This window comes from Eubacterium xylanophilum ATCC 35991 (genome assembly GCF_000518685.1).
In the GTDB taxonomy this organism is placed as follows: domain Bacteria; phylum Bacillota; class Clostridia; order Lachnospirales; family Lachnospiraceae; genus Eubacterium_F; species Eubacterium_F xylanophilum.
Map to the genome: position 1 here is coordinate 57,672 of NZ_JAEB01000011.1, position 57,671 is coordinate 115,342.

Sequence of the window (57,671 nt, forward strand, 5' to 3'; positions counted from 1 at the left end):
CTGAGTCTGTGCGGCCGGTGCTGCTGTAGGCGCTGCAGGCTGAACATTTTTCTTTGCCGATGCCGCCTTAACTGTCACTTTGCAGACAAGCTTCTTGGTAGACTTCTTGCCTTTCTTGTTTTTAAATGTAACTTTAGCTGTTACCTTGGCCTTTCCTGCCGCTTTACCGATTATCTTCGCAGCAGTTTTTCCTGATTTTTTAATAGATACAATAGACTTTTTATTAGCGGACCATTTTACCTTGGAAATAGCCTTGATTCCTGACACTTTTTTGACGGTCAATTTGAAGCTCTTGCCCTTGTTAATTGTCTTTTTGGTCGCGCTCAACTTTGGCTTTGCAGCCGCTTCTGCACTGGTATCTGTCATTACCACACCCAGGGATGACGCCGCCAGTGCAATTGCCAGTACACCTGACAAAAACTTAGTTTTCTTCATCATATAGTCCTCCTGCTAATTGAAGTTCATGCGCTACTTGTTCACCCGCGCACAAGTTTTTATTTTATGTGGTTATTCGTACTTATAACCCACAATACCTTCAATAAATATTTTATCACGAGGACTGATATTTTTCAATAACTCGAATTGACAAATCGGCTATATCTATTGACTTTACGTGCATCTAAACAAGTCTTTTCAATTTGCAATTCTCTATGCCGCAGCTCCAGAAATCCTCGACGGGAATGTCCTTGACCTGACATATTATGCTACAATTGAGAGCGCCGTGAGCGACTATCAGAACATTTTCATTCTTCGCAATTCGTGGCTCCACCTCTTCTCGCAAAAATTCTCCGGTTCTGGCAAATAGCTCATCTAAGCTCTCCCCACCCTCTACGGGTGTTTTATACTTTTCCGGACTTCTAAATAGGACATTTACCGGGCATTCCGGATCATCATATCCCCCATTTACTCCCTCGTAAATTCCAAATTTCATCTCCAAAAGTCGCTTATCAAATACAATTGGGACGCCGGTTCCCTCCAGGAGAATCTCCGCCGTTTCCCTAGCTCTCACAAGTGGCGAGCAAAAGCAAATATCAAACTTTACATCTTTATAGCGTTCCCTGGCCTCTCTCGCCATTTCCCGTCCCTTTTCGTTGAGTGCCACATCTGTCCTGCCCTGCAACTTTCTCTCCTTGTTCCAATCTGTCTCACCATGTCGCATGATATATAACATCGTTCGTTTTCTCCTTAATTCAACATTTGTTTAATAGTCTTCCCAGTAATCATAGGCGTCATCCCAATCCTCAAAATCGCTTCCCCATGCATCATCAGCATAGTCTTCCGGATTGTCATAATCCGCCGGATCACTGTCCAAATCATTATATACTTTCTTGCCTGACTTGTTCTTTTTCCCGGACTTACCCGAGCCACTATACTTATCCGATCTGCCGTGTCTATATGGCTTGGCATATCTGTCTGCATTGCCATTGGCAGCACCTGCCTTCGGCCTATCCGTTGGCTTGGGCGATTCCTTGCCACTTGGCGTCGGAGTCGGGTCCTCAAACATAGGTGGCAACTTACTCGGATCTTCCTCAAATTCTAGATCATAATACCCCTGATGTTCCGGGCAATAAATCGTAAATGGCACGCGAAATCTGTCACATCCATCTACAGCACACCTCTTAAGTACGCATTCCTGCACATAAGAAACAGCAATCCATATAAGCGAAATTGCAATTGCTGCTATGATAATTATTCTTTTCATTTTTTCTCCTATAGCTTATGCATAGAAATCTCGTGCCACATATCTCTGATTTTTACTTTTAGGTTTTTCAGGAATAGTCTCCATAAGTTTCCCTTGATTAATCAGAGGCTGCACTATAGTTGACATTGTAGTATATCTTGACCTTTGACAGAATGCAGCAAGTTCGTCTCTACTTCTAGGCACAGAACAAAATCGCATAACTGCACTGAGAATATCACTCTTATCTACATCATTTCCAAGGTTTTCATTTCCGTTCCAAAAAATAACCCGAAATTCCCCTCGACCTTCCTTGAACTGCGGAGACGGAAGATTTGCTCTTTCCATTTCTCGGCGCATAGTCGGTATTCCCGAATATCTATTTTCTGTTACATCAATCAGCTCTAAAAGATTAATCAGTGTCGTATTTCTTGTTTCTGGTCTCCCCTCTCCAAGCAAATTTACCGATCCGCCACCATATAAACCACCTTTGCTTACAATTTCCATACGATTTCTATACATTTCAATTGTTATAGGCGAGCTTTCCGTAAGCAAGCTGTAGTCTCTATGTATCAGAGCATTTAATATAGCTTCTCTTACAGCAATTATCGGATATTCGTCTTTATCTCTTCGCTTGCCGTTATTATCTATTATAGTCTTGGTTCTCATATTTTTCTTAACAAAACTCGTTGCCTCGTCAAGCATATCAGATATCGTTCCCGTTATTCGCAAATTGTCGATAAATCTAGCCCCATCCTCATCAGTTTCTCCCATCTTAGTCCCTGGTAAAGAAACTGCTATTATACTCAATTGCGGGAACCACGCTTGAGGATATACAGCAAACGTAAGCACACTAGCCAAAGTAGGCACCTTATTTACAGTCATTCCAAGCAGTTCCATAATCTGTTCATCAGGCAAACTTTTTAATCTCACACGATTTCGCTTTGCAGCATCAAGACACTGCTTTATCCTGTTTTGGTCAAGCATATCCATCCCACACTCTGGAACTACTCGCAAATCTTCCCTTGTCCTTCTTCGAAAAGCTTCATAACTATAAATCTCATATTCACTCATCGGCTCGTCCGCGTCACCAACACGCACATAAGACCCCTTCAATCTTCCAACTCCCTTATAAAAAACAGGTCTCAACCAATATTCTACTGAAGGTATCTCTGCTGCAAGCACTATCTTACCATCTACTTCGGCACTGGTAAAAATAGCGCGAACACTCGGTTCCATCTGTTCGCATGCTTCCATTGCCTTTTTTTGAGCATTTTCAACATCATAAACTCCCGTAACTTCATAGCCATCCCGCTCAGAAATGCCAAAAATAATAACGCCCCCATCATCCTGATTAGAAAAAGAAGACAGCGTATCATAGATTCTCTTTGGAAAATCAACACTCGCTGCCTTAAGCTCAGTATTCTGAAATTCTGACTGTCGCCTTTGCACTTTTCTAATAAGATCAACAAGTTCTTCTTCTCTCATTTGACAACCTCCACCTTAAATTTGCCAATATTTTAGCATAAAATAGTTTTTCTGTCAAGTTGATGCGATTTTCTGCCAAGGAAAATCGGATTTTGCCAAGACAAAATGCAAATTTGGCAAGTTTATGAAAAACTTGCCAAATTTACGCTTAAACAAATTAAATATTTTATAGTTCACATTTCATATGCGGTAATTTTAGACTATCTCTGTCTATATTAATCGAGATCGCCATATCGATTCCAGACGGTTTTCTATCATTTACCACAATCCTTTCACCCATTGGCACATTAAATATTATATTGTTATAACGAATATTGTTATCCTCAAGAAACTTGATTGTAGTTTCTCTATATTCATTGGTTCTCGATGTCATGATCAATATATAATCCTCTTCTGAAATAGCATCAATAGCTTCCCTGGCACCCTCAAGAATCGTATCCTTTCCATCAATTTTGTATCCATTGTGTTTGAGCAATGTACCATCCAAGTCAAAAATCCATGTTTTGGGAAGAGTCGATAGAACCAATAAACTCTCACTGGAACCGCTCTGTATCACTTTATCATTTCCCATTCCACATCATCCTTTACTTCTATATTTTCAAATTCATCAAGCCAATATATGTCGATTGCCTTCCACTTTGTATCACAGTAATTGTAATCAGGATACAATGCAATCTTCCTACAATTTGCGGTTCGTAAGACATCACAAAGGCCGCTTCTGATTCCGATAAATGTTCCGGCGCGTTCGACTATTGACTTCATCTCATCAAGTTGCGCAACAAGGGCTTCGGTTCCACGCAATGGCTCCTCACCGGGCGCAGTATTGGTAAATACTTGAAAACCTCTTTTCTTATATATCCTAACTATTCTAGTCCAGATTTCATCTTTTATTGGAATTACTGATTTAGCGTATGGAGCTATTATCACAGCTCGTCCCACCTGAATCTCATTCAAATTCTTCCACGTTCTCCAATTCGTCGGTTCAACTGGTTTGGTGTCTTTTGGAAGTCCAAAAACACCGCAACAATAGATTTGCTCAAGGGAAATCTTCTTTATGTACAATGCTCTATGAAGATTAATGACATATGGACGATCGTGGTGGGCAATGAATGTGTCTTTATCCTTAGTATATATAGCTGCCTGAACTGCATCATCGAGTTTATCCTGGCTCATCACTTCATATCGGTTTCCAAACAATTCTACAATTTTAGCACATCCTTCGCTCGGAACTACAATTATGCAATTATCTTTTTCAGTTTTCTTCTGAAATGAAGGTAAATAAGAATTACATAAATAAATATCACCAAGAGCATCAAACGGACAAAATACAAAAAACGAGCCTAGATACTTATCTTTCAACATTCTCAAAGTTTCTTTTCCATCTTCAATTTGTTTTTTCATCCTTTCGATTACCTTCTCATCTAGTGAGTACTCAGAAAACTTGTTATAATTCAATAGTTTAATTATATCTCCATTGAAACCAAGATCTCTCAATTGCTTTTTCATTGCTTCATAGAATCTCGATACTACTAAAACAACAACTCCTCTATCTTTTTTCAAAACCACTTCAGGCTTTATCACCTTAACGCCGTTATACATAATACCAGCTTTTTGGGAATTATTATCAAGTATACCGTGCGGTTTTATCCCATTTTCGTACAGCAAATCTATCAAACTCAGGGATGCTTCGCAATGTCCAAAAACATATACTTCTTTGCCTGAAATACTTGAAATGTTCTTTATGAAATTTTCCCTCATGAGCTCGCTTTGCTGCTTATTCATCTGCTACCTCTCTTTTATTACTATAAAATCCATCGAATCCACTCTTAAAGCTAATAGGTAGTGCTTTCTTTAACACATCTACAGACCCTCAATTAGTTTTGACACCACCTTGATTATATAACTAATATGTTGTTATGTAAAGCATAGTTTTATACTTTTAACGCCTTGATTATTTCATTTCTTAGCCAACTTTTGGAGCTTTCCACCAGTTTTTTTATTATCTTATCTACTCTTTTATAGTCTATAGGTTTCTCTATATTATTTTTGATATCATCAAAACTTTCGACGACTCTGTCAGAAAGGTCAAGTTCCTTCAAAAGGCCAAGTATTCGGGTTTGTGCCCATTCTTTGCTGCCAATATAAACACTGAACTGCTTATGATATCTAATACATAAACACATGCCATGAAAAGAATCCGTAACAATGTATTCTGAATTTATAAAATGGCTAAACCACTCTTCTAACTTTACGTCAGGCAAAACATTTTTCCAATCAGAATATTCATTATGTCTTCCATATCTTGTAACAATCTTGTTCGGAAGTGATGTGTAGTTTGTCAGCTCCTCCAAGATTAATCTAACTTCTGGATTCATATTGTCCAATATGTAAGCATAATTATATTTTGACGCCGGCTTCTCCTTAGTTATAATTCTATCAAACGCATCTTGAGGCGCTAAAAACACTGGGTCAACCACCAATTTAACATCATCAATATTCATTATGTCTGTTGCTATTCTATGACCACTTTTCTCTCTTACTCCAAGTGCTTGGAATGTCGACAACGCCGCTCTCTGTCTGTGTGTCTCGCACTTCCAATCATCAAGATTTTCAATTCCCCATGCAATAGAATATCCGATTTTGGGTTTGTCTTTATCCACCCATTCAAGCAATGTTAAATGATTGGTCTTGTCTATTATTTGAGGGTGAAAATATATCCCGCTTCCAACAACGAAACAATCGACCTGATCGTTCAACCTTTGTAATTCACAATCATTGTGAGTTGTAGGATTTAAGGAATATAAAGGATATGGACATTTATTAAACAAGAGAGGTTTTCTGCGCGTCCACCATTGCGATTCCGTGCTCCAGTTTACCATCAATACATCATATCCCCAAGATTTCAGCAAGGCATAAAGTGCATAATATGTTATTTCATCTCCGTAATTACTCCAATGATATCCGCCTACTATAGCAACATCATAGTGGTTTGCAATCACTTTATTTACAATTTCTTTAAAGCTCTTATTCCCCACTTTATATAAATCTCTAAAATATTCCCTATCTCCGTCTGAAACTGGAAACATCCTAGTTGAATTCATGCCTATTGCATATCCCTCTGCAGATTTAATTTCCAATTCATTTGAATTTTCTTCAATCAGAGCTTTTCCTTTTTTTGTATTTATGGAGATAATGCTTTTAGCTCGATTGGGCTCATTCAGCGACGACCATCCATCCCCAAGAGATAAATCTCCCACTCTCGAATGTGAGCGGTATCCACACTGATAGCAGCTTGGTCTAAGAGCCCAATTTTTCAAAAATGCATGCATATACTCTTTTCCAATTTTTTTATATTCTCCATTATTATTTTTCACTAATATATAATCCACGCTTGCTCTCCAACCATCAGATTTATCACGAAATCTAACAGTTTCAACCTCGCTTAAATTCTCGTAATCACTAATGCAGTCTCGCAACATTCTGTTAGATAACACGCCGTGACAAAACAAATCTATTGTTATTAATTTCTCCCTCTGTTCTCCCTTTATTGAACGATCTAAGGCGGCAACTTGGCACGGAGTTCCACAAAAAAGAACCTCTCGTCCTGAAGCAAGATAATCCTTTATCTTCTTGTACACACCACTTGCATCGCTTTGCGTATACTTCGAGCGACACAAAGGCTCAAGCTGCTCAGTTTTCTCAATACCTATGTGTAACAAGTTAAAATCTTGATCAAATTCAGCGCCATAAACAATACCACCTCTATCAAGAACCTGTGTTGCAATGAGCGGGAAAATGCCACCCGAACTTCCAATTCTCTCGTATTTTTCCGGCGCAATTGCATAAATCAATTCATTATCTGATTTTTTTATAGCTTGCAACCCCCTATTATTCTTGGGATTTTGGAGGCATACTTTTTCACACCGACCACAATGTAGGCATTTGTCTTTTATTATTCTAGGATACTTAAATCCATATTCATCTTCATAAATCTCTATTGCATCATGCTGACACTCGTCAACACATGCCATACACCCCGTACACACGTCACGATTACAGATTTCTCCACTTTCATCAATAAGTTTTGTCTTCTGTTTTTCTTCGATACTCCACACGTTATAATAATTTTCTTGCATTTCTGGATACGCTGGAATTGATGCTTGATAAACAATCTTTTTTTCATCAATGCCCAAGCTAATTAAATACGGAATTATTGTTTCCCATGCTAGGGCCGGCGATTCTACCGCAACTAAAATACAGTCATAATCTAGTTTTTCAAGCTGTTCTTTCCCACAAAAGGGATATTGCTTTTTATCACCCGATTCAATCAAATTAGTATCAGTCCAACCAATTATATTACAATAATTTGTAGCAATATTCTGATAATAGAAGTCTCGTCCCATTACTCCGATTCCATAAAGAACAATGCTACTCCCCTTTTTTATTGCTTGAAACGGAAATAAAAATGTCATAATCATCCCTCCTGAACATCAAAACCTTATCTCCAACGATCTTATCATTTCTTCCTTAGAAATAACTCCTGTTTTTACATAATTATCAATGCCAGGATAATTAATATGTTCCATCAGAATTACTTTGTCCGAAAACTCATACAGTCTAAATAAATCTGCAAGCTCTTCAGATATTATTCCCTGGCTATCTATAACAACTTTGTTATTTTCATCTATTATACTACTAAACTTTTCTTCCATCGTCATTGATTTACTCCTCGTTATTATCCTGTGACTCGATTAAACAATGATTCAAATAATCAGGATCCAATGATTGAATCAAAATCCACCCTCTCAAAGGCTTCAATCATCCCACCTCTTGTTGCATTATAAATTCTGAAACCATTTTCTCTAGAGTATTTGTCAACTTCATTAAAAAACTCAACAATACTTTGGACGTCATGGTTCTGCTTGTTCAATTTCTCTAATTCAGCATCACTATAATAGTCTTTTACCATATGATTTTGGTCTTTCTCATAATTGTAATCACACCCTATCATAATAATCTCCGAAGCTCCCAAATATCGTGCAAATTGCATACAAAAATCGTAAGTAACAGTCTTATATCCGCCGTAAGTCATTTGTTCTAAATCCGTAGAAAAATCAAGCTTATACCCTCGTGGCTGTTTTCTTCCTCCTCTATACAAATGAAAATATTCAAATCTGTCATCATAATCAATGTCAAAACTATGATACAAATCGGCAACCAGCAATCTACCAATATTATTTTTATAGATTTCCTCCAAACTGTTTTTTATCAGCAAATAATCAGTCAACCCAACATAATCAGGTCTCCAATCTGTCATGGAGTACAATTTATGCACCTTATTAGATGAAATACATATTTCATGATTATCATGCAATTTGTTAAGATCACTAATGTCTAAGGATGAACCAAGACCAACAATCCAGATTCGCTTACCCTTATGGATATCTTTATATTTTCTCATATTAGGGCAAGAAAGCTTTGGCTCAAGCCTATCAACATCATATATATCTATTATTTTCTCCCAGGAATTACAGTTTACTAGTCTAACGCACTCATCTGTTATTTTTGTATCGTTAATAATTATACAGTCAAAATCTTCTTTTTCAATCTTTGTGGAATTCACAACTGGAACGCCAATGCACGAAAACTCTTCTAACTCACAATGTGTACATATCACTTTATTTACATTAAATTTTCCCGAGTTCAAAAAAATATCGGATAGCAAATACGGTATGTACTCATTGTACCCAATGATACCTATATTGGAATATTTTGACAAATCATATGCCTCTAATGATCTTCCATAGGAAACATGTTCTGCTTTTTTGTTGTAATAAAACCAAGGATATACCCTATATAACTCCCGAATATCTCCCGTGTATGAAAAGTATCTAGTAATACCTGCATCATCCAATTGGCGCTCTATCTCAGATGCTCTGTTATAGGCAGCAACTACAACAATAAATTCTTCCAAATTGTATTTAAGCAATTCATCAAAACTTATTATTTTCTTCCCCCGGTGTGTTCCGCCATACTTGAAATTATCACAAAAACACTCAACATTCGCCCAGCCAATCCACTCAAGTATATAATCACTCGCTAGACCTACGCCAAAAACTATAAACTTTATAAGAATCACCTCCAAAAAATCCTTTTTTTATCTATTCTCCCTTCAAGGCTTTCTAAAACTTCCTTTGTATTATATGAGTTTAAGCCTAGAATTATGCCGATATCTTTATTATTTATTATTCGTTCATTAATTTGTATTACATCATGACACATAAAACTTTCCTTTTCTTTACTGGAATCAGATACAATAAAACCCTCGTATTTAATTCCCATTTGACCTAAGTACTCGGAGTATTTGCTCGCAACTGCACCGCATCCATATATGTATAAAATGTCATAATTTCCCGAAAACTTTTTAAGCTTTTTTTTGACCTGTTTTACATCCTTCGGCTCCCGGAGTTTTTTCTCAACCTTTTCAGGAGGTAAATTGCTTAGTTTTTTCAAATAACCCACCCTTAGATCCGTTAGATTTGGCCACTCCTCATAATACTTTTCAAATATTTGTCTATTATAAATATTTTCAATCCTCATACTCATGAAATTATCTTTTGAAAATATTCCGGACTTCACTCCCAAGTCCCGTATTACCGATTCCTTTTCTGTATATACTGGAGGTAATTTTCTAACTGTCGCTGGCCAACATTCAGCCCATATATAAAATGTATCATTTCTCCAGATGTTAGTTTTTCGAATACTTGATGCAGACATATCATAAGACTCAAAGGGTATATGAACTGCCCTAAAATTATCCAACTTCACTATTTGTTCAAACACAAGACCAAAATGAGAGTGATACTTACACTTGTTTTTAAGATATTTTTCCCTCAACATCTCCAAGTCTTCATCATTTACAAAAGACTCCACTCTAATAACAGATGCCATATATGCCGTTATATGCCATCCCAAGTCATGAAACAACTCGTTACAGTCATTGTAAACCTTATCGCAAATTTCGTAGTTATGTCTGTAATTTAGAACAATATAATCGAATCCTTCTGTCATTCTTTTCTCTAATTTTTGTGCCCCACCCTCCTTCAAATGAATGTAATCCGGACAGATCCACATGTATTCATATGCTTTTTTATTCTTTATATCTAGAAAAGCGCGAAAAACTTTTTCATTGGACTGTACCTCAGAATTAATTCTTATATATTCCATATTATTATACTTTTCTTTAAATTGATTAAAAAGCTCCAGTGTTTTGTCATCTTCACTTGAATCATAGACAAACACATCCCAACTAAACTTTTCAAATACGCCCAATGAGCGCAGAAACAATTCTTTTATCATTTCACTACTATTATATGTCGGTATAATTACTGCAAGTCTTTTCAAATTTTCACAACTCCTTTATTATTTCAATTACTTGATTAACTAACACTTCATTATCATCACAATACTGGAGTTCCCTGCAGTTATGTCTCTGATTAATTGAAGAAACACTCCACTCGTCTTTTAATTCATATTTATTGTTAATTATAATTATATTAGAATCAACCAAAGCAAGCAAATCGCAAATCCCACTTCTGAGGGAAATCACGCATTTACACGACCTCCCCACTTGGGCCAGTTCGGATAAGCTCCCCGAAAATCTCGCTGTTCCCCCTACTTCCTTTTCCGAAGAATCTTTGACATTAGTTAATACCTCTAAACCAATGTCTTTCAACTCCCAAACTAATCTATCCCAAAACTCCCCAGGCAACATCTCTTCAGTTTGAGCATAAGGTGCAATAATAGCTACATTTTCATATCCTTGTATAGTAGGTATTCCCGGTCTTGACATTTCCGACTCTCCGGGAATTCCAAGCACAATATGTTTGTATTTTTCTACCATATTACCTTCTATTGAATTATAATGTGATTTATCTAGTTGGTCAAAAACATCCTTGTGAAAATACCCGTAAAGATAATTCTCTCGCTCCCATACTTTACGGGTCACGGAATATTTTTCTAAACAACTAACTGCCTGGTTAGATATTATCACATCGTCAATTCCGTCAAACATTTTCACTAATTCCTCGTGAAATTTCTTAGCTATGACGCATATTTTCTTATTATTGCTCTTTTTATAAGCATTGAGAAGTGAGCATACATAGAGGGTGTCGCCTATGGAACACGGGCAACACACATACTTAAAATCCTTTTTTAATTCTATATCACAAACCCGTAATATATACTTTCCATCATCCTCCACTTCACCAGCCAAATATGTGGTATTATCCCAATCCGCATACTGAATAATAGCCTCATCGTACACGACATTTGCTCTATATTCCTCATCAATCACATTATTCAATATACTCGCAGCATTTTCCTTATTTACAGCGAGAATCACAAAATCTTCTTTCTCTACATCCTTCCACTCTATAATTGGATACCCCATAAATTCATTTTGATCGGGATTTTTTTCCGTCACACAACAGGCATCAACTCTAATATCATATCTTTCAAAAAACATAATTAAACAGGATGCAACTCCACCCGCACCATATATAATGGTTTTTCTTGCTGTATTTTCTTTTGTTTTTATGTCTTCAATTAGACTAAAAATGTTATCCTTTTCCATAAAACCTCACTTATAAACATTATATATAATCATATTTCTTCCGCCCGAACACTTATTGATATGTTGTAAAACAGCATCATAACTAGAACTTTGAACTGCAACTAATATCAGCAGGCCCTCCTCATCCAAGCACTTCCGAGCCTCCATCACTTTTTTCCCTGCCAGATTTTCTGGATTTCCTTCTTTATCCGACACGATAAATCCATCAAAATCCAGTGAAAAATCTCCGATTAACTCCGCAGTTTCCGCGGCATGTCGCCCAGCTCCATAAATATATATCCTTTTATTTTCTGATTTGCATTTATTTGCCTTGTCTATCAAATCACCAAAACAGGTTGTCTTCAATTCTTCAAAGCCAAGCGTAGCTAAATCGTAAAGCTCTTCCAAGGAAACAGGCGACATTAATTCAAGTCCTTTTTTGTATTTATTATATATGTCAGTATTGTAAAATCCATCTCTTCTGAGACGTGCCAAGTTGCACTTTGACAAAAAGAACTGATCCTGCTTCTTATACAAATCAAACTTTTCTCCATAGCAACTTGGAATCTTATCTATGACACTAACCCAGCTTTCCGCGCATATTCGCACAGTTTCAGGGTACCAACTGTACTTTTCATTCCTTAAAATATCTATAAATCTATCCCGGGATATTTCAATTAGCCCCATCCTCGGATTATGCAGCTGCGAGAGTCTCTCAAAATATAGCCCAACGTGGGAATAGCTTATGGAATCTGGAGTCAGATACTTTTCCTCCATCATTTTCCAATCAATACCCCAGAGAAATGTTCCGCGCTTCACAATGCAATTTCCAATTGAATTTAACCGCCAAATGTGTCCTTCACACAGTTCCTCCGCAGTAGCTATTTCGCTAATTCTATCTATGGATGCCTGACTATTAACAACTATAAAATCGTAATTATTCTCTAATGCCTCAGAAATTTTCAAGTATGATTCTTCGTCAAAATAAGTATGATCGTGTATAATCCACACATAGTCAAAATCGCTATTTTCCATCTGCTTATATATCTCAAAAAACTTGATATTCGATTCCATACCAAGTTCCATGCATTCTAAATTGACACTATATGTATCTTTTAAATTCTCTATTTCTTCTGTGACTTCTCCTGAATAATACAAGAAAAATTCCGTGTCTGCCATATTAATTATGTTTTTTTCTCTTTCAAGAATTTTCTCAACTACAGATATTCTTTTTTCGTATGTCGGTATGCAAACAGCAATCTTCACGGGCTTTCCTCCGTTCCACCTACAGCGTAATATTTCTTAGATTCTTTTAGAATCTTGCCTATATTTCCTCCTGGATGATTTCTCTTAAAATCTTCAAGTTTTATATTCATTTTTGCCGCTATCTGCATGGCAAATCCCTGTAATACAATTAGATTTATAGTTGTGGAATTGTTAGGCATGATATTCCACATATCTCCCTCGTGAACCAGATTGAGAATTATGGATTTTTCTATCTCTCGATTGAGGGTGCTATCTTCTTCAAATGACAACAGCCATTTGTTAATCTTCCTGTCATCTAGCAAGTGAGATAAGTAGATAGACTCTTCTGTTTCTCCGGATTTACTGAGGATTACCACCATATCTCCATCTTTCACAACTCCCATGTCGCCGTGAACAGCAGAGTTGGTATTCAAGTAGTATGCATCAAGCCCTATTGACTGCATGGACCCGACAAATTTCTCGCACACCGGAACATTTTTCCCGAGTCCTGAAACTATTATCTTATTTCCTTTTTTTATTGTTTCAACACCTTCATCAAGCCATTTCTCAAAAACTTCCATATCCATCGAGTGGATGGAATGCTCGAATTCCTTTAATTGTTTTTCAAAATATGTTATCATAGCACTTCCTCCAGATAATACAGTCCATTGTAAAATGCGCCGCATATCGAATCATAATCTTGCCAAGCATAAGTCGTCAGAGAAAGCCATATAATTGCATGCAACAACTTAATCTCGCTCTCGTCGGCACCTGTCAGTTCAAAGAAATCTTTCTCCAAATTCTCCCAACCATTTGACTCAATTTTCAGTCGAATTTCACCGCTTTCCAAATCTTTGGTTAGCTCTCCCCCCTCGCAGGAGTGTCCGCCTATAACGAGGTCGAACTGCTTTAAATTGAATTTATCATAATTCCCAACAACCGAATAATAAAGTTTCGCCCAATCATATCTCTCATCTCCATACAACTCTGTAAAACCAAAATATCCCCTGGGATCTATTAATACAGGTTCTCCACTATCTCTAATCATCAGATTTGAAAAAGTGCAGTCGCCATGTATCAGTGTAAACACCTTCGTTTTAATTTGGTTAAGCTTTCTCTCCAGTTCATCAGTGTGATAGAATATATTTCGACATAATCTGTCATTAATCTTAATACTCTTTTCCATTGCATATGGCACGAGATTCTGAATCTTGGACAATCGCTGCATAGTCTTGTTATAGTACGCCTCATGCATGCTAAAGGGATCAGCTAATATCGTATCTCTGCCATGAAGATCTTTCAGTGTCCCCACCAACGACTCAAGAATTTTTCTCTTGTCATCTGTTCCTAGGTTGCAATCATAAATATTCTTTCCCTTTATATTTTCCATCTTAAGGGGATTAGTCTCGTATATTTTAGGAATCCCCTCAATGCCGAGATTTTTCACCTTATCATACCAAGCGCACTCCCTCACAGCGAGCTTGCGTCCCTGCTCATCTAGTGCCTCCTTGGTCAAAACATCACCATCAACTGTTATCCTGTTAAATGGTCTAGTCTTGATTTGCTCAAGCTTATCATATTCCTCTAGAACTCCAAACTCCCTAGTTCCAGACATATCTACCGTCTTAAAATGCTGATTATTCTCGGCAAACCATCTTACAAGCTCCCCACTTTGCGGAACATTTTTTAGAAAATCCTTGTTTTTAAATAAAAAGAAACCAGCAACGCCATTTTCCACTGACCTCTCCTCAGAAAATTTTCCATTCTCAAACTTCCATCTACAAGGAAATGTTCCGGAAAGGCCAACGTAATCATATTCGATTGGTTTTTTGCTGTCGCTAGAGTACTCCTCTGGAAGCCAGAAGCCTTCCGGAAGAACTAAATCGGACCAAATTAGCATGAATGGTTCCCCCTCAGGCACCATTTCAAGAGCATTGGAAACTCCAGAACAAGTTCCAGTTCCTTCCGCGTCTACCACTTTATACTTTACCGTCGCAAATTCGGCGAGATATTTTCTTAAAACATCCTTTTTGTAATCTCCAATAATTATAAATCTTTTATCTGGATACTTTCTAAAAAGGTGGAATATCATAGGAAGATTATCCACTGGTACAAGGGCTTTGGGCTTATTTCTTGTTAAATGTCGGAGGCGCGTACCCTTTCCTCCCGCTTGAATAATTATGTACTTCATGTCATCACTCCTATATTATTTTGTTTTTTTACTTTTATAAAATCAATGTAATCGCTTAGTTTATATGCATCATTTTCCACCATTATATCGCCGTTAGACAAAAGGCAATCACTTTTTTTCATATGTATTCTAATACATTCTTTGTCATATTTTATCTCATTATAATCACAATTTTTCGAATCAAAATCATAGGTTAGCACCCCTCGCGAACCTCTTGGAAATAAGTGAATTTTGTTCTCTTGTAGCTTAAACCCACGAAAGAGAAGCGTTCCCTCAGCATCCCTGGCAAGCTCCTTAGGAAGGACAACTTCGCAATCATCCAAATCCGGGCGAATAAGTTTGTCCTCTCTTCCCGAAATCACAAGCTCTTTTTCTTCATAGGAAGCAACCGTCAAATATGGATATACTTTATTTTTGCATGGAGTATTAAATTTCTCAATATTCCATATTTTTTTTCTCAAATCATACCTTATAAGGGCATTTTCCTTTAGCGTGCAAACCAAACGATCCTGAATAATATTAATTCCCTTTAAACTCACATCATATGGAGCCTTGATTTCTTGGTATTCTTTTTTCTTTTTATCGATTTTCATAATAATATTAGTATCTTTGACAGCGCAGTATATCATTCCTTTATGTTCAACAGCGCAAAAAGGCGCCAATATGTAGTCATCGTTGGCAACTTGCATTATCCTTTTCTTTACTACATCGTTGAGCCAATCGCATCTTTTCAGCGAATTATCGTCAAAGTCAACCTTTAAGAAATCAGCATGTTTTCGCTCCGGAAAAAGTATGAACTCATTATTTACTTTTATTAGTTCTGAATAGTGTGGAATCTGATTTGTATTAGATTGTATCCTGATATATTGAAATGAACCTGTTTCAGTATCGTATACAGAAATCCCCCATGCCACCATAGGAATGAAATACAATTTTGCCCCTATCTTCACAATCTTCCGATGAAGGTCGGGCTGCTTTGAATCTTCTTCTGGGAAAAAGCCCAAGAATTCTGCATTGCGTTCCCCTATTTTCACTCTAAATAGTCCGTTGAAAAAAGTTTCAGAATAATAATAATATCCATTCACCTCTGCAATGTCGTTAAAATGCGCGTAACCTGTAATCTCCATACTTTTTCTCCCTTTTCATGTGATTTTCCTGATGTTATTCACTAACATCCTTTATCTTTTTTCTTATAATAACATTTTACAATGAATTTCCCCTGATGTAAAGATGTTAGCCGCGTCTAATTGTTTCTTCTAAACAAGTCTTGAAATAACGCGTGTTATCGTGTATAATGTAAGAGTTTTAAACACAATGCCCACGGGCAGAATATTTTAATGTTAATATGGAGAATTAATAGCTGATATTTTAAGCATATTCACAACCTCACTTCATCTCACTACTCCTATAAGTTACATACCCCTCATAATAGTAACTATAGTCAATTCCCTTCATATAGACTTCCCTATCCCCCACCTTGTCAGTCAAAGCTTCCTTCAGAAGGTGCTTTATCTCTATATCTCGAACAGGGCTCCGCTCCATAGCAAGAAGGTAGTCTTCTTTCTCTATCTTACTCCAGTCCACAACCATGCCGAGCTCATTTTTAAAAATATTATCTAACCAAATCCTAGTGCTACGACCATTTCCTTCTCGGAAGGGGTGAGCAACGTTCATCTCCACGTATTTTTCGACTATTTCATCGAAAGAAGACTGCGGCATCTTTTCTACATTTTCTAGTGCGGGTTTTAAGTACATTACGGGAGTAAATCTGAAGTTACCCTTTGCAATATTAACCTTTCTTATCTCACCTGCAAAATCATAGATTTCATCAAATAAAAACTTGTGGATTTGCGCCAAAGAGTCAAATGTTCCGGGAGTCAAGCTGTCCATGAAACCGGATTCAAATAATTCGATTGCTTTTTTCTTGCTTATGCGTTCCTCTTCACGAGCAAGCTCTGCCGAATTTGCTATATTAAGCTTATTATCCAGTGCCATACTGTAAACTCCTTTCTCACATCCTTCAATGTTGGGATTAAATTCTTAGGAATATTTGCCAATACCAACACATTTATTTTACCACAAATTGGGCTATAATACAACCAAAGACTCAGCTGTGACGAGGAAGTCCATATGAGTCAAATCGTCATTGGGGAGAAAATATTTGTTCTTGTCTATTGAATCAAATGCTGTTTTCGTTTATAATAAAATGGTTTAGAAAAACACGCCCTCAGGGCATAAAAACAATGGAGTGATATGATGAATAATAATCAAAAAAGCACAGGATGGCGCGCCAACAAGTGGATTCGCGCAGCTATCCCAGCATTACTATTGCACTTTAGTATTGGAACAGTTTACTGTTGGTCCCTCTTTAGCGAAGCGATTTCAGCGGATATTGGTTGGGGCAAACCCGCTGTTGAGTGGGCATTTAGCTTTGCAATCTTTTTCCTCGGAATGTCAGCTGCATTTCTTGGAAAAATCGTGGAGAAAAACATACACCTTTCCTCATTGATTGCAACAATCTGCTTTGCTGTAGGGATGGCCGGAACCGGATTCTTTATCTACTATGGTTCAAACCACACCCACTCAGTGCTTGCTCTGGTCGGCATATATGTTTGCTATGGATTGATCATGGGAATCGGACTCGGAACGGGATATTTATCTCCTGTCAAAACACTTATGTTGTGGTTTAAGGAACGCAAAGGACTTGCTACAGGTCTGGCGGTTGCTGGATTTGGTGGTGCAAAGGCTATTGCCAGCCCGGTTATGGAGTGGCTTCAGCCAAAAGTTGGAACAAGTACTATGTTCTACATCCTCGCGGGTGTATATTTCATTATGATGTTTGTGGGGCATCTTCTTCTCAAGAAGCCTGACGGATGGGTTGAGCCTACCAATACAGACAAAAGCCAGAGCATACTTGCAACAATCAAGACCAAGGGATGGGCAAACTACATCGGCATATGGGTAATGTTCTATATCAACATCACATGCGGACTCGCCCTCATTTCCCAGGAGAAAATGATCGTCAAATGCGTTGGTCTCGCGGCTTTCGCGGGAATCATCTCGACATTCTCTGCAATATTCAATGCAGCAGGACGACTGGGATTCTCGGCTTGGGCAGATAGTTTGAAAGACAGAAATACTATTTACAAGCTCATCTTCACGATTTCAATCGCCCTTACAGGCCTTGTCATCGTAACCAGCGGAATTAAGAATGCCGCACTATCAACTGCGGGCTTCACAGATATAAGCATACAAAATATGCTACTTGTTGTCCTTGTGTTGGCTTTGATTTTCATGGTAAATGCCGGATACGGCGGAGGATTTTCCAATGTACCTACTCTTCTCTCAGACCACTATGGAATGGGAAATATCAGTGCAATTCACGGAATCACCCTCTCAGCTTGGGCGTTTGCAGGACTCAGCGGAAACCAGCTGGCAACATGGATTGTAAGTAAGTTTGGCACACCAATCAAGGGAACTCTTCACGGCGATGAGGTTGTAATAAATCCTACCGGATACCAGTATGTACTTTACGCGACAATCGCACTATACTTGATTGCACTCTGTATGTCAGTTTTCTTTGTAAAAAAAAGTGATAAAGCATTAGCAGCATCGAATAACAAAGATGATGATTCATTGGTAAAGGCTGCGGAATAATTGTCTTACGAACGACGTGAGTAAGACCAGCGATATGCGTTTCCTATTAATGTCTTACGACCACAGTGAGTAAGACCAGCGATATGCGTTTCCAATAAATATAGAACCTAACAGCAATGAGATAGGGAGTAGAGGCAACTCTACTCCCTTAAACATCCTATTGGCACAATATATATACCGTCTTCCCTTCGATATGCATAATCACCCACTCCCACAACAATCATCATAAATGATGGTTCACGCATCTTGTCTGTATCTATCTTAGCTTTTAAAGCTTTAAGGTTTTTTACACCCTCTTCTATAAGCTTACTACCACCCAACTTTATCTCGGCAAAACCATATTTCCCATTTCTTAGATGTATTACTGTATCGCACTCAAGACCATTTTTATCTCTGTAGTGAAAAACCTCGCCACCATGATACTCTGAATAAACACGCAAATCTCTAACGCAAAGAGACTCAAACATCAATCCCATTGTAGTTAAATCTTCACATAAATCATTAGGTCCAATTCCCAGTGCTGCTACTGCAATGGACGGATCAACAAAATAACGTGTATCGGACGTACGTATTGCCGTTTTAGACCTCAGATTAGGATTCCACGCTTGCATATCTTCCACAACGAATATTTTTTTTAGAGCATTAATATATGATCCAACAGTATCTACACTTAAAGAATCCACATCATTAATTCTGATATCATCTCTAAAAGTGGTATTCGGTACTTGTGCTCCCTGATTCCTCGCAAATGATTTCATCAATCTCTTTACTCTCTCTGGATTCTTATTAACTCCATCTGCTCGATTTATATCAGATTTTACAACCGCATCATAGTAATCATATGATTGCATAAGAGCAGGTTTTTCACGCATTCCGATAGCCCTTGGCCATCCACCTCTAGCGATCAAAAATGCCAAATTATTAATATCCAAACTATTAGAACCACTTATCTTTTTAGGAGCATTAAATATCTCTCCTAGGCTTACTTCACCGGTTGATTCTCCAGATTCATAAAGTGACATTGGTCGCATCATCATCCATGAGAATCTTCCAGTCCCTGAATGTTTGATTTCCTTAGATTCTATAGGCACTGCTGAACCAGTAAGAATGAATTGTCCCTCATCCCCTCTTGTATCTATTTCGTATCTTATCGCGTCCCATAGTTTTGGTGCAATCTGCCACTCATCAATAAGACGCGGTGTATTCCCTAGTAGCAACTGGTGCGGAGCAACATCAGCCATTTCTATGTTGGAATCTCTCTTCGATGGCTCATCCATTCTAAGTGTGCTGTTTGAGACCTGGAGTGCTGTTGTAGTTTTTCCACACCATTTGGGTCCTTCTATGACAACAGCTCCTTTCGCTTCAAGCTTGTCCTTTAGAATATCATCTACTATTCGTGCTCTATATTCTTTCAATTCAGCCACCACCTTTCACCAATAAGATTACCCCATTTCCCGCCAATTGTCAATATTTTTCCTTGAGTTGGCCGAATATTATTCCGTGAGTTGGCTGATTTTTATTCCTTGAGTTGGCCGATTATCATTCCTTGAGTTGGCTATTTTTTCTCCTACATCAATTCTCCCCCAACTCCTTCATAGCGTCCGCAAAGCCACCAACAACAGTCGCACCTGCCAGCGCCGGATCCGCCTTTAGAGCTGCATCCCTCTGAATATTTCTGACAATTCCCGAATCCTTCTCCGTAATCCGGAACACCTCAAACGCAAGCGAAACAAGCTCAATCCCGCGGTTCTCACGGAGCTTTTCACTGGCTTTCTCAACGACTTTTCTCTCTATCTCCGGAAGACGTCCGCCTATAGAAGATGGCCTCATTCCTTCACCGGAAAATGTTCCGACAGCCGCAACTATCTCACTTGTAACCTCTGCTTTTACATGATTTATCAGATAGGCGACGGAATATTTTCTTTCAACATTTCCAATCATAAGCTTATAGATTCGCTCCGGATTGCACACTCTAAATGAAAACACGCCAGATATAATCAAGGAGCAGTCGATATCCAGATTGTTCTTTTCATCCTTAATCCTAAATGGAATGCCTACATCGGTTCCAAAGGCATTCCCCGGAATTTCCTTGGTGTTAAAATAATATACTCTCTGTACAACTGCAGGCGCATCTCCTCCATACGAGATTCTACGTCCGACTTCTTTGAGAAGGGATTTTAGCGATGATCCACCCACAATACTTGGCGACACACCACTTGAAAAAACATGCTCTCCGGGCTCTGCAAATATTGATATAACCTTGCCACTGCTGACGACTATGGCCGCCTGTCCATCAGCCACCGCAATAGTTGAGCCATCTGTAATCACATCAGATTGCGCTGTGTTTGACGAGTCCGACGAAACCCTCTTCTCTCCTCGCACCATGATTGTGTCGGCCGGAATGGATTCACAATAGAAGAATTCTTTCCATTGATCCGCCGCCAAACCACTGACAGACGCGGTTGTCGCTTTTATAATCCCCATAAAATCACCTCATGCGTTTCCTCTTAATGTCTTACGACTGGAAGGAGTAAGACCAGCAGAATGCGATTCCCCTTAATGAATCACATCTACAACCTCGCCAATATACATATCATGATGGTCATGGTCTGCATACATTGCATCAACTATTTCCTTTGGCATATTGGCTTCATCCAGGCGTTGCATAAAAAGCTTCTTACACACCAGAGTAACCTCAGCTTCCTTAAATCCCATGGACTCACCAACCTTTTGGGCTGTGAATCCTGATTCATTCATCTTGTCCATGTCTCTTCCCGACTTTGAACCAAGTACCCCCAACTCCTTCTTATATTGTTCTGGGAAGAAGCTGATAGTAAAATAGTCATTATTATCCATGAATTCATGCGTATAACGAGACTCTCTGACATACACTGTAGCCACCGGCTTGTTCCAAATTGTGCCTAGGCCACCCCAACTGATTGTCATTGTATTAAAACTCTTCTCATTTCCTGCTGTGAGAAGCGCCCATTTCTTGTCATATTGTCCAAAAATCTCTGTATTAAATTCCATTATTCTTACCTCCGTTTACAGTCAATTCTTTTTTAATAAATTATAAATATATCACCGCCAACGCCCACAGATTTATTCTAACACAAAAGCAACTACATCTCAACCTAGGCTGCAGACCTTTCTATTCTTGCTTGAATGCAGGTATATACTATTGCTATCAAACTACTGATCATTACTTCTGCAGCAATGTCTTACGACCATAGGGAGTAAGACCAGCAACATGCGTTTATTGTCTTACGACCATAGGGAGTAAGATCAGCGATATGCGATTCCCCTATATGCGGATGTTTCTTGTATCCCTCACTCTTTCTCGAACAAGTCTTTTCCCCTCTCGGGGCATGCCAAACCCTCTTTTTTCAAATAGGCATGCCCCTCAATCCTTATCAATCAAGTCTCTCCCCTTCTCGGGGCATGCCAAATTCTTCTTTTTCAAATAGGCATGCCCCTCAACCCTTATCAATCAAGTCTATCCCCTTCTCGGGGCATGCCAAATCCTTCTTTTTCAAATAGGCATGCCCCTCAATCCTTATCAATCAAGTCTCTCCCCTTCTCGGGGCATGCCAAATCCTTCTTTTTCAAATAGGCATGCCCCTCAACCCTTATCAATCAAGTCTTTTCCCCTCTCGGGGCATGCCAAATCTTCTTTTTTCAAATAGGCATGCCCCTCAATCCTTATCAATCAAGTCTATCCCCTTCTCGGGGCATGCCAAATCTTCTTTTTTCAAATAGGCATGCCTCTCAATCCTTATCAATCAAGTCTATCCCCTTCTCGGGGCATGCCAAATCCTTCTTTTTCTCTCTTCCCCTCCCTTGTAATATTCCCCAGTTTACAATATAATAGTCTTACGACCACAGGGAGCAAGACCAGCAACACATCCCTAAAAACAAAGATTTGAGGTAAATTATGAACATCTTAAATATTGAAAATATATCAAAAACATATATGTCCAAGACCGTTTTGAGCGGAGTCAGTATTGGAATTGATGATTCTGACAAGATAGGTGTAGTGGGTACCAACGGTACGGGAAAGTCCACGCTACTGGGAATTGTAGCAGGAACTATTACCGCAGATGAGGGAGAAATTGTCAAAGGAAATAGTGTGAGAATTTCTTATCTTCCGCAGAATCCCGTGTTTGATGATGACAAAACTGTGCTTGAGAATATCACGCAGAGTATTTTTTCCGGGGGCGATAACTGGGATAAAATGGGAGAGATTAAGGCGAATCTAGCGAAGATGGGGATTGAGGATCCAGAGTGTAATCCAGCCATACTTTCAGGTGGGCAGAAAAAGAGAGCTGCGCTGGTAGGGGCTATCATGATGCCAGCGGATCTTCTCATATTGGATGAGCCGACCAACCATCTTGATTCGGAGATGATTGAGTGGTTGGAGGACTATCTTCAGCGTTTTAAAGGGGCAATTCTCATGGTTACCCATGACAGGTATTTTCTTGATGAAGTTACGAATCAGATTGTGGAGCTGGACAAGGGCAGTGCATACCGTTATGAGGCCAATTATTCGGGATTTCTGGAGTTAAAGCAACAGAGACTTGATTATGAGCTTGCTGCCGAAAGGAAAGCAGCCACTCTTTACAAGAAGGATTTGGCTTGGATGTTACGAGGAGCAAGAGCCCGTTCTACAAAGCAAAAGGCTCATATACAGAGGTTTGAGGCGCTTAATAACAGGGAGCGTCCCGAGGAGGAGAGACAGGTTACACTCAGTTCTCTTCCCTCCAGAATGGGCAACAAGACAATTATTCTCGATGGAATTTCTAAGAGTTATGATGGGAGAAGTATATTTAAGAACTTTACGTATACTTTCAACAAATTAGACCGAGTGGGGATTATCGGCCCAAACGGCTGTGGCAAATCAACGCTTATGAAGTGCATCATGGGGCAAGTTTCACTGGATTCCGGCAATATAGAGATCGGTCAAACTATCAAAATAGGGTACTTTAGTCAGGAAAATGAAGCGCTTGATGAGAGCAGTCGTGTCATCGACTATATCAAGGATACCGCCGAATTCATTCACACATCTGAAGGACTTGTCTCTGCTTCCAACATGTGTGAGCGCTTCTTATTCGAGGGGGATCTCAAGTATGCGCCGATTGCCAAGCTTTCCGGTGGCGAGAAGAGAAGACTCTACCTTCTGAAAGTACTTATGTCCGCTCCAAACGTGATAATTCTAGACGAGCCAACCAACGACCTCGACATACAAACCCTAAGAATTCTCGAGGACTACCTAGACGATTTCGCCGGGATTATCATCACCGTTTCCCACGACAGATATTTTCTTGACCGCGTCGTCACGAGAATATTTTCCTTCGAAAGTGTGGGCGGAGAGCCAGTTTTGGTGCAGTCTGAGGGAGGTTACTCTGATTATCTTGCGCGTCGCAAAAAACAGGAAAATATTCCGACGAGCAAGGTGGCCAAGTCAGCACCGAGCGACAATGGAAAGGCCTATAATCAAGCACCTAAGAAAAAAACAAAGCTGTCCTTCAACGAACAGCGAGAATATGATTCCATAGAAGATGAGATTGAAAAGCTTGAGGCGAGAAGTGCTGAGCTCGACATACTTATTGCCGAATCCGCCACTGACTATTCAAAACTCGTGGAATATACCAAGGAAAAAGAAGCCGTCGACAGAGAAGCAGAAGAAAAGCTTGAGCGATTTCTGGAGCTTCAGGAACTTGTCGACAGCTTTAACAGTTGATTTAATTTCTCATACGAAACACTCTATACTTGTACCAGAGGTATAGCTTGCCCTTGTCCTTTTTCAGATACTCCATCAGAGCCAGCTGATTATCTACGGCCTCCATTAGCATAGACGTATCTACGGACTTGGAGGCATAGGCCACAAGCTCACATTGCTTGATATAATCGATTCCGCCTATGCCATTTCGGCTTGCTCTATTGTAGAATTCTTCCAGAGTCTCCCCTTGTTCTAGCCTGAAACCTAGTAGGCGGAGCACGTAAAAGTTTCTATAACATATTAGCCTAAATCTTGACTCTTCATTCATGCGTCTGAAACTGATTTCTGTAATTAATCTGTCTACTCCCAGGAAGATGAGGGCAAACAAGACTACGGCCCCCAAGATTAGGAGCGCAAATATTACCTTGCCCATCACATCTATATTCTGCACATCGCTATCCGGCTCTTCCCTGTTTTCTTCCGCCTCATGCTCGAGTTCTTGCTCAAGAGCATAATTTTTCTTGATACCGGTATGTGCATCTCTAGTCTCCTTGATTGTGCTCCAGGAATCCTTAAAATCACGACCGGGCGTCGGCTCAAAGGGAATCCATCCTATGCCGTCGATATAGGCCTCCGGCCATGCATGAGCCATATCTGAACTAACTTCCACCTTATCATTCCAGTCCTCTGCCACCAAAAATCCCTGAACAAATCTCGCAGGAATCCCCTCAGCTCGTGCCATCAGCACAAATGCAGTGGCAAAGTAATTACAATATCCCTTCTTTTGTTCTAAGATAAAATAGTCCAAAAATGCTTCCGGTGAATTTACATATTCCGGCATTTTCCCCGGTGTCTCTGTATATTCAAAGCCACTCAAGAATGACTCTATTGCCGCCAACTTATCATATGATGTCTTAGCTTCACTCGTCTTCTCCGCAAGGATATTTTCCACTCTGTCTGAGAGCTTAGTCTCCGGCAGAAAGCGCCGATTAATGGTCTCTTTGTAGCGTTGATATGCATCAAAGGATGTACCCAGATTTCTCTTTCCCGTTCCATCCGACCAGTCCAGAACTATATTTTGAATGTCTATTCTTGACATCATTTCTTCCCAGTTTTTCGCATTTGCCCCCTTGGCTTGGCGGAGGAATTTCTTGAAAACTTCATTGCTCAGATTCATTCGGTAGTACGGCACACTGTACTCCAGTTCGTCATCTAGAATCTTATTTGCCACCAAGTTTCCTCCCCGCTGTTCATAGTTCTCATCTCCGATGCTATTAGGGGAAAATGCAGACTTTGCGGGTGCAAAAAAGTACTTAGTCCTAAAGTCTTCGTATCTTATCTGAAATTTCACGCGACGCAGATAATCAACTTCATTTTCCGGATCATAGCTGTCCACAGCGCAGATTGTTTCTAGAGTATCTAGGAGATTATCCCTATTTTTTTCACTATAGCTACCGGTCCAATTTTTACCGTCAAAACTATCCATCGTTCTACCGCGAAGATATAATGCCGGTCCCAAGCGCTCGTCGCCAGACAGCGTCATGACTACATTGTCACTGTGAGTCAGATTCCCCCACAGTGTTCCCTCTTCAGAAAATCCAACTTTTCCCTCGTATTCATCTCCCGATGTATCAAGCATGCGATCCACCATTCTTATGGTTTCTCCAATTCTATCGTATATTTGGATGACAAATTTCCAGTCGTAGGCTTCCTTCGGTGCAGGTAGCAAAAACACGATTAATACAAGGCCAACTATAAAGGGAGAAATAGTTACCATATGTCCTCGAATGTCCGTATATCCACTCTTTTTCCAGTAATGCTGCACTTCATCTGCCACGATAATAAGCATCAAGAATAGTGCTATATCCACCCCAATCTTAGGCAAATCATAGTCCCCCTCACTTGCCATAACCAAGATGAGACCTGCAAGAATTAGCACAAATGAGGTTCTTCTCACGGGCCGACTATTTATCATAATCCAACCTATGACAAATCCCAGGACAGCCATACCAACCGCTGCCAAAATCCACTGGCTGCTACCGAGTAAACTCTGCCATTTTTCGGGGGGTGTGACAACGAGAGCCACACTTCCCGCAACTATCAAAGCTAGCGGCGCCAGAAACCTCAATCTGTTTTTGCCGTGTTTGACGAGGACGCAGATTCCCAGGACCACAAGTGCGCAGATGTAAGACGCAACTCCCTTTCCGGCGCTTGGCAGCTCCATCTGCACAATCCCCACAAATAGCATCGACAGCGGAAGCATATAGAGTAATTCATAGAGAAATCCCGTCATCACATCACCTCCGTCAAGTCCGCTTCTGTCCCGATGCGGCGGATTTCCACGCCGGGGATTCGCTCGTCTGGCAAGTTGTCAGGGACATCGTCTCTCACCAAATAAACCACGGAAAAAACGTTGTTTTCGTGGAGAATTCTCACGAAATTATGCACCTGTTCAGTCCATTCTCTTATTATAAGAAAAATGCTCCGACACTTGAACAAATCCGGTCGCTTGCAGGTTTCTTCAAACAAGTATCCCTCTGAAAAATCTTCGCGAAATGACACAAGAGACATATTTTCATAAAACCTGTCAAACTGCCCCAAACCGTATATGCGAGTCTCCTCTAACTTGGTTGCTGATACATGATATGATTGAATCGGAATATTTTTCTTCGAAAATAACATGCCAAGCGCCACTGCTGCCTCTAACATCTTGTTCTCCACCGGGAGGTAAATCATGGGGTCATCTGAACAGCGCTCGGTTCCAATGAGAATTCCCACGCCCTCCTTCTCATCGCTAATTCTATTGTGAATTAGCATCTCACCTGTTCTGGCTGTGGCCTTCCAATTGACCATTCTAAGGTCGTCTCCGGGTTCATACTTTCGAAGTAATACATCCTTATCTACGGGATTTAGGCCGGTATTGGCAGAGACCAGTTGCGGTACATCAATTGCCGCAAGGTTTTCCAATTCGATTTTAGCCGGTCTAACCACCACCGTTTTGGGCTCTCTATTGCGATATGATATGGAGAATAGGTGAAGGAAATCCTGGAGCTCTACAGTCTTGATTCCCACCTCGTACTCGCCTCTGTACTTGCAGGTGAGTTTGGTCTCCTCCTCGATTCCCGTTTTAGGTAAAAACTCATACTCTACATCATCATCCAATCCTGTAATGGTTGAAAAAGAAGAGTAGAATTTGACGCGAATGCTGACAAATGCAAAGTAAAATTCATTGATTAGTATAAAGCGAAAAGGTGTGACCTGCCCGGCCACAAGATACTTTTTGTCAATTTCCTGATAAATGTGAAAAAAAGAATATACGTACAGAAGGTAGGCAAAACAAACAACCGGCACAAATGTAAACAACGCAAAAAATCCATAGCTTATGGGACCGCCAAAAAAGCTAATCCCCACTAAGGATAAAATCCACAATATGGCTAGTATTATTCGATTACGTCTCATATACCCCTCGATTCTAATTACTCAAATGGAATCGTAGCCTGAACCATAAGTTCTTTTAGCAATCGATCCACATCATCCCCGTGAATCTTTGCCTCAGGAAGAAGTGTCAGACGATGGTGAAGAACATTTATCGCAACTGCCTTCACATCATCCGGCTTCACAAAATCTCTTCCCGACAGATATGCCTTGGCCTGAGAAGTTCTAATAAGCGCAAGCATTGCCCTTGGACTTGCTCCGAGAACAAAGCGTTTTTCCTCTCTTGTTAGTCTTACAATATCCTGAATGTATTTGATCATGTTGTCGCTGAGGGAAACCTTCTCCACTTCCCCCTTAATCTTGATAACATCTTCTGAAGTGCAGACACTCTTTACCGTATCTACAGTCTTTCCCGATATGAAATTCTTAGCTAAGCGCCACTCTTCAGATGCCTCGGGATAGCCCAATGACAGTCGCATCATAAAGCGGTCCATCTGGGCTTCCGGCAACGGATAAGTCCCCAGAAACTCCACCGGATTCTGCGTTGCAATAACCATAAAAGGTTGTGGAAGTCCATAGGTTCGGCCATCCACTGTCACTTTCCCCTCAGACATGGTTTCTAACAAGCTCGCTTGAGTTTTGGGCGAGGTTCTGTTGATCTCATCTGCCAGCAGAATCTGATGCATAACAGCGCCTTCTCTATAAGAAAATTCTCCTGTCTTGGCATTGTAAACAGAAGTGCCGATAACATCCCCCGGCAAAGTGTCCGGTGTAAACTGTATACGCCCAAAATCACAATCCATAGAATTGGCGATAATCCTTGCCAGGGTGGTTTTACCCACCCCCGGCACATCTTCCAGTAGGACATGACCACCTGCAAGCAAACATATCAGAACATTTTCCGCTATGTCCTTTTGTCCCACAAAGTATTCATTAATCTGCATTAATAGTTTTTCCATTATATACCCCTTCCGTTAAAATCCCGAAGTCCTCTTTTATATATAAATTATCTTAAGTTCCCCAAAACTTACATTTCCCTCGATTATAACCGTTGCAACTTTCTCGTCTGCACTATATGTATTGGCATCAATGCTTCCAAAGCTGCCGACAACGCGATTTTCTATCTCCCATTTTCTTGGGATGTAAAGTATGGTCTCGCCGAAGCTGTTATTCACGGATATAGTGGCAAACTCCGATGTAATATTAGCTCCATCAAAGTAAACTTTCATCTCTCCAAAACTGTTGGAGATGTCAGCATGTATCAGGTTCTGAGACTTGATATATCTAGTGGATCCGCCGAATGTGTTCTTCTCATATACGTAATCCCCGTCGGATGATGCTATGTTCTCGACGAATACATTGCCGTGTGATTCTCTGAACTCCTTGGCTCTTGCCTTATACTTACTCCTGTTTATGCTTTTGCGAAAAATCAAGTTCAGGCCTATTGTTCCGAATGCAGCGACAAGTATGATAGGCCATGGAACCAGCTTTTCCGGTATCCCAAGTGGCTGAGAGTAGATTATGAGCAAGAATGCTGATGAGAAAAGAACTCCACCGAAACTGAGCTTAACTAAGCTCTTGATAAGGCATGCGGCCAACACAACCGATAGAACTATCGCAGTCGGGCCAATGCCCATTGTGTAACCCATTGCATTTAGAACTATAAGCACTGCTGCCACAAGGAACAGCGCACCGATAAATATAGAATTACTATCTTTCATATGAATACCTCTCTTCTAATTTGATTTTCAATGCTTTGTAGTAGGATCTGGACACATATACTTCCTTGACAGAGTTGTCAAACTGGACAACACTGGTGGATGTAATATTCTTGGTCAGAGAATAAATCTTGCTCGTATTGAGTATCGTAGATTTTGATACGCGGATAAAGTTTCCCGGCAACATTTCTTCTAGCTCATACAAGCGATATTTGGTTTGAAACATATTGTCCCCGGTATGTGCACTAATACCGTCGGAACTTGTCTCAAAAAACAGTATTTGGTCCAATGGGACGTAGAACTCTTTGTCATCTTTGTACAAAACAAAGTTCTGTCCTCGACCGATGATATCTGAAACCTTTTTCTGAATAGCTAGAATCTGTGGATCTATATTCCTGCAATTAATCACCACTTCATCTTCTTCCAGGGTTTCATCCAGATTAATTCTGATTTTCATCCGTTTCCCCTTCCTTGCATTTTTTCTCATAATACTAGAAGTTCACATAAATGTAAATAGCAAAAACCTAAGTGGTAAGATTTTGGCACTAAGTGGTATGAATTCTCTTCCGTGCAGGCATGATGGCCTTCTCCGGGCACACTAACACGCATAGATGACATCCCACACATTTTTTCCCATTTAACACTGGTTTTCTGTCCTCTCCAAAACTGATGGCAGAGTGTCCACCGTCGCTACATGAAATGGCACATCGACCGCAACCTATGCATTTATCGTACTGAAATTTGGGGAATAATATCGTGTCTCTCTCCAAGCCATCTGTGGTATTGCTGACATCGTCAAGCCCTAGTCCAATGGCTTCTTTTACATTATCAAATCCCATAGATGCGAGATAATAATTCATTCCGCTGATAAGATCATCTATAATTCTATATCCATACTGCATAACCGCCGTTGTCACCTGAACGGAACCAGATCCAAGAAGGATAAATTCCATGGCATCTTTCCATGTCTCTATTCCCCCCATACCGCTTATGTAGAGATCTGAGAGTTCCGGCTTTTGGGCAATTTCTGCAATAAATTTGAGGGCAATCGGCTTTACCGCATTTCCACTATAACCTCCGACTGCCGACTTTCCTCTGACAGAAGGAGCCGATACAAATGTATGCAGATTCACTCCGGTTATACTCTTTATCGTATTAATTGCAGCTATTCCATCTGCTCCACCTCTCTTGGCAGCCTCTGCCGCCGGAATCATGGATGCCACGTTAGGGGTAAGCTTAGCTAACACCGGTATACTGCACCCCTTCTTAGCTACCCTCGTATATTTCTCAACAAGTTCAGGAATCTGTCCTATATCCGACCCAAATCCCTCTTCCATCATGTTGGGGCAGGAAAAATTGAGCTCGATTGCATCCGCACCATTTTCCTGGCACAAACCAGCTAATTCTCCCCATTCCTCTTCTGTGCTTCCCATAATGGATGCCAATATAAACTTGTTTGGATATGCCTTCTTCAGACGTCTGAATATTTCCATATTTTCTTCGACACTATGATCTGAAAGCTGTTCTATATTCTTAAATCCAACCATCTCTCCGCTACTTCCGTAGACAGCCGAAAATCTAGGTGAGGCCTCATGAATGTCAAAAGAGCAAATAGTCTTAAAAGACGCACCGGCCCACCCAGCCTCAAATGCCCTGGCACACATATCATAGTTGCTTGCAACAACAGATGAAGATAATAAAAAAGGATTCTCAAGAGGAATTCCGCAAAAATCCGCCTGTAATCGGGCACTGTCCGCCGGCATTGGTAACGCCAGTCCCGGACGCACTTCATCATAAAGTTTTAAAATAGTCCTTTGAATCTTAACCTCTCCGGCTCTGATACATGTCTCCTCGCACGGAGCCGAGCAATTGACGCAAGGATTCTGATCAGGCAATTCCGCCGACACACCCCTGCTATTATCGAACCAAACTCCCCGCAAAATCCTGTCAATTGGCAACTTTGAACAGGCTTTTCCACACGGTGCATCCTTGCACAGTGAGCAATTCAATATGCTTCTTCTGTCAATATTTGTTCCATATCCCATAAGCATTTCTCCCGTATAATATTGTTTTATTTGCAAATAATTTTATAGTCCTTCTCATATTCTATTATACAGTAAAATTCCCTTTCTCTCAATATTATAATTGTCTTACAAGCAAAGCTTGTAAGACCAGCAATATGCGTTTCCATATAATTGTCTTACAAGCAAAGCTTGTAAGACCAGCAATATGCGTTTCCAATAAAAAGCCAAGCAATCGAAATTGATCACTTGGCTCAAAACAAAACAAACAATAAGAGTGATTAACTTATATCATATACATATCACTCTGCTCCATTGGGAGTACTCTTCTCAAGAACTCTTTGGTTCTCTGCTCCCTCGGATGAGTGAATATCTCTTTGGCAGATCCCTCTTCTACCACATAACCATCGTCCATGAATACAACTTTATTAGCTATTTCCTTGGCAAATTGCATCTCATGCGTGACGATTATCATGGTAATTCCCTTCTTGGCAACTTTTCTTATGACATCGAGCACCTCTCCTACAAGTTCAGGATCAAGGGCCGATGTTGGCTCGTCAAAAAGGATTATTTCAGGATTTATAGCTATCGCTCTGGCGATACCTACCCTCTGTTGCTGTCCTCCTGAAAGAGAGTGAGGATAGCTGTCTTTTTTGTCTAACATGCCCACCAGATCAAGGACCTTAAGGGCTTTTTCCTCAGCTTCCTTCTTCGGGATCTTCCTTGCAGTATGGAGTCCTTCCAGAACATTTTCCAATACTGTTTTATTTACAAACAAATTGTAATTTTGAAACACGAAGCCCATTCTCTTGCGGAGTTCGTGGATTTCTCTCTTACTTGATTTCTTTAAGTCATAGGTCTTATCCCCCATGTCTAATACGCCTTTGTCAGCTTTCTCCAAAAAACTCATGCAGCGAAGAAGCGTGGTTTTGCCCGATCCACTTGGACCCAGGATTACCACAACATCCCCCTTGTTGACCTCTATGGAGACATCGCGCAAGACTTCAAGTTTTCCAAATGACTTTTTTACATTATTTACCTTTATCATTTTTCCTCCCTCGTGCGATATCTGACAAGCCTTTTTTCTAATAGTTTCATCATATATTCAACCAATCCTATAAACACAAGATAGATTATGAATACATCAAAAAACATATCTAGGTATCTGGTGTTCATACCACCGAGAATCTTGGCCTCTCCCATCACCTCTGTAACAGAAATAGTGAATGCAAGAGACGTTGTCTTAATCACATCAACTACTATATTTCCGCACACCGGAACCGCTATTACCATAGCTTGAGGCAAAACTATTCGCCTAAATACCTGGCGATTCGAAAGTCCCACCATATAACCAGCTTCACTTTGTCCTCTGTCCACCGATGCAATTGCCGATCGAAAAGCTTCCGTCAAAAAAGCTACTGCAGACAGGGATAGCGCAAAGTAGGCATACCATTTGTTATCAATGGAATAAACATCCACATTGAGTTTTAATCTACTCGATATGTTCTCTATCAAAAACGGAAGCGCCGCATAGATAACAAAAAGCTGCAACAATACGGGCGTTCCCCTAATTATTGACAAGATAAATCTCACTATCGCCTTGGGAACCTTCCTCTTCCCGAGCAATATAAGGGAAAACAAAACTGAGACCGGAAGGGCTATTGCTAGGGTTCCCAAAGTCAGCTGAATAGTTACCGGAAGAAACTTTATCAACTCCGGGAATGCTTCCTTCATTTTTTCAAAATCAAGCATTTGCCCTCACCCCCTTCAGTCTTTTCTCAACTCTGTGGAATAAAAGCTCCAGGAGCATGGTACATGGCCAATAGATAAGAGCCAATGCCACATATGTTTCCAGTGTGAATACATTGGTTTTAAGACCATTTAAGTAAAAGGCTCTTCCAAAAACATCATGCATTCCAATGGTATATGCAAGGGCTCCTTCTTTCATCATAAAGATAAAGATATTGCCATAGTTGGGCACTGCGACTTTCAACGTCTGAGGCGCCACAATCCTCAAAAAGGCTTTTAGCGGTGAGAGACCTACCATAAGGGCGGCCTCGTACTGTCCCTTTGGAACCGACAGATAGGCCGTTCTCAGGATTTCCGATATGGACGCCCCGAGGAGAAGCGAAAAAGTGATGACCACATATACAATCACTTCCTCGGCCTCCATGAGTATGCCAAACTTCTGCTCCAACACCATCGGCACTCCATAATAAACTAGGAAGAGTAGCACGATAGAGGGAACACACCGCATAACAGTAATATACAAACTAGCGAAAAAACCAGCTATCTTGTTAGACGAAAGGCGTCCTGCTGCGATAAAACCTCCGATAATGGTTCCAAATAATACAGACAGAATCACGTATTCGAATGTCACAAAAATATAAGGAAGAATCTTTACATAAAATTCTGCTAAAATATCCCATCGGAAAGGTCTCACATTAACACCACCTTATGTCAATTAGTTAGATGAATCATATGCAAATGCGTCATAACCATAGAACTGCTTAGACAATTCATTCATCTTTCCTGTTTCCTTGATCTCGCCAAGTCCCTTGTCTACAGCCTCAGCAAGCTCAGTTAAGTCTTTCTTGATTACAGGATATGTATGCACTGAACGGCATTCTACAAATTTCACTTTCGCATCGAAATCATGAAGATCGCCCTTCTTGTCTGTTACGATCTGCTCATAGTAGTTCTTAGGCCAAACTGCAGTATCATATCTTCCATCTGCCACCCAGCCTATTGAGTTCATGAATGCATTGGCATCATCCGTTGCATCAAGCTTGATCTCTGCTCCCTGGTGTTCCTGATTGTACTTATAAACCACATAGTAGAGACCATCACCGGCAAGGATTGGAGCCAGTGAAAGCTTTTTCTTAGCCACGTCATCAAATCCCTTGACATCCTTGTTATCCTTTGGAAGAACCAAACCAACTAGTGACGCACCGATTGGGTTTTTAGGCAAATTATATGCCTTGTCTCTCTCATCTGTGTAGAAAGCATTAGACAATACAATATCAAACTTACCTGTAGTAAGTCCTGTATACTCCGCTTCCTGAGTTCCCGCGTTGATAAACTTAAATTCATAATCTTCCAACTTCTCGTCCAATATCTTCATAACTTCTATCTCATAACCGGTAAGGTTACCTGATTCATCTTCATATGCAAGTGGGAATGCATTGTTCTGATATGCAACATTTACCACCTTTTTGCCGTTGTCCTCGGCCTTTTTTCCGGCTTCACTGGTCTCTGTTTTCTTAGTACATCCTGTTGCTCCTATTGCGAGCACAGCTACCAACAACAATGATACAATCGTTTTTTTCTTCATATTTGTTTACCTTCCTTTTCTTATTTTATTTAATTAAAAAGTTCGCTAAGCGCCTCAGAGCATCCTCCACCGAAAAGTCAGTTTCAAGAGCATTTACCTCATATCGAAGCAGTATTTTCTGTGGCTTGGGTCCTATCTTGCTTACGAGAAAATACTGACAATCGGAGAGCTCTCTACCCACTGCATCCAGTTTTTCGCTGTCATGACCTATGCAACCATTGTCACCTCTGTCAGAGCATTTTCTATCACTTTTTTCGCAGGAAAATGTTCCGCGGTCCTCCGACTGGGCTATGTTCAAAACCCTTTCTTCGACCTTGTGAAATGTTCCATCTTCCAAATCAATATCATAGATAAATACTCTCTTAGCTTGGCCGAAATGGGTATCAACCTTACTTCCGTCGGTCGTCGCTGCTGCTACTCTGACTGCGCTCATTAGCTCCTCCTTAATATCAATGATCCGCGTGAGTGGTATTGGTAATCATTCCATCGCTAAATAGTCCGCTATAGAGGTCCTCTAGCAAAGTTAATGCCCCGTTATATCCCACATAGGATTTGTTTAGGATAACTCTCTCCGTAATAGGTAGACTCAGTGGAACTAGGATACTGTCATTGTTCTCCCTAGCCAACTCCTTATCCCATGAGCTTCCGAGAATAACTGATCTCACTCCACTCTCTTCCAGTTTCTCTCTTATATCATCCTGTATAACTCTGTTATCCCCTTCAAACTTCACGATTCCATCATATCTCTCGTCGATTTCATTTAGAAGTTCCTTGATATAAGCTTGATTCTTCTGATCAGGGGAGTCTATATCATAGAATCCCTTTGGTGTGAAGCCAAGCTCCTCCACCAAGTATTTACTAACTCCCAAACCGTATGCACTGTCTGCGACAGTATATACATGGTAAGGGAGGTAACAACCAAAGTCTGATACCAGATCTCCGAAGGAAACGAAGTACTCCTTGAACCTCTTTTCTTCTCTCTGGATAAATCTCTCTACAACATCTTCTTCCAGCTTGGCAAAATCTGCAACTTTTCGGAGGAATCTAGATGTCTCCTTGAGTCCCACAGGCAAGATTGGATAGTGCAAAAATGGTGTCTTGTAGAGTTTTTCCAATTTCTTTGCCGCAGATAGTCCTACCCAAGGGCCTATTACCAAATTGAATTCGGCGTTCGGAATATTCATCCACTCCTCCTTAAAGCCCTTGCTTCCGGAGCCGTAGAGAATATTTACTTCCAATCCTATTCCCTCTAGTAATCTCTTGATTTCCTCAAGGTCACCTCGCCAATATGCGTCCTGGAAAGGCACAACGCTAAATACGTTTACCAATCCCTTCTTTACCTTGGCATTTGGAACCTCAAAGGATATATATTGATCTATTATGGCATCAACTACCAATTCATGTCCCAGGTAGTTGTTTCCTTTAAATCCTGAAGTATCTACGCCGACTACCGGATAACCTTCATCGGCAAATTCACAGGCAACCTGCTTTACATCATCTCCGATGATGCCGGCACTACATCCGGCTTGTATCACATACAAGTCACCATCGATTACCTTTAGCGTTCCCTCGACGTTTGCCCTAAGCTTTTTCTCTCCGCCAAAAATAACCTCAGTCTGAGTGGTATTCGTGCAGGAAATCTGTCCGCCTCCTGCATATCCCTCACCTTGATAACCTGCTCCGGTGCCCGCAAAAGAGAACTGTCTTGAAGCACATCCCGGACCTGCATGTACAATCGGAATTCCCTTGGGAATTGCCAACACAGTCTGAACCGAACCAAGTGCACACGTGTATTTTGCTTGTTCTATTAGATGACTCATTTCTTATTTCCCCTTTCAAAGTAAAATGGATTTTCTTGTTCTTTCCACCACTTAGAGTATGGAAATTCGTTGTACTCAGCCAATGTCTGAAGGATTCCTCTTGTCTCCAATAGCGCTTTGATTCGTTTTCCTGTGGTTATGACACCATCATATCCGGCACTGATATTGGTCTCGCCTTCTAACAGGCTTGGGATTCCCAGCTTTCCGCCGAGAATTGTCATGTTCATATGACGAACGATCATTACATCCGGCTTAGCTTTCTCAAGTATTTTCAATACCTGATAAGGCTGTTTGTTACAAACAGAGAAATTCTCTATATCTCCTGTCTTCTCCACCAAAGCTTTCAAAGTGTCCTCCGTTACGGACTCCAAATCATTCTTCATATCGTGGTGAAGAGTAGTTACTCCGGCAATCTCCATTCCAAGATCCTTAACGACACTGCCCACGTTGTGCGCATATGAGTCACCCGCAAAAATGTATACTTTCTTCCCTGCAAGATCTCTTCTCAAGGATTCAAGATCCTCGCTAATTCTCTCATGCTCTTCCTTTATTACCTGCTCTACTATATCTTCTTTTCCTGTATAACTTGCCACTTCTCTGAGCCAATTGTCAGTCCACTCCAGGCCAAATGGGGCCGGGCTCTTGACTTTTGGCACACCAAAATCTTCTTCAAGGACACTTGTAACATATGTGCCCAAAGTCTCACAAATATGTGAAGAACAAGCTGCCTCAGGCATGCGCTTAAGCTTTTCTACATCGGCTAATGGAACCAAGTAGTTAGGCCTAAGCCCAAGTTTACCGAGAAGCGGTGTAAAAGTATCGCTTCCAAGGAAGTTGAAAATATTCACCAAATCCTTCTTCTTCTCAATTTTCTCTTGGTGTCTCACAAGCTTCTTGAGAATTCCATGGTATGCAGCATCAAAACCTGAAGACCATATCTTAGACTTGAATCCCTCGCAGTATACAGGTATAACCGGTATACCCAACTCATCTTCAGCTTCTAGAGCCGTTCCCTCTATGTCATCACCCACGATTCCGGCGGCACACGAAGAGTGTATAAATATTGCCGAAGGATTAAAGCGAGTATTTGCTTCATTAATTGCTTCCTTGAGCTTCTTAACTCCACCGTATACTGTATCTTTTTCAGTTATATTACTACAGAGAACTCTCACCTTGTCCGGCTCCTCGCCACGCTCCAAGGCCGAATTGCGAAACTGAGTATTATTTAGTGGTGTATTGGCAAAACATCCCATAGGGGAATGCACAACAACCGCAGCATCTCTTATGAAAAATGTAATCGTGCTGGCTGTCATCTGTGCACAGTCACTACACTGACTGTAACTTCTCTCCTTACAGAAAAACTCATCCTCTGAAGCGTTAGCCAGATCACTTGCCTTGCCGTCATAATATATGATAGATTTCAATCGATTCTCACGGATGGAAACCTCTGTCTGATCTAATTTTGAAGCCATAGTGTTCTCCTCTCCTCTAAATCTGATAATCGTCAGCCATATCCATCAATCCGAACTCCAAGAGGATCTCCTCAAGTCTCTCCTGAGTCATAGGAGTTGGAATGGCAAAGTCCTCATTCTTTATAACTGCCTCAGCAAGGTTTCTATACTCCTGAGCCTGATTTGACTCAGGATTGTACTCGATAACCGTCTTCTTATTGATTTCCGCTCTCTGAACGATGTTGTCTCTTGGCACAAAGTAGATAAGCTTAGTTCCAAGTTCCTTTGAAAATGCTCGCAACAAATCCAATTCACGGTCTACATTTCTACTGTTACAGATAATTCCACCAAGCCTTACACCGCCACTTCTGGCATACTTGCGAATACCCTTGGAAATATTATTTGCCGCATAAAGAGCCATCATCTCTCCACTTGCCACAATATAGATTTCCTTTGCCTTACCCTCACGAATAGGCATCGCAAATCCGCCGCAAACAACGTCACCGAGTACGTCATAGAATACATAATCAAGGTCATCTGTATATGCACCCAGATTTTCCAAAAGTCCGATAGAAGTGATAATTCCTCTACCTGCACATCCCACACCCGGCTCAGGTCCACCTGACTCCACACATCTGGTTCCGCCGTATCCCTCTTTCAAAATCTGGTCAAGTTCTACGTCTTCACCCTCTTCTCTGATGGTATCTAACACTGTCTTCTGCGCCAATCCACCGAGTAAGAGTCTTGTTGAATCCGCCTTTGGATCACAACCAACCACCATTACTTTCTTGCCGTGCTCTACCAATCCTGCAGTCAAGTTCTGTGTAGTTGTTGACTTTCCGATTCCTCCTTTGCCATAAATTGCTATCTGTCTTAATTCACCCATTGTTCTCTGTCCTCTCTATTCAAATAACCTCTGTATTTTTATATATTTAATCAACTTCTCTATGGATTCCTGAATCATCCCAGGAATCTCGTAACTTTCAATTCCCATGCTCTCTGCCATAGCCGCCGCTCCATTGCCTATGCGACTGACTAGCAAATACCGGCAATCCTCGAGCTTCTCCAGGTTTTCTCTGAGTCGTCTCTCATCGTGATCTCCCTGATCACACACGGGAGTCATCTCTCTCTTCTCAAGAAAAATATTCCGCTCGTCTTCGCTCACCTGATAAATGTAAAAGCCTTTCGCCTTGCCAAAATGATCATTGACTACTATTCCATCGCTGGATGCCACCGCAACTCTATAATTATCCATGAGAAAATGTCTCCTTGATATTCAATCTTCTCTGATAGATTTGATCGCCAAATTCTGACTTTCCAGGAACTCCAACTGCATCTGCCCTACAACGCTGACAGTGTCTAAACACATCTATATACTTAGATGCCTTGGTTCTCGCCCCGTCAATCTGAGCACATGTCGGAGGAGTTATATCCTTCAACTCATGCTGTGGAATCAGCGGAATGATATTATATATGGTGGCTCCCGCTTCTTTTACTGTCTTTGCTATCTCCTCGATATGATCACCGTTTATCTCCGGCACCAACACAGTATTTACTTTGATAGTAATTCCTGCAGAAGCTATCTTCCTGATGCCGGCCAACTGATTCTCTATGAGAATCTTTGCTGCCTCCACACCCTCGATTTTCTTGCCGTGATAGATTATGAAAGCATTGAGCTTTTCCTCTATCTCCGGATCAACGGCATTTACAGTGACAGTCAGAGAGTCTATTCCAATATCTATTATCTCATCTGCTCTCTCGTCAAGTAAAAGCCCGTTAGTGCTCATGCACTTTATGAGGTCCGGAAACTTCTCGCGGACTATTTTAAAAGTATTAAGCGCATTGTCCGAGGCAAGCGTGTCTCCCGGTCCGGCTATTCCTGCAACTTTAATATCCGGACAAATCTCCAACGCCTTGGTTAGAATATCTTCGCACTCCTCCGGCTTTAATACCTTTGAAGTCACTCCGGGACGCTCTTCTACATCATTTACCTGCCTGTCGCAAAACCTACAAGCTATGTTACAGCCCGGACTCACCGGAAGGTGGATTCGGCCCGCGTTGTTCTTCTGACCGCCAAAACAGGGATGGGAATTCTGCAAATCTTTGTATGTATTGCTCATAAGTACCACACCATCCTTAATTCGCATTAATCCAGATTATGAATTAAAAAGTGGTGTTGACAAATATCTGTCTCCTGAGTCAGGAAGAAGAGCTACGATAGTCTTGCCCTTGTTCTCAGGTCTCTTGGCAAGAATCTCTGCTGCCTTCAACGCTGCTCCGGATGAGATTCCAACAAGGATTCCCTCTGAAACGGCAAAAGCCTTGCCCTCTGCAAATGCGTCCTCATTCTCGATTGTTATGATTTCATCATAAACATCTGTATTCAATACATCCGGCACAAATCCTGCTCCGATTCCCTGAATCTTATGGGCTCCAGGCTTTCCTGTTGATAGCACTGCGCTTGATGCAGGCTCCACAGCCACAATCTTCACATCCGGATTCTGACTCTTCAAGTACTCGCCGACTCCTGTAATAGTTCCGCCGGTTCCCACTCCTGCAACGAAGAAATCAACCTTTCCGTCTGTCTGCTCCCAAATCTCTGGGCCTGTGGTCTCTCTGTGTACCTTAGGATTTGCCGCATTGACAAACTGTCCGAGGATCACTGATCCCTCTATCTCATTTTTGAGCTCTTCTGCCTTGGCAATAGCTCCCTTCATTCCCTTGGCACCCTCAGTCAGTACCAATTCTGCGCCATAAGCCTTGAGAAGATTTCTTCTCTCAACACTCATCGTGTCAGGCAATGTAAGGATTGCTTTGTATCCCTTGGCAGCTGCCACAGCTGCAAGTCCGATTCCTGTATTACCACTTGTTGGCTCGATGATTGTCGCACCAGGCTTCAAAATTCCACTGTTCTCCGCGTCTTCAATCATTGCCAATGCGATACGATCTTTGACAGATCCGGCTGGATTGAGATACTCAAGCTTTGCCAATACAGTAGCCTCTGTAATTTCTCTTTTCTTTGAATACCCATTTAATTTCAAAATAGGTGTCTTTCCAATTAACTCCAATGCACTTTCTCTAATTTCACTCATAATTTCATCCTCCTTATTGTTTGAATACGTTTTCTTTTTCTCGGCTAATCACATTGCCGTTTGATTGATTTAAATCTTATCACATCCTGTTGAACTTGAAAATTTCGGAAGTCTTATCGTCTGTGATAACTGTTACTTATCACACTATTTTCTTCAGCCTTTCCATGCATTCTTCTAGAATTTTCCTGCTCGTAGCCACGTTTATTCTATGGAATCCCTCCCCGGTCTTTCCAAATATCTTGCCACTGTCAAGCCACAACTTGGCATCATATATTAATCTTCTCTCCAGCTCCTCCGGATCTATTCCCGTATCTCTAAAGTCAAGCCACATGAGGTAAGTACCCTCTCCGTGAATCACTCTCACTCCCGGAATATTTTCCCTCACATATTCCTTGACATATTCTATGTTCCCGCGAATGTATTCCATCATCTTCCGGTACCACTCTTCCCCATGTTCATAGGCGGCCTTTACTGAAACCAAACCCAAAACACTCAGCTGGCTGATTCCAACTGCATCAATCTGCTTTTTGATTTTCTTTCTGATTTCCAGATTGGGAATAAAAATGTTCGATATGAGCATACTCGCTAGATTAAATGTCTTACTTGGCGCTGTGCAAATAATCGATATATCCTCAAATTCCTTCTTCACCTTGGCAAATACCGTATGTTTTCCCTCAAATACAAAATCGTGGTGGATTTCATCACTTACCACAAGGACGCCGTGTTTGAGGCAAATATCACCAAGTTTTGTCAGTTCCTCCTCCGTAAACACTCTTCCGGAGGGGTTGTGAGGGTTACACAAGATAAATAGTCCGACATTGTACCTAACTATCTTCTCCTCAAAATCCCGGAAGTCGATATGATACTTATTGTCCTCTCCCAGATACAAGTCATTACTTACAACTTTTCTCTTGTTATCCTCGATAACTTCCGAGAAAGGATAATACACAGGTTGCTGGATAAGCACGTAATCGCCCTCTTCTGTAAAAGCCTTGACAGCCATAGCTAACGCAAATACAACACCGGGAGTCTTAACCAGCCAAGAGGGCTTGATTTTCCAGTCATGATGCTTTTTCATCCAATTTTCCAGAGCTGCAAAGTACTCTGATTTCACTTCACTATAACCGTATATTCCATGCTTTGCTCTCTCAATTACCGCGTCTTCTACGTAGGAAGTGGTCTTAAAATCCATGTCAGCTACCCAGAGTGGTAACACGTCTTCAGGCAATCCTCTCACCCTGGCAAAATCATATTTAAGGCAATCTGTTCCCCTTCTCTCAACCACTTCATCAAAATCAAGATTTCTCTCTGCCATGCAATCACTCCCTCCCACTAATAGCACTGAAGATGCTCTCCAATTCTCCAAGCAAATCCTCGATATCCTCAACTCCCATAGAGAGTCTGAGGGTTCTGGAAGTTATTCCATTCTTCTGGCGCAACTCCTCCGGAACATCTGCGTGAGTCTGAGTGACCGGATAAGTCAGAAGAGTTTCGACACCGCCCAAACTCTCGGCAAACTTAATAAGTCTAACCCTCTCCAGAATCTCCAGAGCCTGCTCCTCCGTCTGCAAGTCGAAGGTTATCATAGAGCCAAATCCTCTTGCTTGGCGCTTGATTATGTCATGTCCCTTGTGATTAGGCAAACCCGGATAATATACCTTGGTAACTATATCCTGTTTTGTAAGCCACTCCGCCATCTTTAGAGCATTGGACTGGGATTGCTCCATGCGAAGTCCCAAAGTCTTAATTCCCCTCAGTATAAGCCAGCTGTCAAAAGGTGACAGTCCCGAGCCCGTTGTCATTGCCATAAATCTTAGTTTCTCGATTATCTCCTCATTATTCGAAACAACAAATCCTGCAAGTGTGTCATTATGTCCTCCCAAGAATTTGGTGCCACTGTGAACCACCACATCTGCTCCCAAATCCAAAGGATTCTGAAAATAAGGCGACAAAAATGTATTGTCTACAATCAGAACTAGATTGTGCTTTTTGGCTATCTCAGATATTTTTGTTATATCTGCTATATTCATCATTGGATTAGTCGGTGTTTCAAGGTAAATTGCCTTGGTGTTGTCCCTTATTGCCCCCTCTATGTCATCCTCGGAACATTTTAATTGGGTAAACTCATAACCGTTTTTCGCAGAGACATTGTCAAATAGTCTGATAGTGCCCCCATAGAGATCTGTCTCCACTATAAAATGATCTCCGGGGTTAAAGGTCTCCATCAAAAGTGAGATTGCCGCCATCCCTGACGACAGTGCCAGAGCGTCCTTGCCGCCTTCAAGCCCTGCTACCACCTTCTCAAGTTGCTCTCTGGTGGGATTTTGGAGCCTGCTATAATCATATCCGGTACTCTGGCCCACTCCCGGGTGTGCATATGTTGCTGTTTGATAAATCGGAAAGCTTATAGCCCCGTAATTCTTAATCTCTTCGTCTTCTAAGTGAAGACATCGCGTGTTTATGCCTCTTTTCATGGTTTCCTCCTTGCATATCATAGTTTTCGCTTTAAACATTATTGACATTTACCACGATAACATATACACCTCATTCTTGTATAATTCATAGTATTTATTGTTTGTTATAAATAAAACTTATTGCAGTGTTTAAACAGGCTCTACACGGGCGTTTACAGGAAACGCATGTCGCTGGTCTTACTCCCTGCGGTCGTAAGACATTTAACAGGAAACGCATGTTGCTGGTCTCGTTTGGAGGTGATGAGTTAGCGTTCAGCATTTTGGGGTAAAAGTACGGCTAGATATCTTGATTATGCGAGTTTTTCCGTACTTACCGGCAATTGAGAATTTTGCGTTCAGCGTTTTTTGGGGGAATTACGGCTAGATTTCCTGATTTCGTGTTTTTTTCCGTACTCGTCGTGGATTGAGATGTTTGTGTTTGACGTATTTGGGGGAGAGTACGGCTAGATTTGAGAATTTTGAGAATTTTTCCGTAATATCTTAAAAGAGGTCGTGACAAGCTTCAGTGCTTGACCTGATAGTACGGCAAAATTCTAGAATTTTGAATTTATTTCCGTAATATCTTAAAAGAGGTCGTGACAAGCGTTAGTGCTTGACCTGAAAGTACGGCAAGCAGGGAGATCAACACCCACAAAAAAACAAAGCCTTCATCTGAAAGCTTTGCTAAAATATTATTAATTTGTTATTATCCACGGTTCCTGTGATAGATTTCTTTTTGAATATAAAGTTTCTCATCTGCCAGAGCTATAAGCCCTGCTGCTGTCATACCTCCCGATGTACAAATCGCACATCCATAGCAAATAGATATCTGCGGTATCAGATCTGCACATCGCTCCCTCAGGCTGTCTACTTCCTCCTGCAAAACATTCTGAAGATCCGTCTTTTCCCGCAAAATCAGGACAAATTCATCTCCTCCATATCTGGCGCAAAAACCTCTGTTTTTATCCGACACATTTCTAATGGCATCGGCAACAAGCTGAAGTGCTCTATCTCCAACGAGGTGGCCAAACTTGTCATTTACCTGCTTAAAATCATTAACATCTATCATATAAAGACTAAACGGCTTTTCCTCTGTGGCCGTATGAATTGCATCCTGCAAAAAAATCTCCATTCTCCGTCGATTGTTGAGCCCCGTAAGCGCATCTGTGTATATCTCGCTGTTCTGAATCTCGAGAAAAGAAAATAAAATCGCCAAAAATGTTCCAAGAGGTACAATAGGTGTAAGTGGAATCATCCCCTCCAAAACTGCGGCAATCGCAGGAAATATGATGAAGAAAAGTGGCAATCTGTACTCTTTCTTAATCTTTACTTCCTTATCCGAAAAGCTCTGAACATAGGAGTGGACACCACTTCCAAAAAGCTGCAAAAAGACTAACGCAAGGTGAAGTGTATACCAATCCGTAGTTTTATAGAATCCATTTTCGTCAATATAAAAAATAAAATTGGTAAATGCCGAAGACACAATAATCATAATGTCAACCGCCGCAACGATATAGTGTATTCTTATTAGCATCTTCATCTTCTCGGTATTCTCTTGTCCAATTCTATATATGACAAAAACACACCACCCAAGAATTAGGAGAGATACCGCCACAAGCCCCATGGTGCTTGTGATAATATTGCCGGTCACATTAAATGGAATCAAGCCGCCCTCTCCAAGCGCCCATATACCATCACATAGTAAATACAGTATATAATACAGAGCCATTCCCCTAAAATGTCTCATCTGCGTATCTGTACCAACATTTTTATTGGCTTTTATAATTATACCCACTGAGAACAGAATGCAAAAAACTTCTGTGATCACGTAGGGAATATATATTGATGCTCTATCCATAATCCCCTATCTCCTTTTTCATACCAATCCCATAATAAACTAGTGCAGTAACTGCCAAAATCATACCTTTTATACATATCTTAACACAAAAAGAACCATATCTCAATAATATTGATATGGTTCTTTTTCATGATAAGGATTTATTTACATACTCCAGCTCTGAGATACCATCTGCTGTCTTGTCATTCTGCTGTATATGCTATCTCGCTTAGCCAAATGTTTTGGACTTCCCTCTTCAGCCACCTTGCCGTCTTTGAGTACGACGATATGGTCTGCATTGGCAAGATGTCTCAAACCATTTCATTGCCATCCGATGTAACGGATAAAACAGCTATAGCTACTGCTCTTATCCCAGTTACAGGATTTATTGCTATTCTTCTCATAAATGTATGAACTGTTGTCCCATTAGGGAACGCCTCATCCACAAATAATCGCTTCCCGGTATTGGCACATTCAATCAGATAGGCCAAAAAGCTTCCTCTATGCTGTTCCGGAATAGTATCAAATCTCTCAAATTCTTTTCCCACATTTCTAGGAAATGTTCTCCGAGAAAATTCAAGATAAGACGCATTACATCTTGCGATACGTACAGAATCATCTGTAAGCTCCATTACCACCATAGGTATAGAGTTATAAAAGCGATCAAATTCTCTGTCTTCTGTTTCGAGCGCCCAACTGAGATCATACAAATTAATCTTACTGAGATTCTCAAAATATGGCATCTCCGCGGTGGATTCAAAATCAATATGCACACCATTATGCTCACAATGAATATATCTATCAACCACATTTTCAAGTGGCAATGGCTTGGTATAATAATATCCTTGAAGCTTAATGCAGCCGATATCCTGTAAGAAAGCCTCATGCTCCTCAGTTTCAACACCTTCACATACTGTATCGATGCCAAGATCGGTTGCCATTCTCACAAGATTAGACAGTATTATTTTTCCATTAATTCCATCACCAAACTTGTGAAGAAAACTCATATCAAACTTGATTAGATCAAACTCCAAATCATGGAGTACATCAAGAGATGAATATCCGCTTCCAAAATCGTCCATCCAAACTTTGAATCCCAGTTCTCTGAAACGATTTACCTGTAACTTCATATATTCAAAATCCGAAGCAATTATACTCTCAGTAATTTCTATAGTTAGCAAGCTGTGATCAAGCTCAGCTGCATCCATTCGCGCACATATCTCACCTACAATATCACAATCGTTAAAATCCGTTCTTGACAGATTTACCGAGTGTGTTACCGGATCTAGTCCAAGTGATTTGATTGTTTTAATCTTCTCTATTACCTGATCAACCACATACAAATCAAGCTTGTATATAAGATGTGCCTCCTCAAGTATATCGATAAAATCCGCCGGAGAGAAAAAACCTCTTTCTGGATCTATCCACCTTGAAAGGGCTTCTTCCTCACACACCCGTCCATTGATTGCTCTGACGATTGGTTGATAGTAAACATTTATCCACTTATTGGCAATAGCTTGATCAAGATGGGATATAATATACTCTTTTTTCTCCAAATCCTGCTCAAGTTCCTTGTTATAATATCTAATATCTGATGTATATGTATTTCTCAGCAAATCACAGGCAACTTTGGCATTATCACATGCCACAACGACATCTGTATTAGCGGAATCCACAACATATACACCCACTCTAAGTGGCAAGACACCCATCTTAGCCCTTTTTTTCCATGCTGAAAAAAGACGTTCTACTTTATCTTCAACGTCTTTACTGTTCGTCACTACCACAAAATGGTCCTGTATAAAACGACTACAATTCTCATTCCCAAACTGTTCTATGAGTATCGAAGCGAGAGCAATAAGCAGTTCATCCCCCAATCTGAAACCATGCTTATGATTATACTGTTTCATACCTGTGATATCAAAAAACACAATCGCAGGAGTATCTCCTTTAGCCAAAAGGTGATTAATCTCTGCTTCCGCTAATTCATAGAAATATGACATGCTTGGCAACCCAGTGAGATTATCATATGTTTTTTCCATACTTCACCTATAATCCTTCTTACTTATACTTTTCCTACTTCCCACTGTATATATATTATATGACATTCTTTGCGTGTTGTACATAGTTTTTGCTATTCTATCACATTTAAAATATCCCCCACAAATTTCTATTCATTAAAACATTTCTTCGAATTGCTGCGCCGGAAGGGGCTTGGAAAAATAGTAACCCTGAATAATCTGACACCCCATACTCTTCAACCTGTCATATTGGGCTTTTTCCTCCACTCCCTCTGCAACTACGGGAACTCCAAGAAATCTTGATATATCCATCACTAATTCGCAAAGCTTCAAACTCTTCTCATCCTTTAGCATATTTCGCACAAATTCCATGTCCATTTTAAGGACATCTACGGAAATAGTCGTAAGCATATTTAGCGACGAGTATCCGGATCCAAAATCATCCATCTCAATCTTGAACCCTATGTTTCTCAAGCTGTTAACCACCTCAATTAGGCGATCAGCACTGTCACAATATGCACTTTCAGTTATCTCAAGCAACAAGTCACTGGTTGTCAGACTATTTTTTTCTAAAATATTTAATAACTTGGCTTCTAGATCAGGGGCAAAAATATCTATTCTTGACACATTTACTGAGACAGGCAATCTAACTCCCAGTCTTTCTTTCCACTGTGCTATCTGAGTTGCTGCCTCTTCCCACACATATCGGTCGAGCTTTTGTATGAGACCATTTTCCTCGAACAACGGTATAAAGTCTCCCGGACTAATCATGCCCAATTCAGGGTGATTCCACCTTATAAGCGCTTCTGCACTTCGAAGAACCGGTTCCTCTCCATCAATGGCATACTTGGGTTGATAATATACAACAAAATCCTTGTTTTCTATGGAACTCTCCATGTCCCTTATCAACCTCTCATGGTACAATTGCCTATCGTGCGCCTCTCTGTCATAATATGCTATCTGACTTGTATAATCTCCGCGAAGACCATCGCAAGCTAGTTTGGCATGATCAAACCACTGTTCCGGTGGATCAGCTCTGTCCACATTTTTATTTACGCCGATGCGAAGTCTTATCTTGGCATTCTCAAAAGACACTTTCTCTAACTCCGCGAGAATCCGCTCCGCAAGAGTACAGTAATCAGACGTACAGGAATGAAATATATAAAAGATGTCAGCCGTACATCTGCTGGCAATCCCATACCCATCACCTAATTCCGCCATAATCATAGTCGCAATCTTTTTCAGGATATTGTCGCCCTCGCGTCGTCCATAAATCTCATTTATCAAGTGAAAATGTTCTATGTCCATAACAATGGCGTCCATCTTCTCATCGTTGTACTTTTCAAGTTGCTTGATGTATTCAAAGAAAAAATCTCTCGTATACAAACCTGTGAGAGGATCTGTTTCCGCCGAGTCAATTAATCTTTTCTTTTCGTAAAGATCAATTATTCTCTCACATCTTGCCAATATAACTTCCGGTACATTGTATGGTTTCGTGATAAAATCGTCCGCTCCCGCGCGTATACTTGCAACCTCTGCATCTTCTTCTTGGGTCATTATAATTACAGGTATTCGTGAAAATCTAGGGTCCGATTTACATATCCCAAGCATCTCTTCACCGCTCATGACCGGCATCATAAGGTCTAGCAATATAAGCGAGATGGTTTCTGCAGTTTCATCCAGAACATTCAATGCCTGCTGCCCGTTTTCGGCATATATCACATCATAGTCACTCATCAAGAGGTTTCCCAGAATCTCACGATTTATCCGTTCGTCCTCTACTACAAGTACCTTGCGCTTTGCTCTGACATTTTTTAGTATATCGCTCATCGCTCCTCCTTTCCGACCTCATCTCTGAGTCCTATCAACTCTTCAAGACATCCGTATAATCTCTCCGGTTCGACCGGTTTTGAAAGATGTGCATTCATTCCCACCTGCAGCGATCTCTGAACATCCTCATCAAATGCATTGGCAGTCAATGCTATTATCGGAACATTTTTCGCATCTTTTCTATCTAATTCTCTGATTGCCACAGTCGCCTCAAGTCCGTCCATCTCCGGCATTCGCACGTCCATCAGGATTGCATCATAGTAGTATTCTTCGCTATTATTAAACATATCAAGGGCAATCTTACCATTACTTGCAGTTTCAGTTATAAGCTCTTTTATAGCCAGAACTTCTTTCATGATTTCCGCATTTATTTCCATGTCCTCGGCGAGAAGTATTCTTCTTCCCCTGAGTTCTGCTGAATGTTTTTTTCTGATTCCCGCAGAATTATTCTTGCGGGCTATCCGCTCAAATTCATCCAAAACGTTCGATGCGAACAATGGTTTGGCAAGAAAACTGTCTACACCGGCGTGAAGTGCCTCATCTATTATTTCATCCCAATTAAATGAAGTGAGAATTATAACTGTCGTTTCGCTGTCATAGCGCTCCCTTATTCTCCTTGCGACCTCGAGGCCATCCATCTCCGGCATCTTCCAATCCAACAGAACCAAACCATAATGTTCCTGTTTGGTATGCGCTACTTCGATCATGTTAAGTGCTTCTTCCCCTGACAAAGCTATATCTGATTTGATCCCCGCCTCATCAAGTACAAGTCTGGCGTGTTCTGCTGCCACTTCTTCATCATCTACTACAAGAATGCGAAGGTCCTTCAAGTTGATAAAACTGCTGTCAACATTGGAATAATCGCAATTATTTAGAGTGACTACCACAGTAAACTCCGTGCCCTCACCTTTCTTGGACTCGACAGAAATAGTGCCATTCATCAAGTCAACAATGTTCTTGGTGATGGCCATCCCCAAGCCTGTACTTCCGTACTTGTTATTTCGACTGTTGTCCTCCTGGGTAAATGGCTCAAATATCTTAGGGATAAAGGCCTCCTCAATTCCGATTCCGGTATCCTTTATTACAAATCTAAGAGTACTTCGCCCCTCAAATACATTTGTTCGATCCACCTTGAGCGTTACACTTCCGGGGGCATCAGTGAATTTAATAGCATTGCTTATAATATTGATTATAACCTGCTTAAGCTTCATATCATCTCCGATATAGAAGTCGGCAACTCCGCCCATCACACTACACTCGTACTTGAGCCCCTTCTCACTACACTGGGACATGACCATAGTATTGATCTGCTCGAGCATGGATCGGAAAGAAAATTCCTCATTTCGGAGTACCATTCTTCCCGACTCGATTCTACTCATATCTAAAATATCATTAATCAATCCCAGAAGGTGTCTTGCACTCTCTCCGATTTTGTCGAGATATTCTCTTGTCTCCTCAGGCAATTCTTGATTCCTAAGAGCAAGTGAATCAAGTCCGATAATCGCATTCATCGGCGTCCTTATCTCATGACTCATATTGGACAAAAATACTGTCTTAGCTCTGCTTGCCTCCTCAGCCGTCTCTAATGCATCTGAAAGCGCCTGATTCTTGGCCAGAGATTCTCTCATTTCAGCATCAATATCCGTAAATCCCGCTCCTATAGCATGTACGATATGGTCCTCTCGTTCATCCGGTTTTCTCACACCAGCCATTCTGAGCATCTCATAAGATTCTTCTCCGCCTCTTCTGACAAGATATCTAATAGAAATTATCCGGTTTTTGTCAAGACTTTTCCTAATTTCGTCCGGATCAGTAAACTTTAGGAAGGCTTCTCTGTATTCTTCAGTAACATATTTTTCGGCATATTTTCTCAGTTTCTCCAAATAGTCGAAGCCCTCTTCATTATCAAGAATTCCATCCTCATCACTGTCATCGCTTCTGTAGCATATACCTCGTCTCGTATCAAGATTAATATAATACACACTTCGATAATCCGATGCCAGCGCAGTTATCATATTGTCCTGTCTTCGACTCATCTGCTCTTGCTCCAACAGTTCATCCTGAAGTGCAATCCTCTCCTCAAGCTCTTGCTGCAGCATTTCCGAGGTTTCTCTCTCAGAAATAAGTTTTACAGTATTTCTCGTCTGGAACACAAGATATATCGCAATCACAAGCAATACAGCTGCTATAATAAGAGATAATATAAAGCTTCTCCTTATTATTCCATCAGAAATATTATCGATCTGATCACTTATCACACTTTCGCGTATGAGATAGGTTAGCATCCAATCCGTCCCGTGTATAGGCGTATAACTGAGTGTTTCCTGAATGCCATTATATGTGAACGAAACGATGCCATTTTTATTATTGGTAAACTGCTCGCGGAACATTTTATAATTATATTCTTTGTCAAACTTAGCATTGTTCATTGATTTTAACAAGTTGTCTTCAGCGGACAAACCACCTAAAACCAGGCCTGTAAATGACATTCCATCTGACTTATATATATTGCAAAAAGTTGTATTATTGCTACTTGTCTGGAGTGAAATCTCACTGAGAAAATGGTCCATATCCATTTCCATAAAACAAGCTACAAACGTATTTCCACATAGATTAAGTCGGTCCACAGGAGCAGCTATAATGATTTTACTGTCCCCATTTTCAGAATTCTTAACTGAAATATCCCGTCCTGAGATAGTCTTATAGTCAAAGTCATAAGACTCAATATCTTTTCTGGTTCCGCGAGACGTATAGATAACACCATGTTCATCCACGAAGGCAAATTTTTCTAGACTATATAACTGCTTCATTCTCGCTTGATATGCCTGGAGTCTCTCCACAGAAGAGAGGTCTTCTTTCTCCAACAGTCCAACAGCTGTGTCTAGGTCATTCGAATGCCCCTCCAGAGTCTGGGCAACAACCTGCTCTCGTCTGCCGGCAAGCTCATCCAAATAAAGCAGACTTACATTTCTAACTGCCTTATTAGCATCTGTGCTTGCACTTCTTCCAGTCCATATCGTGCCTATTATCAATATGGAAGCCACTATTAATACACCCACAATTGCGGTAAATATAATCTTGTCTCTTCTCCTCTTTGTCCAAGGCGATCTAAATTTAAAAAACCCCATATCTATCATTCCTCATTCATACTTTACTTGCATAATTCTGACAAATCATCTCTTGCTCTAAGCAACTCATCTACCAATTTTTTGTAATCAGCATCCTTTCTGCTTCGCAGTAATTCGGTTATTTCCGACACTTTTTCAACCAATGGTGTCAATGACAAGTTCCCCAATACACCTTTCAGTGCATGCGCCGCCTCAAATGCTGCATCGAGATTTTCAGCCTCTATGGCATCTGAAAGCTCCTCGAATCTCTCTTCTGACGGCACAGTATTTACCAGTCTCAGATAGAGCTCCTCATTTCCCATACATACGGCAAGTCCCTTGTCTATATCGGCGCCAAAAAGGCGTAAATCCTCTAACGTAATCATACTTTTTCTCCTTTCGCAGGGAAAATCTCTCATTTTTTATTATCATATTTCCGGATTCAAATCGACTTACATCAAGAATATCATTTATTAGATTTAATAGATGGAACGCACTAGCCCCTCATAGGAGTTCTTATCTCATGGCTCATACCTTTATTATACTATCTGAATCCCTAAATTTCAAATAAAAAAAACAATATACCGCTGTACTTATCACGATCGAATTAATGGCGGCAATTCCCCATTTGACAAATATTCCGGTTAGCGCACCGGCAACCACACTTATTATGCTCCCCCACTTTATACCGGAATAAACCTCCTCTTCCTTTTCTCTCCGTTTCTTGCCAGTAAAATAGTCCGTTATGATAACTGCTCCAATCGGAGGCAAAATACAGTTTAATATAACCAGCCACTGCACAAAATAATTATAGATAAATATAGATGCCACTGTGCCAATAACTCCCGCCACAATAACAAGAGGTTTTTTGCGCACTCCTGTAATGTTTGAAAGGCCAAGTCCTGCACTGTAGAGCGTATTATCATTTGTTGTCCATACATTTGCTCCCAGCACAGCTAAAGCCGGAATAATTAGGCCCTGTGCCATCATAACATAAAAAATATCGTCCTTCCCCGTAAATGCTCCACCGACCGCACCAAAGGAAAACATGAGAATATTTCCAAAAAAGAATGCTTGTACCGTTGTAAATACAGCAATTCTACTGCTTTTCGCAAACCGCGCAAAGTTAGGCGTAGTTGTGCCACCGCTTATAAATGCTCCTATTACAAGCGACATCCCACTCACAAGCGAAATACTATCCTTACTTCTTGAAAAAATTATTGATAGTCCGCCAACGGAATTAATTGCATTTGTCATGGACCAAACTCCCAAAATTGCAATCAGAGGCACAGAAATGTAGCTTATTATCTCCATTCCCTTTATTCCAAAGTAAGCTGATGCCGTCATACATAATCCTGCAATAGTCAATATTACAATTCGATTGACGCCAAGAACTTGTGCAATACTGTCAGAAAGCATGGCAACGCCTACCCCAAACCATCCTATCTGCGTAATGCATATTACCGCTGATGTGAATAGCGACCCCTTCTTCCCATAGCACCGTTGTCCCAATTGATCAAATGACAATCCGGTGTTGCATCCTATGTATGCCAAAAAACCTGTATATACAGATAGAATGGCACTTCCTACTAGCACACTTATCAAAAATCCTCTGAAATCCAGACCATTTCCAAGGGTCGCACCTACCGACATGCTAGAGGAAAAGAAGGTAAATCCAAGCATTATAAAAAACATCGGTCCAAAGCTTTTTCTGTCCGACTTGGGCACAGCCTCAAAACTGTAATCATTATCCTCTTTGAGCATCTTATTTCCTCCCATTCGAAAGTTTCACTCCCAACATTGACCTTCCCCGTAAAATAGTTCGAGTAATTATCATAGGACAGAGCACAAAAATGCAACCTTTCAATAAGAGCATGAACTTGACTGGTAATATCTCCCAGGTAAATAGGCGAACCTATCCGGAAAATATGGATTTCTTTTCCTGCACCATACTGTTCCAGCAATCCATATATCTGGGGAAGCTTTGTTTCAGGAAAATCGATGATCCACTGCCGAAATTCTTCATCAAGCTCTTCTTCTACCCAGGGTATCTCTTCTCTCTTTTTTCCTACACGGGCTTTGGCTCCGGCAAGGCATACCTCCAATGGGTAATCTAGAAGAAAAACTGTATCGCAGGATTTGACACGCATCTCTATCGTTCTTCCATAATTACCATCTATAATCCAGGTATCCGTCTTCAGGATATCCATTAGTTTCTGATCGAACTCATCCTTGGTAATGGTTGTCCTGTCCGGCAAATGCCATATCATATCAAGATAATACAACGGAAGTCCCGTTATATCCCTTAGCTGTCGTGCAAAGGTGCTTTTGCCTGCTCCGGGACTTCCGATCACAATAATTCTCTTCATAATTCACACACCATAATATATTCTTCGGCATTCTCGTCCACAGTCTTGAATCCGACCTTCTCATACATCCGTACAGCGTAATTCGCTTTCTGCACAGCAAGAGACGCTTGCTTATACCCCTTCTCTTTGAGCAGTGCAAGCATCTCATTCATCATACGTGTTCCGATACCCTGTCCCCTGTATTCTTTATAGAGCGATATCGCAAAGGACGGTGTTTCATCGTCTACATGACCGTAATCATTCATGATCCGTGTCCAGACCGCTCCGATCACTTTGCCGTTATCATCCGCGACAATACAGTGATCCGCTCTGCCTGTTCCAAAATCCTCATAATATATTCTGAGCTCCGGTTGTTCTATAATCGATCTGTCCGGTGGCTTCACACCCTCTGGTATGAATATCGCCTCATACAGAAAGTCTCTCAGTATATCTTTTTCATTTTCTTCCATTCCACGTAGAAGCATTAAATTCACCTCGTTATTCTTTTATTTCCCAATGTCCATAGCGTAACATCCTCCTTTGGATAATAATATTATATACCATCCAAACAGAGTGTTGCAAATTTATTATACCAGTACAAAGATAACGAAGGCGAAATCGAAAGAGGACTCTTGACAAACTATCAATTGATGTGTATACTATCAATTGATAGCGAATATATCGAGGGAGGTGATTGAGATTTTTCTTAGTACGCAATCGAAAAAAAGAGAAGTCATCGCTTTCCTGGAAGAATTGAAAGAGCTTCTGGGAAAAGAGGATTTTAATATAGATTCTGATTTTACGCTGATAAAAAAGAAAAAGCCCAATGATGAAGAACACTCTACACCATATACACTATTGGATCTTGATTATGATACATGGGATGTGGTTGAGAGACTTAAAGAGCTAACAGTTTCCGAGTATTCCGAGACAAAGATTGACAAAGATGATTTAAATCCACCATTATTGTTTGTTTTCGGAAAAGACATTAACAGAAAGCTTGTTTATGTGAAATTAAAGATTAAGGGAGATCAGAAGCGACGCGTATTATGCGTGTCATTCCATTACGCAAGGGATCCTATGAAATTCCCATATGCGTAAACAGAAAGGAAAGGAGGCAAACTATGGAGGCGTGTACATTAATTAGAAAGATTCATATGGATTGTCCTTTGTGCGACAAAACACATGAAGTGGAAGAAAGAAAACGCTTTGCAACGATTACTCTGAAAGGGGATAAGGTAACCTATGAAGAGAGGTATTATTTTTGTGTAAATGCGGATGTTGAGGAAAATGAATTTGAAACTGGCTCTATGACAAATGAAAATCTTCTCAACGCTAGGAATGCATATCGTGTTAAACATGGATTACTTACTTCTGATGAAATCGTGGCAATAAGAGAAAGCTATGGATTGTCTCAAGTAGACTTGGCAAGATTACTTGGATGGGGAGAAGCTACAATTTCTCGTTATGAGAGTAAGGCGATTCAAGATGAGGCATATGATACTATGTTGCGTTTGATAAAAGATAATCCGCTGCAAGCCTTGGATTTTTTGAAGAAAAATGCGGGTAAATTTTCTGGTCCTAAAAGACTTGAAGTAAGATCAAAAATCGTGGAGAAGTTAAATTCATATGGAAAAGAATACCTGACACGACAAGCGTTTGAAGGTGAGTATGCAAGTTTTGAAGAACCCTCTGATTCAAATGGATTTGTTTTGTTGGATATAGATAAGCTTGAGGCCGCTATTTCCTATATAGCTGAGGAGGTATCAAATCTTTTCAAGGTTAAGTTGATGAAAATGCTTTGGTACGCTGACGCTTTATCTTATAAAGAGAATGGAGTTGCAATTACCGGATTGGTTTATCGCCATAATGAAATGGGTGCGCTTCCGATTGGGCATTATAGCCTCATGAATCTTGAAAACCTGAATGTTCGTGAGGAAGTAAGCATCAACTATGATTCCATGCTTCATATTTATCCAAGTAAGGGCATGGATTATAGTGTATTAAGCGATAAGGATAAATCTATTTTGGATGCTGTGATAAGGAAGTTTAAAAATTATAAGGCACAAGAAATCGTAGATTACATGCATGAGGAAAAGGCATATCAAGGAACAAATCCTGGAGAAATAATACCATTTTCGATGGCTAGGGAGATAAGATCTTTTTAATGCTTGAACACTTATTGCAATTTGCGTTTCCAATAATGAGGCACTTGCAGTGATGCGAGTGCCTTTTTGAATGGAGGATTTCATATGGGAATTAGCGGTAAGGAAAAAGCTCCCCTACTACAATATTAGTAGTGTGGGAGCCTTGCTCTGTCCTATTTAACTTTGATCTGCACAAGCTTAGTTGCTTTTTTGTAATTACTTGTCTGTGCAGCTGTTATGAGAATCTTGTACGTTCCCTTTTTAGCTTTCTTCTTCAAAGTTACCTTTCCGCTCTTTGAAACCTTGATGTATTTTCTAATCTTTTTACTCGTCTTTTTAACTGAGTAAGTCAGTTTGCCATCACCTGATGACTTAGCTTTAAGGCTAAAAGAAACTTTTTTCTTCTTAAGCTTCTTGGCCTTGTAAGACTTAATCTTTGCAACAGAGATGGTCTGGGCTTTCGGT

General features: G+C 40.6%; 52 protein-coding genes (2 of these 52 cut by a window edge). 4 read left to right on the top strand and 48 right to left on the bottom strand.

What is annotated here, in order from left to right:
• From L877_RS0102770 to fic, 16 genes are all read right to left on the bottom strand, one after another.
• Positions 1-438: the start of an endo-1,4-beta-xylanase gene (locus tag L877_RS0102770; protein WP_084554739.1), read on the bottom strand. The gene continues 1,806 nt to the left of window position 1, outside the view; 438 of the gene's 2,244 nt are visible here — the first part of the coding sequence; it begins with the start codon at positions 436-438; the stop codon falls past the left edge of the window.
• 181 nt (positions 439-619) lie between these two features.
• Positions 620-1,171 carry a histidine phosphatase family protein gene (locus L877_RS0102775; RefSeq protein WP_026834797.1) on the bottom strand — a complete coding sequence of 184 codons (552 nt, stop codon included), beginning with the start codon at positions 1,169-1,171 and terminating at the stop codon, positions 620-622.
• Positions 1,172-1,201: 30 nt separating this feature from the next.
• On the bottom strand, positions 1,202-1,702 hold the full coding sequence (locus L877_RS0102780; RefSeq protein ID WP_026834798.1) for a hypothetical protein: 501 nt from the start codon (positions 1,700-1,702) through the stop codon (positions 1,202-1,204).
• A gap of 15 nt (positions 1,703-1,717) precedes the next feature.
• Entirely contained in the window at positions 1,718-3,166 is a 1,449-nt protein-coding gene (locus tag L877_RS0102785; protein WP_026834799.1) for an ATP-binding protein, read from the bottom strand.
• Positions 3,167-3,332: 166 nt separating this feature from the next.
• A complete protein-coding gene (locus L877_RS0102790; protein ID WP_051437628.1) occupies positions 3,333-3,737 on the bottom strand; it encodes a hypothetical protein in 405 nt (134 codons plus the stop codon).
• Entirely contained in the window at positions 3,719-4,948 is a 1,230-nt protein-coding gene (locus L877_RS0102795) for a hypothetical protein (RefSeq protein WP_026834801.1), read from the bottom strand. Before L877_RS0102795 ends, L877_RS0102790 begins: the two co-directional genes overlap by 19 nt.
• A 149-nt stretch (positions 4,949-5,097) precedes the next feature.
• Positions 5,098-7,638, bottom strand: a complete 2,541-nt coding sequence (locus L877_RS0102800; RefSeq protein ID WP_026834802.1) for a polysaccharide pyruvyl transferase family protein — start codon at positions 7,636-7,638, stop codon at positions 5,098-5,100.
• Between the two features lie 18 nt (positions 7,639-7,656).
• On the bottom strand, positions 7,657-7,884 hold the full coding sequence (locus tag L877_RS0102805; RefSeq protein ID WP_026834803.1) for a hypothetical protein: 228 nt from the start codon (positions 7,882-7,884) through the stop codon (positions 7,657-7,659).
• 53 nt (positions 7,885-7,937) lie between these two features.
• Positions 7,938-9,305, bottom strand: a complete 1,368-nt coding sequence (locus L877_RS0102810; RefSeq protein ID WP_156922967.1) for a motility associated factor glycosyltransferase family protein — start codon at positions 9,303-9,305, stop codon at positions 7,938-7,940.
• The gene (locus L877_RS0102815) at positions 9,302-10,570 is read right to left on the bottom strand and encodes a glycosyltransferase (RefSeq protein WP_026834805.1); all 1,269 of its coding nucleotides are present in this window, start codon (positions 10,568-10,570) and stop codon (positions 9,302-9,304) included. The genes L877_RS0102810 and L877_RS0102815 overlap by 4 nt, the downstream gene beginning before the upstream one ends.
• A gap of 4 nt (positions 10,571-10,574) precedes the next feature.
• Positions 10,575-11,801 carry a hypothetical protein gene (locus tag L877_RS0102820; RefSeq protein WP_026834806.1) on the bottom strand — a complete coding sequence of 409 codons (1,227 nt, stop codon included), beginning with the start codon at positions 11,799-11,801 and terminating at the stop codon, positions 10,575-10,577.
• Positions 11,802-11,807: 6 nt separating this feature from the next.
• Positions 11,808-13,046, bottom strand: a complete 1,239-nt coding sequence (locus L877_RS0102825) for a nucleoside-diphosphate sugar epimerase/dehydratase (RefSeq protein WP_026834807.1) — start codon at positions 13,044-13,046, stop codon at positions 11,808-11,810.
• Entirely contained in the window at positions 13,043-13,666 is a 624-nt protein-coding gene (locus L877_RS11870; RefSeq protein WP_051437629.1) for an SIS domain-containing protein, read from the bottom strand. Before L877_RS11870 ends, L877_RS0102825 begins: the two co-directional genes overlap by 4 nt.
• Positions 13,663-15,216, bottom strand: coding sequence for a sugar phosphate nucleotidyltransferase (locus tag L877_RS0102835; RefSeq protein WP_026834808.1), 1,554 nt, complete (start codon positions 15,214-15,216; stop codon positions 13,663-13,665). The genes L877_RS11870 and L877_RS0102835 overlap by 4 nt, the downstream gene beginning before the upstream one ends.
• Positions 15,213-16,343, bottom strand: a complete 1,131-nt coding sequence (locus L877_RS0102840) for a hypothetical protein (RefSeq protein WP_026834809.1) — start codon at positions 16,341-16,343, stop codon at positions 15,213-15,215. The genes L877_RS0102835 and L877_RS0102840 overlap by 4 nt, the downstream gene beginning before the upstream one ends.
• 259 nt (positions 16,344-16,602) lie before the next feature.
• A complete protein-coding gene (gene fic, locus L877_RS0102845) occupies positions 16,603-17,211 on the bottom strand; it encodes a protein adenylyltransferase Fic (protein WP_026834810.1) in 609 nt (202 codons plus the stop codon).
• A 258-nt stretch (positions 17,212-17,469) separates the two neighbouring features.
• Here fic and L877_RS11875 point away from each other — a divergent pair, with 258 nt between their 5' ends.
• Positions 17,470-18,873 carry an MFS transporter gene (locus L877_RS11875; protein ID WP_242837110.1) on the top strand — a complete coding sequence of 468 codons (1,404 nt, stop codon included), beginning with the start codon at positions 17,470-17,472 and terminating at the stop codon, positions 18,871-18,873.
• Between the two features lie 140 nt (positions 18,874-19,013).
• Here L877_RS11875 and L877_RS0102855 read toward each other — a convergent pair whose 3' ends face one another.
• The 3 genes from L877_RS0102855 to L877_RS0102865 form a co-directional block, all read right to left on the bottom strand.
• On the bottom strand, positions 19,014-20,288 hold the full coding sequence (locus tag L877_RS0102855; protein WP_026834811.1) for an ATP-binding protein: 1,275 nt from the start codon (positions 20,286-20,288) through the stop codon (positions 19,014-19,016).
• Between the two features lie 157 nt (positions 20,289-20,445).
• The gene (locus L877_RS11880; protein WP_034784944.1) at positions 20,446-21,357 is read right to left on the bottom strand and encodes an SPFH domain-containing protein; all 912 of its coding nucleotides are present in this window, start codon (positions 21,355-21,357) and stop codon (positions 20,446-20,448) included.
• A gap of 72 nt (positions 21,358-21,429) precedes the next feature.
• Positions 21,430-21,903, bottom strand: coding sequence for a flavin reductase family protein (locus L877_RS0102865; protein ID WP_026834812.1), 474 nt, complete (start codon positions 21,901-21,903; stop codon positions 21,430-21,432).
• A gap of 904 nt (positions 21,904-22,807) precedes the next feature.
• Here L877_RS0102865 and L877_RS0102875 point away from each other — a divergent pair.
• Positions 22,808-24,613, top strand: a complete 1,806-nt coding sequence (locus tag L877_RS0102875) for an ABC-F family ATP-binding cassette domain-containing protein (protein WP_026834813.1) — start codon at positions 22,808-22,810, stop codon at positions 24,611-24,613.
• A gap of 1 nt (position 24,614) precedes the next feature.
• Here the strand turns inward: L877_RS0102875 and L877_RS0102880 are convergent, their stop codons facing one another.
• From L877_RS0102880 to L877_RS0103015, 28 genes are all read right to left on the bottom strand, one after another.
• Positions 24,615-26,885, bottom strand: a complete 2,271-nt coding sequence (locus L877_RS0102880) for a transglutaminase TgpA family protein (RefSeq protein ID WP_026834814.1) — start codon at positions 26,883-26,885, stop codon at positions 24,615-24,617.
• Positions 26,885-28,051, bottom strand: coding sequence for a DUF58 domain-containing protein (locus L877_RS0102885; protein ID WP_034784926.1), 1,167 nt, complete (start codon positions 28,049-28,051; stop codon positions 26,885-26,887). The genes L877_RS0102880 and L877_RS0102885 overlap by 1 nt, the downstream gene beginning before the upstream one ends.
• Before the next feature lie 17 nt (positions 28,052-28,068).
• Positions 28,069-28,986: an AAA family ATPase gene (locus L877_RS0102890; protein WP_034784927.1), complete on the bottom strand. Its 918-nt coding sequence runs from the start codon at positions 28,984-28,986 to the stop codon at positions 28,069-28,071.
• Between the two features lie 36 nt (positions 28,987-29,022).
• Positions 29,023-29,748 (bottom strand): LiaF transmembrane domain-containing protein, encoded by a 726-nt coding sequence (locus L877_RS0102895; RefSeq protein ID WP_026834817.1) that lies wholly within the window; start codon positions 29,746-29,748, stop codon positions 29,023-29,025.
• On the bottom strand, positions 29,738-30,202 hold the full coding sequence (locus tag L877_RS0102900; RefSeq protein ID WP_026834818.1) for a LytTR family DNA-binding domain-containing protein: 465 nt from the start codon (positions 30,200-30,202) through the stop codon (positions 29,738-29,740). Before L877_RS0102900 ends, L877_RS0102895 begins: the two co-directional genes overlap by 11 nt.
• 88 nt (positions 30,203-30,290) lie before the next feature.
• Positions 30,291-31,790, bottom strand: coding sequence for an NAD-dependent dihydropyrimidine dehydrogenase subunit PreA (gene preA / locus L877_RS0102905; protein WP_051437631.1), 1,500 nt, complete (start codon positions 31,788-31,790; stop codon positions 30,291-30,293).
• Positions 31,791-32,052: 262 nt separating this feature from the next.
• On the bottom strand, positions 32,053-32,814 hold the full coding sequence (locus L877_RS0102910; protein WP_026834820.1) for an amino acid ABC transporter ATP-binding protein: 762 nt from the start codon (positions 32,812-32,814) through the stop codon (positions 32,053-32,055).
• A complete protein-coding gene (locus L877_RS11885; RefSeq protein WP_051437632.1) occupies positions 32,811-33,518 on the bottom strand; it encodes an amino acid ABC transporter permease in 708 nt (235 codons plus the stop codon). Before L877_RS11885 ends, L877_RS0102910 begins: the two co-directional genes overlap by 4 nt.
• Entirely contained in the window at positions 33,511-34,209 is a 699-nt protein-coding gene (locus L877_RS0102920) for an amino acid ABC transporter permease (RefSeq protein ID WP_051437633.1), read from the bottom strand. Before L877_RS0102920 ends, L877_RS11885 begins: the two co-directional genes overlap by 8 nt.
• Positions 34,210-34,230: 21 nt before the next feature.
• Positions 34,231-35,100, bottom strand: coding sequence for a transporter substrate-binding domain-containing protein (locus tag L877_RS0102925; RefSeq protein ID WP_026834822.1), 870 nt, complete (start codon positions 35,098-35,100; stop codon positions 34,231-34,233).
• Positions 35,101-35,125: 25 nt separating this feature from the next.
• Positions 35,126-35,533: a NifB/NifX family molybdenum-iron cluster-binding protein gene (locus L877_RS0102930; protein ID WP_026834823.1), complete on the bottom strand. Its 408-nt coding sequence runs from the start codon at positions 35,531-35,533 to the stop codon at positions 35,126-35,128.
• A 16-nt stretch (positions 35,534-35,549) separates the two neighbouring features.
• Complete coding sequence (locus L877_RS0102935; protein ID WP_026834824.1) at positions 35,550-36,920, bottom strand: nitrogenase component 1; 1,371 nt, start codon at positions 36,918-36,920, stop codon at positions 35,550-35,552.
• Entirely contained in the window at positions 36,917-38,392 is a 1,476-nt protein-coding gene (locus L877_RS0102940) for a nitrogenase component 1 (protein WP_026834825.1), read from the bottom strand. Before L877_RS0102940 ends, L877_RS0102935 begins: the two co-directional genes overlap by 4 nt.
• Before the next feature lie 16 nt (positions 38,393-38,408).
• Positions 38,409-39,257: a nitrogenase iron protein gene (nifH, locus tag L877_RS0102945; protein ID WP_026834826.1), complete on the bottom strand. Its 849-nt coding sequence runs from the start codon at positions 39,255-39,257 to the stop codon at positions 38,409-38,411.
• Positions 39,258-39,272: 15 nt separating this feature from the next.
• Positions 39,273-39,626, bottom strand: a complete 354-nt coding sequence (locus L877_RS0102950; protein ID WP_034784929.1) for a NifB/NifX family molybdenum-iron cluster-binding protein — start codon at positions 39,624-39,626, stop codon at positions 39,273-39,275.
• Positions 39,619-40,491, bottom strand: a complete 873-nt coding sequence (locus L877_RS0102955) for a radical SAM protein (RefSeq protein ID WP_026834828.1) — start codon at positions 40,489-40,491, stop codon at positions 39,619-39,621. The genes L877_RS0102950 and L877_RS0102955 overlap by 8 nt, the downstream gene beginning before the upstream one ends.
• A gap of 36 nt (positions 40,492-40,527) precedes the next feature.
• The gene (gene cysK / locus L877_RS0102960) at positions 40,528-41,463 is read right to left on the bottom strand and encodes a cysteine synthase A (protein ID WP_026834829.1); all 936 of its coding nucleotides are present in this window, start codon (positions 41,461-41,463) and stop codon (positions 40,528-40,530) included.
• A gap of 139 nt (positions 41,464-41,602) precedes the next feature.
• Positions 41,603-42,778, bottom strand: coding sequence for a MalY/PatB family protein (locus tag L877_RS0102965; protein WP_026834830.1), 1,176 nt, complete (start codon positions 42,776-42,778; stop codon positions 41,603-41,605).
• A 4-nt stretch (positions 42,779-42,782) separates the two neighbouring features.
• Complete coding sequence (locus L877_RS0102970; protein ID WP_026834831.1) at positions 42,783-43,937, bottom strand: trans-sulfuration enzyme family protein; 1,155 nt, start codon at positions 43,935-43,937, stop codon at positions 42,783-42,785.
• A 685-nt stretch (positions 43,938-44,622) separates the two neighbouring features.
• Positions 44,623-45,774: a GGDEF domain-containing protein gene (locus tag L877_RS0102975; RefSeq protein ID WP_026834832.1), complete on the bottom strand. Its 1,152-nt coding sequence runs from the start codon at positions 45,772-45,774 to the stop codon at positions 44,623-44,625.
• 144 nt (positions 45,775-45,918) lie between these two features.
• Positions 45,919-46,068, bottom strand: a complete 150-nt coding sequence (locus L877_RS14040; protein WP_156922969.1) for a hypothetical protein — start codon at positions 46,066-46,068, stop codon at positions 45,919-45,921.
• The gene (locus L877_RS11890; protein ID WP_051437634.1) at positions 46,065-47,795 is read right to left on the bottom strand and encodes a GGDEF domain-containing phosphodiesterase; all 1,731 of its coding nucleotides are present in this window, start codon (positions 47,793-47,795) and stop codon (positions 46,065-46,067) included. The genes L877_RS14040 and L877_RS11890 overlap by 4 nt, the downstream gene beginning before the upstream one ends.
• Positions 47,796-47,930: 135 nt before the next feature.
• Entirely contained in the window at positions 47,931-49,604 is a 1,674-nt protein-coding gene (locus tag L877_RS11895; RefSeq protein ID WP_051437635.1) for a putative bifunctional diguanylate cyclase/phosphodiesterase, read from the bottom strand.
• Positions 49,601-52,732 (bottom strand): response regulator, encoded by a 3,132-nt coding sequence (locus L877_RS13325; protein WP_051437636.1) that lies wholly within the window; start codon positions 52,730-52,732, stop codon positions 49,601-49,603. Before L877_RS13325 ends, L877_RS11895 begins: the two co-directional genes overlap by 4 nt.
• A 23-nt stretch (positions 52,733-52,755) precedes the next feature.
• Positions 52,756-53,097: an Hpt domain-containing protein gene (locus L877_RS11905; protein ID WP_034784930.1), complete on the bottom strand. Its 342-nt coding sequence runs from the start codon at positions 53,095-53,097 to the stop codon at positions 52,756-52,758.
• Positions 53,098-53,239: 142 nt separating this feature from the next.
• On the bottom strand, positions 53,240-54,490 hold the full coding sequence (codB, locus tag L877_RS0103005) for a cytosine permease (RefSeq protein ID WP_026834833.1): 1,251 nt from the start codon (positions 54,488-54,490) through the stop codon (positions 53,240-53,242).
• Positions 54,394-55,080, bottom strand: a complete 687-nt coding sequence (locus L877_RS11910; protein WP_341349120.1) for a P-loop NTPase family protein — start codon at positions 55,078-55,080, stop codon at positions 54,394-54,396. The genes codB and L877_RS11910 overlap by 97 nt, the downstream gene beginning before the upstream one ends.
• Positions 55,077-55,544 (bottom strand): GNAT family N-acetyltransferase, encoded by a 468-nt coding sequence (locus L877_RS0103015; protein WP_084554743.1) that lies wholly within the window; start codon positions 55,542-55,544, stop codon positions 55,077-55,079. The genes L877_RS11910 and L877_RS0103015 overlap by 4 nt, the downstream gene beginning before the upstream one ends.
• Before the next feature lie 268 nt (positions 55,545-55,812).
• Here L877_RS0103015 and L877_RS0103020 point away from each other — a divergent pair, with 268 nt between their 5' ends.
• Both L877_RS0103020 and L877_RS0103025 read left to right on the top strand, forming a co-directional pair.
• The gene (locus L877_RS0103020; RefSeq protein ID WP_207637219.1) at positions 55,813-56,160 is read left to right on the top strand and encodes a hypothetical protein; all 348 of its coding nucleotides are present in this window, start codon (positions 55,813-55,815) and stop codon (positions 56,158-56,160) included.
• 23 nt (positions 56,161-56,183) lie between these two features.
• Complete coding sequence (locus L877_RS0103025) at positions 56,184-57,227, top strand: type II TA system antitoxin MqsA family protein (RefSeq protein ID WP_026834836.1); 1,044 nt, start codon at positions 56,184-56,186, stop codon at positions 57,225-57,227.
• A 152-nt stretch (positions 57,228-57,379) separates the two neighbouring features.
• Here L877_RS0103025 and L877_RS11915 read toward each other — a convergent pair whose 3' ends face one another.
• A protein-coding gene (locus L877_RS11915; RefSeq protein ID WP_051437638.1) for a leucine-rich repeat domain-containing protein crosses the window boundary here: on the bottom strand, positions 57,380-57,671 show its final stretch. It continues 1,589 nt past the right edge of the window; only the last 292 of its 1,881 coding nucleotides appear in the window; the start codon falls outside the window, past its right edge; it ends in the stop codon at positions 57,380-57,382.

Coding starts and splice junctions, on each gene's coding strand:
- L877_RS0102800 (WP_026834802.1), bottom strand. CDS start 7,638: ATGACATTTTTATTTCCGTTTCAAGCAATAAAAAAGGGGAGTAGCATT.
- L877_RS0102965 (WP_026834830.1), bottom strand. CDS start 42,778: ATGGCAGAGAGAAATCTTGATTTTGATGAAGTGGTTGAGAGAAGGGGA.
- L877_RS0102975 (WP_026834832.1), bottom strand. CDS start 45,774: ATGGATAGAGCATCAATATATATTCCCTACGTGATCACAGAAGTTTTT.
- L877_RS0103015 (WP_084554743.1), bottom strand. CDS start 55,544: ATGCTTCTACGTGGAATGGAAGAAAATGAAAAAGATATACTGAGAGAC.
- L877_RS0102930 (WP_026834823.1), bottom strand. CDS start 35,533: ATGAGCGCAGTCAGAGTAGCAGCAGCGACGACCGACGGAAGTAAGGTT.
- L877_RS0102890 (WP_034784927.1), bottom strand. CDS start 28,986: ATGGAAAAACTATTAATGCAGATTAATGAATACTTTGTGGGACAAAAG.
- L877_RS0102840 (WP_026834809.1), bottom strand. CDS start 16,343: ATGGAGATTACAGGTTACGCGCATTTTAACGACATTGCAGAGGTGAAT.
- L877_RS11910 (WP_341349120.1), bottom strand. CDS start 55,080: ATGAAGAGAATTATTGTGATCGGAAGTCCCGGAGCAGGCAAAAGCACC.
- cysK (WP_026834829.1), bottom strand. CDS start 41,463: ATGAGTGAAATTAGAGAAAGTGCATTGGAGTTAATTGGAAAGACACCT.
- L877_RS0102875 (WP_026834813.1), top strand. CDS start 22,808: ATGAACATCTTAAATATTGAAAATATATCAAAAACATATATGTCCAAG.
- L877_RS11870 (WP_051437629.1), bottom strand. CDS start 13,666: ATGATAACATATTTTGAAAAACAATTAAAGGAATTCGAGCATTCCATC.
- L877_RS0102785 (WP_026834799.1), bottom strand. CDS start 3,166: ATGAGAGAAGAAGAACTTGTTGATCTTATTAGAAAAGTGCAAAGGCGA.
- L877_RS0102910 (WP_026834820.1), bottom strand. CDS start 32,814: ATGATAAAGGTAAATAATGTAAAAAAGTCATTTGGAAAACTTGAAGTC.
- L877_RS11885 (WP_051437632.1), bottom strand. CDS start 33,518: ATGCTTGATTTTGAAAAAATGAAGGAAGCATTCCCGGAGTTGATAAAG.
- L877_RS0102805 (WP_026834803.1), bottom strand. CDS start 7,884: ATGACGATGGAAGAAAAGTTTAGTAGTATAATAGATGAAAATAACAAA.
- fic (WP_026834810.1), bottom strand. CDS start 17,211: ATGGCACTGGATAATAAGCTTAATATAGCAAATTCGGCAGAGCTTGCT.
- L877_RS0102780 (WP_026834798.1), bottom strand. CDS start 1,702: ATGAAAAGAATAATTATCATAGCAGCAATTGCAATTTCGCTTATATGG.
- L877_RS0102865 (WP_026834812.1), bottom strand. CDS start 21,903: ATGGAATTTAATACAGAGATTTTTGGACAATATGACAAGAAATGGGCG.
- L877_RS13325 (WP_051437636.1), bottom strand. CDS start 52,732: ATGGGGTTTTTTAAATTTAGATCGCCTTGGACAAAGAGGAGAAGAGAC.
- L877_RS0102790 (WP_051437628.1), bottom strand. CDS start 3,737: ATGGGAAATGATAAAGTGATACAGAGCGGTTCCAGTGAGAGTTTATTG.
- L877_RS0102950 (WP_034784929.1), bottom strand. CDS start 39,626: ATGGATAATTATAGAGTTGCGGTGGCATCCAGCGATGGAATAGTAGTC.
- L877_RS11880 (WP_034784944.1), bottom strand. CDS start 21,357: ATGGGGATTATAAAAGCGACAACCGCGTCTGTCAGTGGTTTGGCGGCG.
- L877_RS0102900 (WP_026834818.1), bottom strand. CDS start 30,202: ATGAAAATCAGAATTAATCTGGATGAAACCCTGGAAGAAGATGAAGTG.
- L877_RS0102820 (WP_026834806.1), bottom strand. CDS start 11,801: ATGGAAAAGGATAACATTTTTAGTCTAATTGAAGACATAAAAACAAAA.
- L877_RS11895 (WP_051437635.1), bottom strand. CDS start 49,604: ATGAGCGATATACTAAAAAATGTCAGAGCAAAGCGCAAGGTACTTGTA.
- codB (WP_026834833.1), bottom strand. CDS start 54,490: ATGGGAGGAAATAAGATGCTCAAAGAGGATAATGATTACAGTTTTGAG.
- L877_RS0103025 (WP_026834836.1), top strand. CDS start 56,184: ATGGAGGCGTGTACATTAATTAGAAAGATTCATATGGATTGTCCTTTG.
- L877_RS0102940 (WP_026834825.1), bottom strand. CDS start 38,392: ATGGCTTCAAAATTAGATCAGACAGAGGTTTCCATCCGTGAGAATCGA.
- L877_RS11875 (WP_242837110.1), top strand. CDS start 17,470: ATGATGAATAATAATCAAAAAAGCACAGGATGGCGCGCCAACAAGTGG.
- L877_RS0102885 (WP_034784926.1), bottom strand. CDS start 28,051: ATGAGACGTAATCGAATAATACTAGCCATATTGTGGATTTTATCCTTA.
- L877_RS0102895 (WP_026834817.1), bottom strand. CDS start 29,748: ATGAAAGATAGTAATTCTATATTTATCGGTGCGCTGTTCCTTGTGGCA.
- L877_RS11905 (WP_034784930.1), bottom strand. CDS start 53,097: ATGATTACGTTAGAGGATTTACGCCTTTTTGGCGCCGATATAGACAAG.
- preA (WP_051437631.1), bottom strand. CDS start 31,790: ATGGGATATGGAACAAATATTGACAGAAGAAGCATATTGAATTGCTCA.
- L877_RS11890 (WP_051437634.1), bottom strand. CDS start 47,795: ATGGAAAAAACATATGATAATCTCACTGGGTTGCCAAGCATGTCATAT.
- L877_RS0102795 (WP_026834801.1), bottom strand. CDS start 4,948: ATGAATAAGCAGCAAAGCGAGCTCATGAGGGAAAATTTCATAAAGAAC.
- L877_RS0102970 (WP_026834831.1), bottom strand. CDS start 43,937: ATGAAAAGAGGCATAAACACGCGATGTCTTCACTTAGAAGACGAAGAG.
- L877_RS0102935 (WP_026834824.1), bottom strand. CDS start 36,920: ATGAGTCATCTAATAGAACAAGCAAAATACACGTGTGCACTTGGTTCG.
- L877_RS0102955 (WP_026834828.1), bottom strand. CDS start 40,491: ATGAGCAATACATACAAAGATTTGCAGAATTCCCATCCCTGTTTTGGC.
- L877_RS0102775 (WP_026834797.1), bottom strand. CDS start 1,171: ATGTTATATATCATGCGACATGGTGAGACAGATTGGAACAAGGAGAGA.
- nifH (WP_026834826.1), bottom strand. CDS start 39,257: ATGGGTGAATTAAGACAGATAGCAATTTATGGCAAAGGAGGAATCGGA.
- L877_RS0102880 (WP_026834814.1), bottom strand. CDS start 26,885: ATGACGGGATTTCTCTATGAATTACTCTATATGCTTCCGCTGTCGATG.
- L877_RS0102835 (WP_026834808.1), bottom strand. CDS start 15,216: ATGAAGTACATAATTATTCAAGCGGGAGGAAAGGGTACGCGCCTCCGA.
- L877_RS0102925 (WP_026834822.1), bottom strand. CDS start 35,100: ATGAAGAAAAAAACGATTGTATCATTGTTGTTGGTAGCTGTGCTCGCA.